This window comes from Arthrobacter sp. Y3224198, from assembly GCF_059090025.1.
The window spans coordinates 1-57,671 of sequence record NZ_JBNHFG010000005.1 but is presented as its reverse complement, the minus strand read 5'-3'; the positions used below and the strand labels follow the sequence as shown (position 1 = coordinate 57,671).

The following is a 57,671-nucleotide window of genomic DNA, read 5'->3' as shown; positions in this document are numbered from 1 at the left end:
GCCGTCGGCCACTGCCTCCGGGTTCGCTTCGATGAGGTCCAGGATGGCGGGATCGGCAATGAAACCGCACTTGATGACTTCGGCCATACCGCTGAGGAGTTCGTTTTTCGGCAGCGTGGCCAGCGCATCCAGGTCGGCGAGGACCCCGGCGGGCGGATGGAAGGCGCCCACCAGGTTCTTGCCTTCGGCCGTGTTGATGCCGGTCTTCCCACCCACGGCCGCATCCACCATGCCCAGCAGGGACGTGGGGATGTGCACCACCTTGATACCGCGCAGCCAGGTGGCGGCCACAAAGCCCGCCACGTCGGTGACGGCTCCGCCGCCCACCGCCACAATGGCGTCGGACCGCGTGAAGTCATTCTGTCCCAGGACCTGCCAGCAGAACGCGGCCACCTGGATGTGCTTGCCCTCTTCGGCGTCGGGAATTTCCGCGGTCACTGCCGTCAGGCCCGTGGCGGCCAGCTCATCGCGGACGGTGTCCCCCGTGGTGCGCAGTGCGCGCGGGTGGATGACGAGGACACGGCGCACGCGTTCACCGAGCATCTCCGGCAGGCGGCCCAGCAGGCCGTTGCCCACTACGACGTCGTAGTTGTCTGCGGGGGCGGAGCCGGTTACCGGAATGATCGTCGGTTCGGAGGGCATCTAGTCTTCTCCTTTAGTGAGGACGGAAGTCAGCCGGTCGATAATGGCCGGAACTGTAAGGCCCCTGGTGTCAATGGTGATGTCGGCCAGGGATTCGTAGACGGGTCGGCGGGCCGTGGCCAGCTCCTGCCAGCGCCGGACCGGATCCGGGGCAAGCATGGGCCGGTGGCCGGCCCGGGTGATCCGGGGCAGCACGGTGGCCAGGTCCGTATCCAAAAACACTACAGTGACACCGGCCAGAAGCTGCTGTGTACCCGAATCCAGCACTGCACCGCCGCCCAGGGAGATCACGGACGGGACCGGGTTTTCCAGGGCTGCCGCCACGGTCCGGGCCTCCACTTCGCGGAAAAAGCATTCCCCGCGCGAGGTGAACAGCTCGGCGATGGGACCGTAGCGTTCCACCACGGCCTCATCCGTGTCCACGAAGGGCAGCCCCGCGCGGGCGGCGTAGCCGCGGCCCACCACCGATTTGCCGGCGGCCATAAAACCGATCAGGACCACGTGCCGGCCGGTCCGGTGTGTCCGGACACCGCCGCCCGCGCCGCGGAGGTCAGTACTGCGGGACATCGGTACCGGCGGATTCCAGTGACTCGGGGATGGCGGCCAGGTACGCGCGCAGGTTCCGGGCGGTTTCCGGCACGGAGTCGCCGCCGAACTTTTCAATCACGGCTTCGGCCAGCACCAGCGCCACCATGGCTTCTGCCACGACGCCGGCAGCAGGAACCGCGCAGACGTCGGAGCGCTGGTGGTGGGCGCGGGCTGGTTCGGAAGTGCGCACGTCCACGGTGCGCAGGGCGCGCGGCACCGTGGCAATGGGTTTCATGGCGGCCCGGACGCGGAGCAGCTCACCGATGCTCATGCCGCCTTCAATGCCGCCGGCCCGGTTCCCGGACCGGACCACGTGTCCGTTGCCGTCCTGCAGGATTTCGTCGTGGGCGGCGGAACCGCGGCGGGTGGCCGTAAGGAACCCGTCCCCCACTTCCACGCCCTTGATGGCCTGGATGCCCATCAGCGCACCGGCGATGCGGGCGTCCAGCCGGCGGTCCCAGTGCACGTAGCTGCCCAGTCCCGGCGGCAGGCCGTAGGCCAGCACCTCCACCACGCCGCCGAGGGTCTCACCCTCCTTGTGCGCGGCATCGACCTCTGCCACCATCGCCGCGGAGACGCCGGGGTCGAAGCAGCGCATCGGATCGGCGTCGAGGGCGTCGACGTCGGCGGGGTGCGGCAGTGCGGCATCCTCCGGGGCCATCACCCCGGCGATGCCGACAGTGTGGCTCACCAGGCGGATGCCCAGCTGACCAAGGAACGCGGACGCGACGGCGCCCAGCGCCACCCGGGTGGCCGTTTCGCGGGCGCTGGCACGTTCGAGGACGGGCCGTGCCTCGTCAAAGCCGTATTTCTGCATGCCGGTGAAATCAGCGTGGCCGGGCCGGGGCCGGGTCAGGGGTGCGTTGCGGGCGGAATCGGCCAGGAGCTCCGGATCCACCGGATCCGCTGCCATCACCTGTTCCCATTTGGGCCACTCGGTGTTCCCGATCTCGATGGCCACGGGGCCGCCCTGGGTACGGCCGTGGCGGACACCGCCAAGAATGCGGACCGCGTCCTGTTCAAACTTCATCCGGGCACCGCGGCCGTAACCGAGCCGGCGGCGGGCCAGGGCGGCCTGAATGGCGGCACTGTCCACTTCCACTCCGGCAGGGACACCTTCAACGATTCCAACCAGTGCAGGCCCGTGGGACTCACCGGCGGTCAACCAACGCAACATGCTTTCAATACTGCCACGTCAGGGCCGGGCGTTCAGCGCCGCGGTATTCCCACTGCGTCACACATTGCGTTTGTGACGCCGGGTTCATCCCGGAACGCGTCGCCGGTGAACAGCTTCACCTGTTCCACGGCTTGGTAGAGCAGCATGTCGATCCCGGGTGCCACGGTGCCGCCCTGCCCGGCCCATGCCGCGGCCAGGGCGCTCGGCCAGGGGTCGTAGGCCACGTCCAGCAGGATGCCGCCGTGGGAGACGGCGGAAATGTCCCGGGCCAGGGCGTCCGCACCGTGGGGCGGCAGGGTGGAAATCACGACGTCGGCCCCGGCGCAGCCTGCGGCCGCTTCTTCCCAGGGGCGGGCGTGGACACGGATGCCGGTCCGCTCCCCCGCCTCACGCACCCCGGCGGTGCCGGCGGACGGGTCGGGGAACCGCCGGGCGCAGACCCGGACCTCGGGGGAACCGAGCTCTGCCAGTGCGGCCACGGCAGCGCATGCCGTACCGCCGGCGCCCAGCACAACGGCCCGGGGACGGTCCCGGACACCGGCATTGCGCAGGGCACCGATGATCCCGGCGACGTCGGTGTTATGGCCGGTGAGGACCGTGCGGTTGTCTTCGCGGGCAAAGGTCACCGTGTTCAGGACACCGAGCGCCTGCACCCGCCGGTCCGTCCGGTCCATCTCCGGGACCAGGACGGCCTTCAGCGGCATGGTGACGGAGAGACCCGCCCAGCCGTCCCCGCGGCGCAGGGAGGCCGCGAATGCCGCGGCCTCCCCTGCCGTGAGGTCGATCGCCTCATAGCTGCAGGCGAATCCGAGGTGGGCGTAGGCGGCCCGGTGCATCAGCGGCGACTTGGAGTGGCTGATCGGATGCCCCAGGACGGCTGCCCGCCGTGAATCCACTTATCCGCACCGCCCGGGCTTCTGCGTGCTGCACCAGTTCTGGTATTCCTCCACGTACTTGGCGTGCTCCGCCAGCGTGCTGGAGAACTTGGTGTCACCGGTGTCCAGGTTCACGGTGACCCAGTAGAAGTACGGGACGTCCGCGGGATTGGCTGCCGCTTCGATGGCCTCCGGGCTCGGCGAGCCGATCGGCCCCACGGGCAGTCCGGGGTTGGCGTACGTGTTGTACGGGTTGGACTTGTCCGCCTTCTCCTCCGGGGTCAGCTCGTAGCTCTTGCGTCCCAGCCCGTAGGTCACTGTTGCGTCGGACTGGATGAGTCCGTTGGTTTCCTTGTTGTCCGGGCCCAGCCGGTTCTCGATGGAACCTGCAACGTCGTGGTAATCGGCTTCGCCGGCCTCGGCCTGGATGATGCTGGCCTTGGTCAGGATCCGATACTGCTCGGCGGGGTCGGCAATGCCGGCGTTCTTTAGTTCGGCGAACGTGTTGTCCACCATTTCCTTGATGATTTCCGTGGCGTCCATCTCGACGTCGAACCGGTATTCACCCGGGAACAGGTAGCCTTCAAGGCTCACCGCTTCGGCCGGGAGGCCGAACTGCTGCGGGGCATCGGCCAGCGCCTGGAATTCCGAGAGCGGGATCTGCGTGGAGGTGTTGAGCACCTCGAAGACCTCGTTCTGGCGCAGGCCGCGCTGTACGGCAGCGTAGTGGACGGGGCTGCCGCCGTCGCCCAGCAGTGCATCCACTGCTGCGGAGGAGGACATCTGGTACTTCATCTCGTACGTGCCGGGCTGGATCTCCCGGCCGTCGGACTGGGCGTTGAACGCGTTGACGAACTCCTTGGAGGTGGCCACGATGTCTTCGGCTTCCAGCTTTCCGCCGATCAGCAGCGGACCGTCGCCCTGGGCGACTGTGAACGCCACGGTACCGTTGCCCCCGCCCTCGTAGTCCTTGACCTCGTTCATGCCCAGCAGGTCCCGCAGGAACATGGTCAGGCCAAAAACGACGCCGGCGAACACTGCCAGCACGGCCACCATGATGATCGTCCGGCGGCGTCGTCGCCGCTGCTTCTCCCGGGACGGGCGGCGGCTCCTGCGCGTGGGCAGGTCCGCCGGCTCGTTGAAGAACTGTGTCATGGGAAGCTCGTCTCCCTGGCCGTAGCCGGGCTCATGGTCCGGTTCCGCCATGGCGGGGTACTCGGGATATCTGTGGCTCACGGCGTGATACCGCCTTCGCGCTCGATGTCCTGCGAAATTGTTGACTCCTCGGTCGGGGCCGGCTCGGCATCACGGTGGCGATGCGTCCGGCTCGGTGTAACCAGCTCCCCCACGTCCCGGTTCAGGGAACGTTGTGTGTCAATAGACTGCTGCAGAATTGCCACGGCAGCCGCCTGATCCACCACTGTACGGTGATTCCTGCTGTTCATTCCAGCTTCATGAAGCGATCGGTGCGCGGTGACGGTGGTCAGGCGTTCGTCCACCAGCCGCACGGGCAGTTGCTGCCCGGCATCCTGGAGGGCCTGGGCCAGGGTCTGCGCGTACTCCCTCGCCATCAGCGTGGAGGCCGTTTCTCCCCCGCGCATGCTGCGCGGAAGACCCACAAAGACCTCAACGGCGGCGCGCTCGGCAACCTCCCGGAGCACCACCTTGATGTCGCTGTTCTTCTTCGCATCGCGCTTCAGCGTCCTCACCGGCATGGCGAGGACGCTGTCGGGGTCGCTGGCGGCCAGGCCCACCCGGACCAGGCCGACGTCGACCCCGAGCTTTACGCCGCGCGGTACCCCAGAAGCTGCCAAGTCAGCTCCGTCCGGCCACGGCTCCGCGGATGGCTGTGAGGGCATCCGCGATCCTGCCCGCGTCGGAGCCGCCGCCCTGGGCCACGTCATCCTTGCCGCCGCCACCGCCGCCGAGGACGCCGGCTGCAACCTTGACCAGGGCTCCGGCCTTGACGCCAGCGCTGCGGGCGCCCTCGTTGGTGGCGACAATCACTACGGGACGGTTGTTCGAAACACCGGCCACGGCCACGGTCGCGGGTTCACTGCCGAGGCGTGAGCGCAGGTCCAGGGCCAGCGTACGCAGGTCATCCGCGCCGCCCACCTCGCCGGCGTCGTGGGCCAGCAGACGCACTCCGTCCACGTCAATGGCGGTGCCGACCAGGGCAGCCGCGGAAGCGGCAAGCTGGTCTCGGCGCAGCTTTTCCAGTTCCTTCTCGGTGGCCTTCAGCTTTGCGAGGGTGGCTGCAAGCCGGTCCGGCAGCTGCACGGAGGGGACCTTCAGCATTTCGGAGAGCTCGTTGACCAGGGCCCGCTCGGCGGCCAGGTGGCGGAATGCGTCCATGCCCACGAAGGCCTCAACCCGGCGGTTGCCCGAGCCGACGGACTGCTCGCCCAGGAGGGTCAGGCTGCCGATCCGCGAGGTGGATTCCACGTGCGTGCCGCCGCAGAGCTCACGGGACCAGTCGCCGTTCATTTCCACCACGCGCACGGTGTCGCCGTAGGCTTCACCGAACAGGGCGGTGGCGCCCAGTGCCTTGGCGTCCGCCAGGGACATGATCTTGGTTTCGACCTGGTAGTTGCTGCGGATGGCCAGGTTGGAGACCTCTTCGATCTCGGACTTGGCGGCATCAGACAGGCCTTCGCCCCAGGAGAAGTCGAAGCGCAGGTAGCCGGCCTTGTTGAAGGAACCCCGCTGCAGGGCTTCCGGGCCGAGGATCTGGTGCAGGGCGGCGTGCACAATGTGCGTGCCGGAGTGCGCCTGCTCGGCCTCGTGGCGGCGCTGCGCGTCGACGGCGGCCAGCACGCTGGCGCCGGCTGCGATTTCGCCCTCGCGGACAATCGCCTTGTGCACGCTCAGGCCCTTCACCGGGCGCTGGACGTCCTGCACTTCCAGGACAAAGCCGTCACCGGTGATCAGGCCGGTGTCGGCGGCCTGGCCGCCTGCTTCGGCGTAGAACGGGGTCTCGTCCAGGACCAGGGAGATTTCCGATCCCTGGCCGGCGTATTCCACCCGGGAGCCGCCGGAAATGATGCCGCGGACCGTGGATTCGGTAGCCAGTTCGTCGTATCCGGTGAAGACGGTGTTACCCGCAGCCAGCAGTTCGTTGAAGACCGAAAGGTCCGCATGTCCGTGCTTCTTGCCGCGGGCGTCGGCCTGGGCACGCTTGCGCTGTTCGGACATCAGGGAGCGGAAGCCCGCTTCGTCCACCTTCAGCCCCGCTTCCTCGGCCATTTCCAGGGTGAGGTCGATCGGGAAACCGTAGGTGTCGTGCAGGGTAAAGGCTTCCTCGCCGGACAGCGGGGTGCCCGCGGCCTTGGAAACCTTGACGGCCTCTTCCAGGCGTTCGGTGCCCGAGGCGATGGTGCGCAGGAACGCCTTCTCCTCGGCGTAGGCAATGCGGCTGATCCGGGCGAAGTCGGCCTCGACCTCGGGGTAGGTGCCCTTCATGGCGTCCCGGGAAACGGGCAGGAGTTCGGGCAGCACGGCGGTTTCAACGCCCAGCAGTCGCATGGCGCGCACGGCGCGGCGGATCAGGCGGCGCAGCACGTAGCCGCGGCCCTCATTGGACGGGCTGACACCGTCGGAGATCAGCATCAGGGCGGAGCGGATGTGGTCGGCCACCACGCGCATGCGGACGTCGTCCGTGTGGTGCGGGTCGGACGGATCCTCGGCACTGGTGTAGGCCTTGCCGGACAGCTCGGCGGCCTTGTCCAGCACCGGACGGACCTGGTCCGTCTCGTACATGTTCTCCACGCCCTGCAGGATCATTGCGAGGCGTTCGAGACCGAGGCCGGTGTCGATGTTCTTCTGCGGCAGTTCCCCGGCAACGTCGAAGTCGGTCTTGGACCGGACAGCGGAGAGCTGGTACTGCATAAAGACGAGGTTCCAGATCTCGATGTACCGGGTCTCGTCGACGGCGGGGCCGCCTTCCTGTCCGTAGGCCGGACCGCGGTCGTAGTAGATCTCGGAGCAGGGGCCGCCGGGGCCGGCCTGGCCGGTGTTCCAGTAGTTGTCGGCCTTGCCGGTGCCGACGATGCGCTCGTTGGGGACACCGATCTTGTCCCGCCAGATGGCGCGTGCTTCCTCGTCGCGCTCATCGCCGTCTTCATAGACGGTGACCCAAAGGCGTTCGGGGTCCAGGCCGAAGCCGCCCTTCTCGACGTCGGAGGTCAGCAGCTCCCACGCATAGGTGATGGCTTCTTCCTTGAAGTAGTCACCGAAGGAAAAGTTGCCGGCCATCTGGAAGAACGTGCCGTGGCGGGCGGTCTTGCCTACCTCTTCGATGTCGGCGGTACGGATGCACTTCTGCACGCTGGTGGCCCGGTTGTACGGGGCCTTTTCGCGGGCGGTGAGGTACGGGATGAACGGCACCATGCCGGCCACTGTGAACAGCAGCGAGGGATCGTTGGAGACAAGTGACGCCGAGGGCACCACCGTATGGCCCTTATCGCTGAAGTAATCCAGCCAGCGGCGGGCAATCTCGTGGGACTTCATGGTGCTTCTTTACCCTTCCGGTAATTCCGATATCAGCACGCAGGTGAGGCTGCGCGCGGTACTGCTGTGCCGTGATGCCCGGCGTCCGGTCCTGCCTTAGCGGCGGACCGAGCGGATGGCATCGGCGGCGTTGTCCGTGGTGTCCAGTCCCAGTGCGGCGCGCAGGTCTCCCTCACGCTGGCTCATGCCCTCGCGCAGGGCTTCGGCGAAACTCTGCACGGCGCCGGCGGCGGAGTCCACGGCCCGGTTGATGCCGGCCTGGCTGAGGCTGGACTTGGCTTCCGTGACCCGGCGGACGGCAATCACACCGATGGCGACGCCGATCGACATCCAAAATACGCGCTTAATCATGATTCGCTCCTGTGCTTTCGGGATGGGCTTGCGGGGTGCCTAGCGGCTGCGCCGGCCCCGGCCGGTGCCCTGCGTCCGCGCGGTGCGGCGGGAGGCCAGGGCCGAACGGACGCCGTAGCTGAAGGCCGAGACCTTGATCAGCGGCGACCCGATGGTGGCTGCCACCAGGGAGGACAGGGCGGACAGGTTGGCTGAGGCGTCGGAGACGTTCGAGGAGATCCCGTCCACCTTCTGCAGCTGCAGGTTGGTAGTGGACACAGTGGTGGTCACTTCGTCGATCAGCGGCGTGGTCTCTTCGCTGAGGGTCCGGATGGCCCCGCGCATTTCGTCAAAGACCTTCCCCAGTTTCCAGACGGGCACGGCCAGCAATGCCACCAGCACGGCAAACACGCCGGCCGCTATCAGACCGGCAATATCTCCACCCGACATGGGACTCCTTTTGCGCAAAAATCATAGTGGTTGGCACAACCGTGCGCGGTTCCGCCATATGTACCTTACCTACTGCGGCGCCGCAGCACTTACTTTTGCCGCCTGCGCCACGAAAGCGAAGCCGCCCGGATAACGGAACAGCCCGCGGCACAAGGCCGCGGGCTGTTCTGTAAACGGGTAAACCCGCTCTTTAGCGTGCGTAGTATTCCACCACGAGCTGCTCTTCGCAGGTCACGGGGATTTCGGAACGCTTGGGGCGGCGCACGAGGCGTGCCTGCAGCTTGTCCAGGGAAACATCGAGGTAACCCGGGACTGCGGGCAGGACGTCGCGGTGGGCGCCGGCAGCGGCAACCTGGAACGGCGTCATGGTCTCGCTGCGCTGGTGCACGTGGATGAGCTGGCCTTCGGAAACGCGGAAGGACGGGCGGTCCACGCGGGCACCGTCAACCAGGATGTGGCGGTGCACAACCAGCTGGCGGGCCTGGGCGATGGTGCGGGCGAAGCCTGCACGCAGCACGAGCGCGTCGAGACGCATTTCGAGCAGTTCGATCAGGTTTTCACCGGTCAGGCCGGCGGTGCGGCGGGCTTCTTCGAAGACACGGGTCATCTGTGCTTCGCGGATGCCGTACTGCGCACGCAGACGCTGCTTTTCGCGCAGACGTACGGCGTAGTCGCTGTCCTGCTTGCGACGGGCGCGGCCGTGCTCACCCGGGGGGTAAGGCCGACGCTCGAAGTACTTAGCTGCCTTGGGGGTCAAAGCAATGCCGAGGGCGCGCGATGCGCGTGCCTGACGGCGTGCACGTGTGTTGTTAGCCACGTTCACCTTTCACTGTTTGGCGGTTTGGCCACGGCAGAAAGTTATCCCTGCTGTGACTGCTGCGAAATATGCTGGCCTCCATGAGGGAGAGCTCCGGCCAACCGCTGCCGTCTGCTACAGCCAAAGGTTTGCACCCCGGCTTGCCAGTCAACCATCAATGCTAACACGGCCCCGCAGGCCGGAGCGTCAGGCCTTCCCGCCCCGGATGATGCCCCGCAGCCGTTGAAGCCGGGCGGAAATCTCGCGTTCCACTCCGTTGCCGGTCGGCTCGTAGTAGTTCCGTCCCACCAGGTCGTCCGGGGCGTACTGCTGCTTGGCGATCCCATGCGGTGCGTCGTGCGAGTAGATGTATCCCTTGCCGTGGCCCAGCTGTTTGGCCCCCGGATAGTGCGCGTCGCGCAGGTGGGCCGGCACCCCCTGCCCGCGCCCGGCCCGCACGTCCGCAATGGCAGCGTTGATGCCGTTGTAGGCGGCGTTGGACTTCGGCGCGGTGGCGATGTGCACCACGGCCTCGGCCAGGATGATCCGTCCTTCGGGCATGCCGATCAGCTGGACGGCCTGGGCCGCGGCCACCGCTGTCTGCAGCGCCGTCGGATCCGCCATCCCCACGTCCTCCGACGCCGAGATCACCAGGCGGCGGGCGATAAAGCGCGGGTCCTCCCCCGATTCGAGCATCCGCGCCAGATAGTGCAGGGCGGCGTCGACGTCGGATCCGCGCAGCGACTTGATGAACGCGCTGGTGATGTCATAGTGCTGGTCGCCCGCCCGGTCATAGCGCAGGGCGGCAACGTCCAGGGCTTCCTCGGCATGCTTCAGCGTCACTTCAGGCACATCCTCGCCTTCCGCCCGCTCCGAGTAGGCGACGCCGGCGGCAGCCTCGAGGGCGGTGAGCCCGCGGCGCGCATCGCCCGCAGCCAGCCGGACCAGGTGCTCCAGTGCCTCCTCACTGACCGTCACCCTGCCCGCAAGGCCCCGCTCGTCCTCCACGGCCCGCTGCAGCAGGGAGGCGATATCGGCCTCCGTCAACGGCTTGAGGGTCAGCAGCAGGGAACGGGACAGCAGCGGGGAGACCACGGAGAAGGAGGGGTTTTCAGTGGTGGCCGCCATCAGGACCACCCACCGGTTCTCCACTCCGGGCAGCAGGGCATCCTGCTGCGCCTTGTTGAAGCGGTGGATCTCATCCAGGAAAAGGATGGTGGTGACGCCGTGCAGGTCCCGGTCCGTAAGGGCCTGGTCCATCACCCGGCGCACGTCCTTCACACCGGCGGTGATGGCGGACAGCTCCACGAATTTGCGGCCGGCACCGCGGGCCACCACATGCGCCAGCGTGGTCTTTCCGGTGCCGGGAGGACCCCACAGCATTACCGAGGAGGGTCCGGCAGGGTTGCGGTCATCGGCTGACTGCGCCAAGGTCCGCAGCGGCGAGCCGGGTCCGAGCAGGTGCTGCTGGCCCACCACTTCATCCACCGTGCGCGGGCGCATCCGGACCGCGAGGGGGCTGCGCGGGCGCTGCCGGGCAGCGGAGCTGTCCGCGGCGTCGTCGTACCCGTCCTCGTCGTCTCCGCCTGCACTGAACAAATCATTCCCCGACAAAGCATTCACGGTTCAAGGCTACTCGTGCCTTAACCTTGGCTGGTCCACCCGTCCCGTCCCGAAAGCAGGCACCCGCCATGCCCTCCACCCGCACCATCCATGTGGAGGCGCAGCGGCTGCCCGGCTGGCTGGGGCGGTTCGAGGCCGCTCAGGGCCCGGTGGAGATACGGTCCGGGCAGGCCGGTCTCCTGGTGGAAGCCGCTTCCGGGGCGCGGGCGGAACTGCTGCCGCCGTGGCCTGCCGACGGCCGTCCCGGACGGGGCGGCAACGAGGTCGAACGGCTGGTCTCCCTCGCCGGACAGGCCCGTACTTTGGGCCTGCTGCTGGTGCGCCGCGGCGGGTACGCCGCAGGGGTCTGCCGCGAGGGACGGCTGCTGGGGTCGAAAACCGGATCCGGCAATGCCCGCCGTGCGCCGGCAGTCCTGGCGGGCATTGCTGCCGTCGAAGCTGCACGGCTGTTTGCCGCCTTCGGTCCCGAGTACCTGGTGCCGGGCGGGGACCGCACCCTGGCCGGGCAGGCGGCCGCCCGGAAGGAGCTCGCGCCCTGGGCCGGGCTGGCACGGCTGCGGCCGCTGGATGTTGCCGATCCCACGGCTGCGGTTCTTGCACAGGCAGCGCGGGACGCCGCAGCGGTACTGGTCCGGATTACCGTTCCCTGACCACCGGCTGGTCCTATCAGGCGCCGCGTGGCTGCCGTTTAGCTGCCGCTGATCCGCGTGACGGTCAGTGCCGCCGGCTCAGGGCGTGCCGCCCGGAACCCGGTTCCGGCCCAGAGGCTGGTCCCGTGCGGATCGCCCGCTGCGGCCGCCTGCGCCCGAAGCCGCTTGGTGACCTGGTTGACCAGGGGGTAGGCGGCCGGCGCTTCCGGATGGGCAGCCATAAAGCGGTTGGCCAGTCCCCTGGCCGTGCGGCCGGAGAACGCCCGGGTCAGGGCGGTGGCGGTGAACTGCGGATCCTGCAGGGCCGCACGGTGCACGGCGGCGGTGCCTGCTTCCGGGCTGAGCAGCAGCGCCGTGCCGATCTGCACGGCGTCCGCTCCGGCGCCGCGCAGCGCCCGGGCCTGGACCGGCGTGGTGATGCCGCCGGCCGCTATCAGTTCAACGCCGGTTCCAAGCCGGGACCGGGCCTCCCGCACCAGCTCCGGCAGCGGTTGGGTTGCCGGCTCGGCGGCCGCGTCGAAGCTGCCGCGGTGCCCGCCGGCATCGGGACCCTGCAGGCACAGCATGCGGGCACCCGCGGCGGCGGCCAGTTCCGCTTCGGCAACCGTAGTCACCGTGACCGCAACGGCCGTCCCGGCGTCGGACAGCACCGCAAGCACCGCCGCAGGAGGCAGCCCGAAGGTAAAGGACACCACCGGCACCCGCAGCCGGTGCACCAGCTCCACTTTGGCGTCCCAGCCGTCGGTATCGGCAGGGTCCGGCAGCGGCAGCAGATCTGCCGGATACTCCCGCGCCAGCTCCTGGCGATAGGCCAGGGCGGCAGCCAGGTTTCCGGCCGTGCCGTTCCCGGGCCTTCCGTCCCCGGTTGGCATCGGGCCGGCCGTGTTGGCAATGTCCGGCACAAAGAGGTTGACCCCGAACGGGCGGCCACCTCCCCCGCCGACAAGGTCCCTGGTAGCGGCGATCTCGGTTTCCAGCGTTTCGGGGGTTTTGTAGCCGGCGGCCAGGAAACCCAATCCGCCGGCGTTGGACACGGCTGCGGCCAGCACAGCGGTGGAGGGGCCGCCGGCCATCGGAGCCCCCACCACGGCATGGTCGAGTGAAGCCAGACTGAACACAGCTGCCCTAGAGGGTGACTGTGCCGTCAATGCAGGTGGCGGTTTCCCCGCCCACCCAGATTTTCCGGTCCCGGTTGAAGATCCGCACCAGTCCGGAGCGGCCGACGGCGGTGCCCTGGGTGACGGTGTAGCGTTCCGGTGCCAGTCCGGCACCGATGAGCCACTGGGCCAGTCCGGCATTGAGGCTGCCGGTGACCGGGTCCTCCGGCACACCGTGGCCGGGTGCGAAGGCGCGTACCTCGAAGTCCGTTTCGGCGCCGTCGGGCTGCGGCCCGATCACGCCCACGGCCAGGTCGCCCAGTGCGGCCGCATCGGGAGCCAGTCCCAGCACGGTGTCCGCATCCGCCAGCAACAGGCCCAGCCAGCCGGGCCCGTTGTCCACCCAGTTGGCTGCCCGGACCTGCTCACGGCTGAGTCCCAGTGCGTCCACGGCCTGCTTCAGGACGGAGTCTTCCGGTTCGCCGGAGCGGATCAGCGGCGGTGCACCGAAGGCTGCCATGCCGGTCGAGGCGTGCAGGGTTACCAGGCCCACCCCGCACTCCTGGATGACGACGCCGGGGTAATGCGGAATGTTTCCGGCCTCCAGCCAGGCGTGGCAGGTGCCCAGCGTGGGGTGGCCGGCGAAAGGGATTTCGCCCCCGGGGGTGAAGATCCGGACCCGGTAGTCCGCCCCTTCCGCGGCGGGCGGCAGCACGAAGGTGGTCTCGGACAGATTGGTCCAGCGGGCGAACGCGGCCATGGCTGCATCTGACACCCCGTCCGCATCCAGGACCACGGCAACGGGGTTACCCTGGTAGCGCTGACGTCCGAATACATCCACCTGCTTGAACCAGCGTTCTCTCATGCCCAAACTCTAACCGGTTGCCCCGCCCCACCCGCGGAACCGGTCCGCGGTCAGACACAAAAGTGCCCGGCCGCCTGAGCGGCCGGGCACTTTGGACGAACTGTCAGGCGTCAGCCTTCCTGGCTGCGTCCTTTCCCGCGCCGGACTACTTGTCGGCGTCCTTCTTGTCGCCGTCCTTCTTGTCCTCAGCTTTCTTGGCCTCGGGCTTGAAGTCCACACCGGCTTCCTTGCGCTGCTGCGCGGTGATGGGCGCAGGAGCCTGCGTCAGCGGGTCGTAGCCGCCGCCGGACTTCGGGAACGCAATCACGTCGCGGATGGAATCGGTGCCGGCCAGCAGGGCCACCACGCGGTCCCAGCCGAACGCAATGCCGCCGTGCGGCGGGGCGCCGAACTTGAAGCCCTCAAGCAGGAAGCCGAACTTCTCCTGTGCGTCCTCCTGGCTCAGGCCCATCACCTTGAAGACGCGCTCCTGCACGTCGCGCTGGTGGATACGGATGGATCCGCCGCCGATCTCGTTGCCGTTGCAGACAATGTCGTAGGCGTAGGCCAGTGCCGACTCGGGGTCCGTGTCGAAGGTGTCCATGAATTCGGGCTTGGGCGAAGTGAACGCGTGGTGCACGGCGGTCCAGGCGCCGCCGCCCACGGCCACGTCACCGGCGGCAACAGCGGCCGACGCCGGCTCGAACATGGGTGCGTCGACAACCCAAACAAACGCCCAGTCCTTGGGATCGATCAGGCCGGTGCGGTGGCCGATCTCCACGCGGGCCGCGCCGAGCAGGGCACGGGCCTCGCTCTTTTCGCCGGCACCGAAGAAGATGCAGTCGCCGGGCTTGGCGCCGACCTTTTCGGCGAGGTTCTCCCGCTCGAAGTCGGTGAGGTTTTTGGCCACGGGGCCGGTCAGGGTGCCGTCTTCCTGTACCAGCACGTAGGCCAGGCCCTTTGAGCCGCGCTGCTTGGCCCATTCCTGCCAGGCATCAAGGGTGCGGCGGGCCTGCGAGGCTCCGCCGGGCATGACGACGGCGCCGACGTACGGTGCCTGGAAGACGCGGAAGGTGGTGTCCTTGAAGAACTCCGTGAGTTCCGTCAGCTCCAGGCCGAAGCGCAGGTCCGGCTTGTCCGAGCCGTAGCGGGCCATGGCGTCGGCGTAGGTCATGCGCGGGATGGGCGTGCTGATGTCGACGCCGATCAGCTTCCACAGCGACTTCACGATCTGCTCGCCGAGGGCAATGATGTCGTCTTCCTCGACGAAGCTGGCCTCGATGTCCAGCTGCGTGAACTCCGGCTGGCGGTCAGCGCGGAAGTCTTCGTCGCGGTAGCAGCGGGCAATCTGGTAGTACTTCTCGAACCCGCCCACCTGCAGCAGCTGCTTGAACAGCTGCGGGGACTGGGGCAGGGCGTACCAGGAGCCGGGGGCAAGGCGTGCCGGGACCACGAAGTCCCGGGCACCTTCGGGGGTGGAACGGGTCAGCGTGGGCGTTTCGATTTCAACGAAGCCTTCGTCGTGCAGCAGCTCGCGGGCCACCCGGTTCGCTTCGGAGCGCAGCCGCATGGCGGCAGCCGGTGCCGGGCGGCGCAGGTCAAGGTAGCGGTGGCGCAGGCGTGCTTCCTCGCCCACCTCCACGTGCTCGTCGATCTGGAACGGCAGCGGGTCCGAGGTGTTCAGGATGACCGTCTTGTCCGCGATGACCTCGATCTCGCCGGTGGCAAGCGCCGGGTTCTCGTTGCCCTCGGGCCGCTTCTGTACGGTGCCGGTGATCTGCAGGACGTATTCGTTGCGCAGGCCGTGGAAGACGTCCTCTTCACGAACCACCACCTGCGCCACACCCGAGGCATCGCGCAGGTCGAGGAAGGCAACGCCGCCGTGGTCCCGCCGTCGGGCAACCCAGCCTGCGAGAGTAACGGTCTGTCCAATATGCTCGGCCCTCAGGGAACCAAGGGCATGAGTGCGCAGCACAGCTGTCCTTTCGAAAAACTTGCGGAAACAACTGTTTCCGCCCATTGTGAATACACGGTCTCCTTCAGAGTTTACCGGTGAACCGACCCCCACCCTGCCAAGTCCCTACCGATTGGAAGGTCATTTGTCCGGCACTACCCAGCCGCGCATTCCCTTGGGCGGCTTTGATGCCACCACTGCCGGCATTGGATCCATCGTTGGGGCCGGCGCCTTTGTGGCCTTCGCTCCTGCCGCTGCCGCAGCGGGTCCCGCACTCGCGGCAGCCCTTGGCGTCTCCGCTTTCGTGGCCGTCCTGTGCGCCCTGTCCACCTTCCAGCTGAGCCGTGCGGTGTCCCGCCGCCTGCCCGAGGACCAGGGCGGGGACGGGACCGCGCGGACCGCGGCCCGCATCCTGCTCGGTCCCTACAGCGGTTTCCTGTCCGGCTGGACCCTGGTGTGCGCCCTGTTGCTCTCCTCCGCCGTGCTGGCGGCCGCCTTCGGGGCCTATGTGGTGCCGGAACATCCGGTGGCCGCGGCCGTGGGTGCCGTGGTGGTGATGGCCGCAGTGAATCTGCTGGGCGTCAACCGCGGGCCCTGGGCCACGCGGTTTGTCCTGGCGTTTGTGTTCAGCATCCTGGCGTTCACCGTGGTGGTGCTCTACAACGAGGCACCCAACCAGCCGGTGCGGGTTGGCGCCGAGATCGATGCCTCGGTCTCGGGCGTGCTGCAGGGCGCCGGCCTCCTGTTTTTCCTCTTCTCCGGCTACACCCGGCTGGCCACCATGGGCGCCGGTGTGCGCAATCCCTCACGGAACCTGCCCATCGCCGTGCCCGCGGCCATCGCCGTGGCGTTTGTGCTGTACCTGCTGATGGGACAGTCGCTGCTGGCCTACTACGGCCCGGCGGCCCTGTCCGCGGAACCCGCTCCCCTGCTGGAGCCGATGCAAAGCGTCGGGGCCAACGTGGGCACCGGAGCCGTGGTCCTGGCCGTGAGCGCAGCTGCCCTCGGCGGGTTATGGTCGCTGCTTGAATCGGCCGGCCGCACTGCAGCGGCCATGGCCGCGGACCGGGACCTGCCGGGTGTTTTGGCTCGAACCCGGCCGGGCCGCGCCGGCTCGGCACCGGCTCCGTGGGTGGCGGAAGCGGCGGCAGCGGGCCTGGTGGTCCTGCTGGTCGTCTTGGCCGATATCGAGGCACTGATCGGCATGGCATCTTTCGCCCTGCTGTTCTACGCAGCCATCACCGCCGTATGCGCGTTCTCGCTCAAGGACCGGACGCGTTACGCCCCGCGGGTGCTGAACCTGGCGGGAGCTGCGGGTGCGCTGCTGCTGGCCCTGGCCCTGCCGCCGCTGTACATCAGCCTGACCCTGATCGCCCTGGTGGCGGGCCTGGTGGTGCGGCTGAGTTTCCGGCGTCCCCGGTCCGCCAAACCGCACCCGCCGCTTTAGGCCGCTGCGGCCCAGCGGCGTACTTCGAGCAGGAGCTCGGCGCGCCGTTGAGGGGAAGCGAAGGACGCTTCAATGGAATTCGCTGCCAGCAGCGCCAGCTGGGCCCGGCTGAGCCCGAAGGCCTCCTGCGCGCTGCGGAAGTTGTCGTCCGCGTAACCGCCGAAGTAGGCGGGATCATCGGAGTTGACGGAGATGTTCAGCCCGCGTTCGAGCATCTGGGGCAGCGGGTGGGCGGCCAGGTTGTCCACGGCGTTCAGCCGGACGTTGGACAGCGGGCAGACCGTCAGCGGGATTTTTTCATGCACCAGGCGTTCCACCAGGGCCGGGTCATCCAGGCAGCGGATGCCGTGGTCGATCCGGTCCACCAGCAGCAGGTCAAGGGCCTGCTCGATGTAGTGCGAGGGGCCTTCCTCGCCTGCGTGTGCCACGGTCCGCAGGCCCGCTTCCCGGGCACGGCGGTACAGTCCGGTGAATGCCTCCGGCGGGTTGCCGACTTCCGCCGAGTCCAGGCCGATGCCGATGATCGGCGCCTCCATGGCCAGCAGGTCCTCCAGGACCTCAAGCGCCTCGGCGGCCGATCGGTCCCGAAGGAACGCGGCGATCAGGGCAGTGGAGACTCCGAATTCCGCCTCGCTGTCCGCCAGTGCCGCGCAGACGCCGCGTACCGAGGTTTCCAGCGGGATGCCGCGGACCAGGTGGGCCTGCGGGTCCATCATCATTTCCACGTGCCGCACGCCGGCTCCCGCGGCCCGCCGCAGGTACGCCCGGGTCATATCCGCGAAGTCCTGCTCGGTGCGCAGCACGTCCATGTTGGCGTAGTACAGGTCCAGGAAGGACTGCAGGTCCGTGAATTGGTAGCGGGCCCGCAGTTCCTCCAAGGACGCATAGGGCAGCGTGATGCCGTTGCGCCCGGCAAGTTCGAAGATCAGTTCCGGTTCGAGGGTGCCTTCAATATGCAGGTGCAGTTCGGCGCAGGGCGGTGTGGGGGCGGGGCTGGTAGGCATGGTTTAAGCCTAGGCCCCCGGTGGCGGCAGGCTAAACGCGCTGGTTTGGAACCTGCACCGGTTTCTCGAACATCCCGTACACCGGGCCGGCCAGCAGCCAGATGCCCGCCACCAGCCCCGCCCGCTTAACCCATGCCCAGAGCTCCCCAGCCTGGTCAGGCGCGGCCAGGAACACGATCATGGCCAGCAGGATCCCTGCTGCCAGGCCCGTGGCGATCAGCACGCGCCCGTACTCCACCCAGAGCGAGCGGCGGTAGGCAGCCGAACCCTTGGCCGGTTTTACCGGTGCCGGCCTGCCGGCAAAACGGTGTGCAAACCGGATGTCGGCCCAACGGATCAGGGAATGGCCGAATGCCACGCTGAACCCCAGATAGAAGGCTGCCAGGCCGTGAATGCCCTCCGCTGCGCCGCCGCGGCCCAGGTCCACGGCGGCGGCGGCCAGCAGAACCACATCCAGCAGCGGTACGCAGGCCAGCAGCACCAGCCCGAGGCGGGGCTGTTTCAGCAGGTACCGGGCGCCCAGCCCGGCCACGAGCAGTATCCAAAAACCGATCTCGCAGCCGATGATCAGGTAAACCAAGATGTCCATGGGACCAGCCAACCCCGGCGTGCCGTACACCGTCGTCCGCAGTTGGTGCCACGTCCGGCTCCCGGGCCTCCTACCTTCGGAGGAGACGGGCAGTGCAGAAGCAGACCTGCGCAACGTGCCTGATTAGGCTGGAGCAATGAAAACACACCCGCCCGGCACACCGGCCCGACGGATCTGGCCCACCGGGGTTGCAACCGCCGCCGGGTACTTCCTGGCCGGTTCAGTGTTGACTCTCGCCGGTGTCAACAGCGCGGACCTGCTGCCCCCGCCTGCCGGTGTGCCGGACTGGGTGTGGCTGCCGATCCTGGTGCTCGGATGCACCGGCCTGCTGTTCCGCCGGACCCACGTGCCCCTGATGCTGGTGGTGACGGGCAGCGCGGTAGCGGCCAGCGCCGTGCTGGGGGGCGGGATCATCACCTATCTCCTGCTCTTTGAGCTGTTATATGCCGGTATTTTGTTCGGTTCCCCGCCGGTTAGCCGGGGTGTGCAGCGGGCAGCGGTCACGGGTGTGGTGGTCCTGCCGCTGGCGGTTGGCCTGGCCTACCGAGGCTGGCCGTTTGTGCTTTTCGGCCTGTTTCAGGCGCTTTTTGTCTGCCTCGTGCCGGTGTGGTGGGCAGGGTCCGTTCGGCGGGAATCCAACCGGGCCGAGGCTGAACGGCGCCGTGCCGAAACGGAACGGCTGCGGGCCGAGCGCACCGCTGAGCTGGCCGAGTTGAACCAGCGCATGGCTGTGTCAGCCGAGCGCGGAGCCATGGCCCGGGACCTGCATGACGCGATTGCAGGCCACCTTTCCGCCGTCGCCCTGCAGTCGGCTGCGGCGCTCTCGGCGGGTGATCCTGCACTGGACCGCCGGGTGCTTGCCCAGGTCCGGGTCGAGAGCGTGCAGGCCTTGGAGGAAATGCGCTCGATGATCGGCTTATTGGAAGGTTCCGGCCGGGACGGTGACGCCGCAGCGGCGCCGGCCGGCGGGCTCACCCAGCTGGAGGCCCTTGCCGCCTCCGCCCGTCTCTCCGGCAATCCGGTGGACTTGGACCTGCCTGACGGCATTCAGGTGCCGGTCCTGGTCGGCAGCACAGCGTACCGGATTGTCCAGGAATCGCTGACCAACGCGGTGCGGCACGCCCCCGGAGCCGCGACGTCCGTTTCCGTCCGGCAGACGGAGAACGCCCTGGAGCTGAGGATCGGCAACGCCCTGCCGGTTGGGCCGGGCGTCCACGAGGCAGGCCGTACTGCTGCGGGCGGAGGCGCCGGCCTGCGGAACATGCTGCTGCGGACGGCCCAACTGGGCGGAACCTTTAAGGCGGGGCGGGTAGCCGGCACCGGCCCCGGACAGCCTGACCATTGGCTGGTGCTGGCCGTGCTGCCCACCGGATCCACAACCGACGCCGGCCTGCCGCCCATCCCATTGCCCCAGGAGATGCATTGAACACCGTTCCCGCCACCGTGCTGCTGGCCGACGACCACTCCGCTATCCGCGCGGGCCTGCGCATGATCCTGGAGTCCGTGGGCGGCTTTACCGTGGTGGGCGAGGCCGCGGACGGATCGGCAGCCGTGAGCATGGCGCGGGCGCTGCGTCCGGATGTGGTCCTGATGGACATCCGCATGCCCGGGATGGACGGGATAACCGCCACGGGCCGGATCACGGAAGGCGGATTGGCCGCTGTCCTGGTGCTGACAACCTTCGACATTGACGAGTACGTTTTTGCTGCCCTGCGCGCCGGCGCGGCCGGCTTCCTGCTCAAATCCGCGGAGCCGGCGGACCTGGTCCGTGCGGTGCAGAGCGTGGCCGACGGCGACAGCGTCCTTGCCCCTGAAGTCACCGGCACGCTGATTGCCGCATTTGTGCAGCAGGCGCCCCTGCCGGAAGCTCAACGGGGCCCTGTAGGTCAGCGGAGCCCGGAGGCGTCCGGCGTTCCGGCGGACCCGCTGACCGCCCGCGAGGAGGCGGTTCTGGCCTGCCTCGGTGAGGGCCTGTCCAACCAGCAGATTTCACGCCGGCTGGGCATTGCCGAGACCACTGTGAAGACCCATGTCTCCCGGGTGCTGGCCAAGCTCGGGGTGAGGTCCCGGGTGCAGGCGGCCATTGCGTTCCGGGAAGGCGCGTTCCGGGACCAGCCTAGGCCGGGGCTACCGTCACGGTGAGGTCTTCGGCCGGCGGTGTCCAGAGTTCCGGATCGGCCGGCACCTGCTCGCCGGAGCGGATGTCCTTGACCTCGTGGCTGCCGTCCTCGGCGGTGAACCAGACAAACGGGATGCCCCGGCGGTCAGCGTACTTGATCTGCTTGCCGAACTTCTCGGCCTTGGGTGCCACTTCCACGGAGATCCCGCGGCTGCGCAGCTGGGCGGCGGTGTCCTGGGCGGAGGACCAGGAGTCGTCGGTGGCCAGGGTCATCAGCACGGCGGTGGGCACGCTGCGGGACGCCCGGGCAAAGTCCTGGCTGAGGATGCGCATCACCAGGCGGGTCACGCCAATGGACAGGCCGACGCCGGGGAAGGTCCGGCTGCCCTTGCTGGCCAGCGCGTCATAGCGGCCGCCGGAGCAGATGGAGCCCAGGGATTCGTGGCCCACCAGGACCGTTTCGTAGACGGTGCCGGTGTAGTAGTCCAGGCCGCGGGCGATGCTCAGGTCAGCGAGCACCCGGCCCGGTGCCCGCCGGGACGCTTCGCTGATGACCTCGGCCAGTTCAGCCAGGCCCTCCTCCAGCAGTTCGTTGCTGACGCCCAGGCTGCGGACCTGTTCCACGAACGAGGTGTCCTCAGCGCGGATCGAGGCCAGCTTCAGGGCCGCGGCGGCCTGCTCGGCGGTGGCGCCGAGCTCCTCCTGCAGCAGTTCGGCCACCCGCGCCGCACCGATCTTTTCCAGCTTGTCGATGCTGCGCAGCACGCCGGCAGTGTCATCCAGACCGATGCCGCGGTAGAAACCCTCGGCCAGCTTGCGGTTGTTCACCCGGATCTGGAAATCCGGAATGGGCAGGGCGCCCAGCGCTTCGGCAATCACCAGCGCCAGCTCGACGTCGTAGCGGAACGGAAGGGCGCCGTCGCCCACCACGTCAATGTCCGCCTGCGTGAACTCGCGGGCACGGCCTTCCTGCGGGCGTTCCCCGCGCCAGACCTTCTGGATCTGGTAGCGGCGGAACGGGAAGGACAGGTGGCCGGCGTTCTCCACCACATAACGGGCAAACGGAACGGTCAGGTCAAAGTGCAGGGCCAGCTGGTTGGGATCCTCCTTGCCGGAGGCTTCCCCCTCCTCGGCCTGCAGGCGGCTCAGCGCGTAGACTTCCTTGTCGATTTCGCCCTTGCGCAGCAGCTGGCCCACGGTTTCCACGGCACGGGTTTCAATGTTGGAAAATCCGTGCAGCTCGAAGGTGCGGCGAAGCACGTCCAGGACATGGAGTTCAACAAGGCGCTCCTGCGGTAGCCATTCAGGGAAACCGGACAGTGAGGCCTTGCGTGCCATGGGGGCAAACTCCTTCGGTGGGGAAAAGACTGCATGTGCCGCAGACGGCGTGCGCCACCGGTGACACCGGCAGCAGCGCTCCGGCATAAAACGGGAAAGCGCGTGCTGACGTGCATAAACTATGTGCGGCATTCATTTTAGCTAACTTGGGCGCAGCCGCGTTCCGCAACGCGCGGGCCGGCGCTCCAGACAGCCCCGAAGACCCGCCGGAACCAAACAGCCCGTACCGACCGGACCGAACCAACCAGCCCGCACAGAGGAGGCAACGGATGGCCAACAGCACCAGCCGTGAAAACAGGCGCCGCGTGGCCCGCATGGAGGCACGGCGGGCTTTTGCCGCCGCCAGGGCACGCCGCCGGAAACGGGACAACCTCTTCGCCACGGCGGCCGCCGTGGTGGTGCTGGCGCTGGCTGTTGCCCTGCAGATCAGCTGGTTCAGCTCCAATCCCACGGCGGATGAGCTGGCGCTGATGAAGGAGCAGGCCGCCGTCGCCGATGTACGGGAGGTTCCGGATCCGTCCGTAGCTGAAGGAAAGGTCTTCACCGGCGCATTGGAACTGGGCCAGGGGCAGGTCGGCGTGGAACTGGACGGCAACCTGGCTCCGCAGGCCGCTGCGGTCTTCAAGACGCTGGCCGACGAGGGGTTCTTTGACGGGAAGTCCTGCCACCGGATGACCACTCTGCCGGAGATGGGTGTGCTGCAGTGCGGGTCCGAGAACGGCGACGGCCAGGCGGACCCGAACTTCCTGTGGGGTCCGGTGGAGAACACTCCGGCCGACGGTTTCTACCCGGCCGGCAGCATTGCGGTGGCCCGCGGCGACGATGTGATGAGCAACGGCACACAGTTCTTCATCGTTTACAAGGATTCGACCATAACGCAGGCCAGCGGCGGGTACACGATAATGGGTAAGGTAACGTCAGGTCTTGACGTACTGGAGTCCATTGCTTCCCAGGGGGTTGCCTCCGGGAAAAGCGATGGCACCCCGAATGACCCGGTGACGATTAATTCGTTCACCCTCAACTAAGTGGCGGCGCGGGCTTCGCACACTGCCATCCATCGAGTGAAAGACTTTTAGCGGTGACAGACAGTCAGAAATCCGACGAAACAGCAGGCCAGGCCACTGAACCGGCCACTGAAGAAACCTCCCGGCCTGCCACTCCCAGCCCCGCGGCCCTCGCGGCGCGCCGGCCCTCCCCCGCTGCCGTAGGCCCCCGTGCCGCCGCTGCGGCACCGGTTGTCGCTGTCCCGGCGGCGCACTCCACCCCGTTGGAGGAAGCGGCCCGCTTTGCACGCGTGGAGGAGGACGGCCATGTCTTCCTGATTGTGGATGGCGAGGAAACCGCCGTCGGGCAGTTCCCGGATGCCTCGAAGGAAGAGGCGTTGGCCTACTTTGTCCGTAAGTACGACGACGTCGCGAGCCAGCTGCTGCTCCTGGAACAGCGGGTACAGGTCAAGGCCCCCGCCGCCGATGTGCACAAGACACTCAAGCACCTGGCTGAGCAGGTGGCCGAGCGGAAGATGGTCGGCGACATCAAGGCCCTGGACGCCCGGATCGAGAAGCTGGAAGCTGCGCTGAAGGAGGCCGAGGCCGCCGAGCGTGCCGAAGCCGAAGCCGTCAAGGCCCGTGAGCTCGCAGCCCGTGAGGCCATCGTGGCCGAGGCTGAGGAGATTGCCGCCAAGGATCCGGCCAGCATCCAGTGGAAGACCAGCAGCAACCGGATGAACGAGCTGTTCGATGCCTGGAAGACCGCGCAAAAGAACGGCCCGCGTCTGGGCCGCGGTACCGAGGACTCGCTCTGGAAGCGTTTCCGCTCCGCCCGGACCGTGTTCGACCGGCACCGCCGCGCGTACTTCTCCCAGCTGGACAATGAGAATTCGTCCGCAAAGGCGGCCAAGGAAGCGCTCATTGCCCGGGCCGAAGAGCTGTCCGGCTCCACCGACTGGGGCAACACGGCCGCCGAGTACCGGCGCCTGATGGACGAGTGGAAGGCGTCCAAGCGCGCCAGTCGCAAGGACGACGACGCTCTCTGGGCCCGTTTCCGCGCCGCCCAGGACAAGTTCTTCGCCGCCCGCCAGGCCGCCAATGAGGTCATTGACGAGGAGTTCGCTGCCAACCTGGTGGTCAAGGAAGAGCTGCTGAAGGAGGCCCAGGCCCTGCTGCCCGTGACCGACCTGAACGCTGCCCGCAAGGCGCTGCAGTCCATCCGGGAACGCTGGGAAGATGCCGGCAAGGTGCCGCGTGCGGACATGGGCCGGATGGAAGCCGGCATCCGCAAGGTCGAGGAAGCGGTCAAGGCTGCCGAAGACGAGCACTGGCAGCGCAGCAACCCGGAAACCAAGGCACGCACCAACTCGGCGCTGTCCCAGCTGGAGGCAACCATTGCGTCCCTGGAGCAGGACCTGGCCGACGCCGAGAAGGCCGGGAACGCGAAGAAGATCGCCGATGCCCGCGAAGCCCTTGAGGCCCGCCAGCAGTGGCTTGCAATGCTGCAGAAATCCGCGCAGGACTTCGCCTAGGCACCGGTCCTCCAGCTAAGGCCCCGGCCCGCCCGTTGTCCACAACGGCGGGCCGGGGCTTTTGCTTTGCCCGGCCGGCGGACAGGCTGGTGGGCATGCCCGTACAGCTGTTTCCTTACCCTGGTGCCCTCCCTGAAGTGACCTCTACCGGCGGTGCCCTGTTCACGGCCGGTGATCCGTTCCGGCATGAGGAGCTGCAGGCCATGGCGATGGACGGACTGCTCCGCCGGGTGTACGCCGGAACCTTCGTCCGGTGGGACGTCCGGCAGGATCCGGTGGTCCGGGCCCTGGCGGCGTCACGGGAGCTGCCTGCCGGAATCCGGGCAAAGGTGTCCCTCGGTCGGCTTACCGCGGCGTGGATCTACGGCTGCGCGTCCCGGCCCGGGCGGCTGGAGGTCCTGGCCGACCGGCGGCGCCGCACCGGTGCCCTGCCACCGTTCAGCACGGCTGTCCTGCACGAGGTGCTCCTGGGCCCGGCGGACCGGGTGGAGGTGGGCACTGTATCCGTGACCTCGCCGCTGCGGACCGCCGTCGACGTCGCCCTCCACGCCGCCGAACAGGACGCGGTGGGCGTCCTGCGCCGGCTGGCCGCCCACCCCGACCTGGGATGCCGGCTGGATCTGGTCCGGCGTGCCTTGGAAGCCGGCTTGCGGGTGCCCGGCAAGGCGGCCGCCCTGGAACGGGTGGCCGCCGCTGCGGGCGGGTAAGCCGGGCCGCCTAGACCCGGCGCTGGGATCCGGTGGTGCGGTACACGTCGAACACGCCGTCGATCTTGCGGACGGCGCTGAGGATGTGGCTCAGGTACTTCGGGTCCCCCATCTCGAAGACGAACTTCGACATGGCCACGCGGTCGCTGGAGGTGTTCACGCTCGCGGAGAGAATGTTCACGTGGTTCTCCGAGAGCACCCGGGTGACGTCGGAGAGCAGGCTCTTCCGGTCCAGCGCCTCCACCTGGATTTCCACCAGGAAGACGCTGGACTGCGTGGGTGCCCACTCCACCGGGACAATGCGGTCCGGCATGGCACGCAGTTCCTGCACGTTGCGACAGTCGCTGCGGTGTACGGAAACGCCGGAGCCGCGGGTGACAAAGCCGATGATGGGATCGGGCGGCACCGGGGTGCAGCACCGGGCCAGCTTGACCCACACGTCGCCGGCGCCGCGTACGGTAACGCCGGAGTCGGTGAACTTGGGCCGTCTTGCCGCCGTGGACACCGGCGTCTCGGCCAGGTCCTCCTCGGCGCCCTCGTGGCCGCCCATCAAACCGACGAGGTGCTCAATGACGTTCTGGGCCGAGGTGTGACCGTCGCCCACCGCGGCGTAGAGCGCCGAAATGTCCTGGTGGTGCAGTTCCTCAGCCACCGCCACCAGGGCGTCGTGGGTCATCAGGCGCTGCAGCGGCAGGTTCTGCTTGCGCATGCCGCGGGTCAGCAGGTCCTTGCCCTTTTCGATCGCCTCTTCGCGGCGCTCCTTGGTGAACCACTGGCGGATCTTGTTGCGTGCACGCGGGCTCTTGACGAAGCCCTGCCAGTCCTGGCTGGGGCCGGCGCCTTCGGCCTTGGAGGTGAAGATCTCCACCCAGTCGCCGTGCTGCAGTTCGCTGTTCAGCGGCACGAGCTTGCCGTTGACGCGGGCACCGATGGTCCGGTGGCCCACTTCCGTGTGGACGGCGTAGGCGAAGTCCACCGGCGTCGATCCGGCCGGCAGCGCCATCACCTCGCCCTTGGGCGTAAAGACAAAGACCTCGCGGGCATTGATTTCGAACCGGAGCGAATCCAGGAATTCGTCCGGGTCGGAGGTTTCCTGCTGCCAGTCCACAAGGCTGCGCAGCCAGCCCATGTCATCGGGTGTCTCGGGACCCTTGTTGCCGTCCTTGTACTTCCAGTGCGCGGCCACGCCGTATTCAGCGCGGCGGTGCATGTCATGGGTGCGGATCTGGATTTCCACGGGCTTGCCGCCGGGACCGATCACCGTGGTGTGCAGTGACTGGTACATGTTGAACTTCGGCATCGCGATGTAGTCCTTGAACCGCCCGGGCAGGGGGTTCCAGCGTGAATGCAGGGCACCCAGGGTGGCGTAGCAGTCGCGGACCGAGTCCACCAGGACGCGCACGCCCATGAGGTCATGGATGTCGTCGAAGTCTTTGCCCCGCACGATCATCTTCTGGTAGATCGAGTAATAGTGCTTGGGCCGGCCGGTGATGGTCGCCTTGATCTTCACGGCGTGCAGGTCATCGGCAATCTGGGTGCGGACCGTGCCCAGGTATTTTTCGCGCTCGGGGGTCCGGTCCCCCACCATCCGCACAATTTCGTCATACACCTTCGGATGCAGGGCAGCGAAGGAGAGGTCTTCAAGTTCCCACTTGATGGTGTTCATGCCCAGCCGGTGGGCCAGCGGGGCGAAGATTTCCAGGGTTTCGCGGGCCTTCTTGGCGGACGATTCCGGTGAAACGAACCGCCAGGTCCGCGCGTTGTGCAGCCGGTCCGCCAGCTTGATGACCAGTACGCGGATGTCCTTGGCCATCGCTACGACCATTTTGCGTACCGTCTCGGACTGCGCGGCGTCGCCGAAGGTGACCTTGTCCAGTTTGGTGACGCCGTCCACCAGCATGGCCACCTCGGGCCCGAAATCGCGGCGCAGCTCCTCGAGCGTGTAGCTGGTGTCCTCAACGGTGTCGTGCAGCAGGGCGGCGGCCAGCGTAGTGCCGGTCATGCCCAGTTCCGCCAGGATGGTGGCTACGGCCACGGGGTGGGTGATGTACGGATCGCCGCTCTTGCGTTTCTGGCCCTCGTGGCTGCGTTCGGCCACCAGATAGGCGCGCTGGATCAGGTCCAGGTCTTCCTTCGGGTTGTTCACCCGGACGGTGCGCAGCAGCGGTTCGAGCATGGGTGAATATCCGGCGTTGCCGCGTCCTGCGAGCCGGGCAAGGCGTGCGCGCGTGGAACCGCGGCGTCCCGTCGACGGGACCCGGCCGTTGCCCGGTTTTACCGGGGGCGCGCCGTTGGCCGGTGCCGCTCCCGGGACCGGTGCAGGTTGCAGCGCCTTCCCGGAGCCAGTGCCCGGGGCAGCGGTGTTTTTCTCCGCGACGGTGTCGGGCCGCGGATCGATTCCGGCGGCCCGGCCGTTCCCTGCCCCGTTGGCAGGTGTTGCGCTGTTGGCCACTGCCGACCTTTCTTCAGTGCTCGAAATCTCTTCAATGCTAAAAACTGCTGCTCACACCTAATGCTCGGTGCTCGAAAGGGTAAGTGCCCTGTCAACCAGTCTAAGCCTGACCGCACTCCGCTTAAACCGCAGGTTCCGCACTCCTTTTCGGGAGTGCGGAACCTGCTTAAGGCGTACCCGCGGTGAAAGCTAGGCGCTGGCTTCCGCCGGAGTGGTGGACGCTGCACGGCGTTCGGCCACCCGCTTGGCCTGCTTGCGGATGTCCGGCTCATTGCGCCGCAGCCAGGCATACATGGGCGCGGCAATGTACAAGGTGGCGATGGTACCCAGGATGATCCCGACAAACAGCGCCAGGGACAGGTCCTTCAGGGTGCCGGCACCGAGGAGCAGCGCACCGATGAACAGGATGGACGCCACCGGAAGAACGGCCACCACGGAAGTGTTGATGGACCGGACCAGGGTCTGGTTGACGGCCAGGTTCACTTCCTCGGCGAAGGTCCGCCTGGTGCGCTTGTCGAGATCCTTGGTGTTCTCGCGGACCTTGTCGAAGACCACCACCGTGTCATACAGCGAGTAGCTGAGCACGGTGAGGAACCCGATGATGGCCGACGGCGTCACTTCGAAGCCACTCAGCGCATAGATGCCCGCGGTGACCACCATAACCACCAGAAGGCCGGTGACGGCCGCCAGCGACATTTTCCAGGTCCGGAAGTAAAGGGCCATCAGCACCGCGGCCAGCACCACGAACACGATCAGGCCGATCAGGGCCTGCCGGCTGACGTCGCTGCCCCAGGTGGGGCCGATGAACGTGGACGTCACCTCGTCCTGGCTGACCCCGTAGGTATCCGCCAGCGATTCCTTGACCTGGATGGTCTGGTCGTCGCTGAGCTTTTCCGTCTGGATCCGCATGGTGCCGGGGGCGATGTTGGTGACCTTGGGGTCCGAGGAGCCCGCCACCTCCGCCACGGCCTCCTCGCCGCGTCCGACGTCGGTGGCGGCGACATTGGAGACGGTGAATTCGGACCCGCCGCGGAATTCGATGCCGAGGTTGAAGCCGCCCTTGGCTACCGGGATGAGGATGGAAAGCACCACGGCTGCTGCCGCGATCAGGAACCACAGCTTCGCTTTGCCAACGAAGTTGTAGGACCGCTTTCCGGTGTAGAGGTCATTGCCGAATGCGGCGAAACTGGGAAGCCTGCTCATTACTCGCCGTCCTTTTCGGAGCTGCGGCCGCTGCCGGCCATGGATTTTTCGGCAAGCCGGCGTTCGGCAATGGTCATCCGCCGTTCCGCTTCCTTCGCGGCTCCCTTATTCTTCCCGCGCAGGGCCGGGGAATCAGCGGGCTCGCGCATCCGTCCGGCGCCGCGGTACAGCGGTACGGCGCCCAGGCGGGTGGCGTCCAGGCCGGAGAACCGGTGGCCTTCACCGAAGAACCTGGTGCGGGCCAGCAGCACCATTGTCGGGTGGGTGAACATAAACACCACGATGAGGTCGGCGATGGCGGTCAGGCCGAGCGTGAAGGCGAAGCCGCGCACGTTGCCCACAGCCACGAAGTAAAGCACGACGGCGGCCAGGATGTTCACGGCCTTGGAGGCCAGCACGGTTCGCTTGGCGCGCTTCCAGCCGTTGTCGACGGCGGACACCAGTCCGCGCCCGTCGCGCAACTCGTCGCGGATGCGTTCGAAGTAGACGATGAACGAGTCCGCTGTCTGGCCGATGGCCACAATCAGGCCCGCCACACCGGCCAGGGAGAGCCGGTAGTTATGGCTCCAGCCCAGGATGGCGATGGCCAGGTAGGTCAGCACACCCGCCACCACCAGGGATGCAATGGTCACAAAGCCCAGGGCGCGGTACTGGAACAGCGAGTAGACGGCCACCAGGATCAGGCCGATCAGGCCGGCGATGATGCCCATGCGCAGCTGGTCCGCACCGAGGGTGGCGGAGACCTGCTGCTCGCTCTGGATGTCGAAGCTGATCGGCAGGGCACCGTACTTGAGCTGCTCGGACAGCGCCTTGGCGCTCTCCTGCGTGAAGTTGCCGGTGATCTGCGGCTTGCCGTCCGTGATGACTGCGTTCACGGTGGGCGCGGAAATGATCTGTCCGTCCAGGACAATGGCGAACTGGTTCCGCGGATCGCCCTGCGGGAAGGCGAACAGGCGTTCGGTGACGCTACGGAAGGTATCCGTGCCTTCACCGTTGAATTCGATGTTCACGGCCCACTGGCCGGTGGAGACACCGTTGCTGCCCGTGGCCATGCCGAAGCTGGCCGTGGAGATTTCGGCACCGGGCACTTCCACCGGGCCGAGGATGTACTTGCCCGCAGTGCCGGGTTCGCAGGCAACCATCGGCTGGTCCGCCGGAGCCTGTTCGGCGTTGGCGAGGGTCTCCGGATTCAGGCAGTCCGTGGTTTCAAACTGGGTCTGCAGCTCCGGGGAGATCCAGTTGGTGTCCGAACCGTCCGTGGGCTCAGCCGACGGCGTCGGCAGCTGTTCCGCGGGTGTCGGATCGGTGACCGCCGCTCCCTGTCCCCCGCCGCCGGCCAGAACCGGACGGAACTCCATCTGGGCCGAAGCCTGGATGAGTTCGCGGGTCTCGGCGTCCGGGACGCCGGGCAGCGAAACAACCACGTTGCGGTTGGACTGGGTGCTGATCTCCGCTTCGGAGACACCGCTGCCGTCCACGCGCTGGCGGATGATTTCCACGGCCTGGTCCAGCTGTTCGGCGGTGATCTCGTTGTCACCGCCCTGCACCTCGGGGGCCAGGATCATCTGGGTTCCGCCCTCAAGGTCGAGGGCGAGTTTCGGGGTCCAGCTGGCGTTGCTCCACATGGAGCCGCCGCCGAGCAGAAGGGCCAGGGCAGCAAAAATGACGCCCAACCAGATGAGCGTCTTTTTCGCGGCCGAGCCGGGGCCGGTACGGGGCATAGGGAATTTTCCTTAAGGGCGAAGATCACCGGGACCGTCGGGGTCCCGGCGCGGCAAAGCGGGGCAGCAATGCCCCGCTTGGCTCGAGGAGAGTCTAGTTCTCTTTTTTCTCGTCGCGGTTCAGGCGCTCGAGTGTTTCTTCGGGCGTCTCGTTCCGCGGGGCGGCGTCCCGGGCGACGGCGGCGTCGGCGCTGCCGTTGGCGGCGGTACCGGCGTCCTTGCCCAGGGTGAGGGAGGAAGCGTCGTCGGGGACAACGGTTCCCTCGGTCTCGGCGTCGTCAGCGGCGGGGATGGTGACGACCTTGGTCAGTGCCTGCAGGTGCACGGTGGCGGTATTGCCCGGGGAAAGTTCCAGGACGGCCTTGTTTTCTTCCTGGTCCACGGAAACGATCCGGCCGAAGAGCCCGAACTGGGTCATGACCTCGGTGCCGGGAACCATCTGGGCCCGCTGCTCGGCCACTGACTGCGTCGTCTTCTTCTGCTTGCGGAACATCATGATCACGAAGACCACCAGGAGCAGGGGAATGAAGAGATCAGCGATATTCACGTGGGGAGTTCCGTTTCTGTTGAGGAAGTGTCAGGCCTGTCCCGGGCATCGCGCCGGGACCGTGCCGTAGGGCCAGTCTAGAGGGAAAACGTGGAAGGATCCTGTTAAGTTTCCTGCGGGGTCCAGTCGCCGCTTCCCGCCGCGGAAGCGGTTCCGGGCCCGGAGAACATATTGGCCGGCATGGCTGCGGCCACATGTTCGGGCATCTGCAGTCCCAGGTGTTCCCACGCGGCCCGGGTCGCAATGCGGCCGCGCGGGGTCCGTCCGAGCAGGCCTTCGCGGACCAGATAGGGTTCGGCGACGGTCTCGACGGTTTCGGGTTCCTCGCCCACGGCGATGGCCAGGGTGGACAGGCCCACCGGGCCGCCGTTGAACTTGGTGATCAGGGCGGTCAGGACGGCACGGTCCAGCCGGTCCAGGCCCAAGGCGTCCACTTCGTACATATCCAGGGCGGCCCCGGCGGAACGGGCGTCGATCTGCTCGATGCCGTGGACCAGCGCCCAGTCCCGGACCCGGCGCAGCAGCCGGTTGGCAATACGCGGGGTGCCGCGGGAACGTCCTGCCACCTCGGCGAATCCAGCCGAGTTGACCTTCATGTCCATCAGCATGGCTGAGCGGCGAAGCACCAGTTCCAGCTCGTCGGTGGAGTAGAACTCCAGGTGCCCGGTGAATCCGAAGCGGTCACGCAGCGGCCCCGGCAGCAGTCCGGCGCGGGTGGTGGCGCCCACCAGGGTGAACGGCGGCAGGTCCAGCGGAATAGCGGTGGCACCTGCGCCCTTGCCCACCACGATGTCCACCCGGAAGTCCTCCATGGCCATGTACAGCATTTCCTCCGCCGGGCGGGACATCCGGTGGATTTCATCCAGGAACAGCACCTCCCCTTCCGTCAGGGAGGACAGGATGGCGGCCAGGTCACCGGCGTGCTGGATGGCCGGGCCGGAGCTGATCCGCAGCGGCGCGTTCATCTCTGCAGCAATGATCATGGACAGCGTGGTCTTGCCCAGCCCGGGAGGGCCGGACAGCAGGACGTGGTCGGCGCTGCGGCCGCGCAGACGCGAGGCTTCAAGCACCAGGGACAGCTGTTCGCGGACGCGTTTCTGGCCTACGAAATCGTCCAGGTTCTTGGGCCGCAGGGCGGCTTCAATTGCTTTGTCGTCCGGATCGGGTCCCGGGGCGACCAGGGATTCCGCGGACACCCTAGCCTGCCTTCCGGCGTGACGCCGTCCGGGCGCCGTCGGTGCCCAGGCGGCGCAGGGTCAGCTTCAGGATTTCGCCCACGTTGCCGGCGGCGGCGACGTCGGGGTGTTCCGCGGCCGTGTCTTCGATGGCGGCGGTCGCATCCTTTTCGGACCAGCCCAGTCCGGTCATGGCGGCCAGCACCTGTTCCTGCCAGCGAGGGGCGGCCGGGTTTTCCGCCGTGCCGTGCGGCACCAACTTGTCCGCCAGTTCCAGCACGATGCGGCGGGCGCCCTTGGGTCCGATGCCGGAGACCTTGCTGAAGGCCTTGTCGTCTCCGGTGGACGCCGCCACGCGGATGGCTTCCGGGGTATGCACGGCCAGGACGGCCAGCGCAATGCGCGGTCCCACGCCGCTGACGCCGAGGAGGATTTCGAAGACCTCGCGCTGGTCGGCGTCGGCAAAGCCGTAAAGCGTCATGGAGTCCTCGCGGACGATCATGGCGGTGTGGATGGAGGCTTCACTTCCCGTGCGCAGGGTCGCGAGTGTCTGGGGGGTGGCCTGGACAAGCATCCCGAGTCCGTGGACGTCGATGACTGCCGAGTTGAGGCCCACGTGCGAAACGACCCCGCGGAGGGAACTGATCATGAAGGAACTCCAGAGGCTGTATAGAACATATCTACGAATACCCTACTGGCTGGGGCCGGGATTCCCCCGCTGTTCAGTAGCTTCCGCGTTTTGCGCGGGCTTCGGCTTCGGCCCACAGCCGCTGGGCCGCCGTCAGCCCGGTGGCCGGGGCAGTACCGCGGGAGGCCGAACCGGCAGTGGGTCCCGGCCCGGCAACGCCGCGGCGCCAGGCATGGGTGATGGCCAGTGCCAGCGCGTCGGCGGCGTCGGCGGGTTTGGGCATTTCGTCCAGGCGCAGGATCTTGGTGACCATTTTGCCCACCGCGTCCTTATTGGCCGAGCCGGAGCCCGTGACGGCGGCCTTCACTTCGGTGGGAGTGTGCAGCGCCACGGGAATCCCGCGGCGGGCGGCGGCGGCAATCACCACGCCGGAAGCCTGGGCGGTGCCCATGACCGTGCTGACGTTGAGCTGGCTGAAGACGCGCTCCACGGCCAGCACGTCCGGGCGGTGGGTGTCCAGCCAGAGCTCGATGGCTTCGGAGATCACCAGCAGCCGGGCGTCGAGGGCGGTGCCGGCTACTGTGCCGACAACGCCCACGGCCACGAGGGTGGCCCGGCGGTTCCCTTCAACCTCAACAACTCCAAGGCCGCAGCGGGTCAGGCCGGGGTCCACCCCCAGGACGCGTAAGGACACTGATCCGGCGCTTAGTCGTCTTCGTCGAGCTCGGCCATAACGGCGGCCGGGATGTCAGCGTTGGAGTAGACGTTCTGCACGTCGTCCAGGTCTTCGAGGGCGTCAACCAGCTTGAGGAACTTGCGGGCGGCGTCGGCATTCAGCTCCACCTGCATGGACGGAACGAATTCGGCTTCGTCCGTCTCGTACTCGATGCCGGCCTCTTCCAGCGCACCGACGACGGCGCGCAGGTCCTGCGGTTCCGAGATGATCTCGAAGTATTCGCCGGATTCCTTGACTTCATCCGCACCGGCTTCAAGGACGGCCATCAGCAGGTCGTCTTCGGTGAGGCCGTTCTTGGGCAGGTTCACGACGCCCTTGCGGGTGAACATGTAGGCCACGGAGCCGGGATCGCCCATGTTGCCGCCGTTGCGGGTGACCGCCAGGCGGACCTCGGAGGCGGCACGGTTCTTGTTGTCGGTGAGGCACTCGATCAGCAGGGCCGAGCCCTGGGGACCGTAGCCTTCGTACATGATGGTCTGGTAGTCAACGGCCTCGCCGAGCAGGCCGGCGCCACGCTTGACGGCACGGTTGATGTTGTCGATCGGCACCGACGTCTTCTTGGCCTTCTGCACGGCCAGTTCCAGGGCCGGATTGCCGGCGAGGTCCGCACCGCCGGCGCGTGCTGCAACTTCGATGTTCTTGATCAGCTTGGCGAAGGACTTGGCGCGCTTGGCATCAATTACGGCCTTCTTGTGCTTGGTGGTTGCCCATTTAGAGTGGCCCGACATGCTCTACGCTTCTCCTCTGATCATCTGGATAAAAAGTTCATGGATGCGGCGCTCCCCCGTTACTTCAGGATGGAACGAAGTCGCCAGCAGGTTTCCTGAACGCACTGCCACAATTCTAGCGACCGAATCCGGTTCCGGCGGCGAAACGGAGCCGGAACCCCCGGAAGTTGCCGCCGCCGGAGCCGGAATTGCTGCCAGCACCTGCACGGAGGCGCCGGCTTTTTCCACTTCCGGTGCCCGGATAAACACTGCCCGGACCGGTGCCGGCGCAACGCCGGGAGGCTGGGACGGCAGGTTTTCCAGCCCGCGGAATACCAGCTCGGTCTCAAATGACTCCCGCTGCCTGCCAAACGCATTGCGGCGCACACAGATATCGAGTCCGCCCAAGGTCTGCTGCGGCCTGCCGTCGCGGTCCGCCGCCGGGTCCGCCAGCCGGTCGGCCAGCAGGATCATGCCGGCGCAGGAGCCGTACACCGGCAGCCCGGCCGCAATTGCCTCCCGCAACGGCTCCGCCAGCCCGAAGCGGTGCATCAGTTTGTCCATGGTGGTGGACTCCCCGCCGGGAAGCACCAGGCCGGACAGTCCGGCCAGATCGGCGGGCCGACGCACCGGGACCGCGGAAGCACCCGTGGCGGACACCGCATTAACGTGCTCCCGCACACCGCCCTGCAGGGCGAGTACTCCTACCCGCAGGCCCGGCAATGCTGTGACGTTGGTCATCGCCTTAGTCTAAGCGCCCGGTCTGCCGCCCGGCTCCCACGGCGGACCGGCCACCTGTCCCTGCCGCCCATGCCTGCGGCCAAGTGCCGGGGAGGGGCCGTGCGCTATATTCAGTAACCATGAGTTCTTTCTCCATCATGGTCGGAAAACTGGTCCGCAGTGCCTCCAAACTGCGTGGCGGCGGTTCCGCACTGCCCGGCCTGGTGGTGGAGAAAATCGATCCCGACTTCATCCGCCGCACGCTCGCGGACCTGCCGCTCGGCGTCGCCGTGGTTTCCGGAACCAACGGCAAAACCACCACCACCAAGATGGTGGTCGAGCTCCTCGAGAGCCAGGGCCTGAAGGTCTTCACCAACCGCACCGGTTCCAACTTCACCCGCGGGGTGGCGGCAGCCTTGTTGGGCGAAGTGAACCTTCGCGGCCGGCTGGATGCCGACATTGCCGTCCTGGAACTGGACGAGGCGCACGCGGTGCACTTCGTGAAGCTGATCCAGCCCCGGTACAGCCTGCTGCTGAACGTGCTGCGGGACCAGTTGGACCGTTTCGGCGAGATCGACAAGACCACCCGCCTGCTGGAGCAAATTGCCCGTGCCACCACGGAGACCGTGGTCCTGAACCGCGAAGATCCGCGGGTGGCCGGTATCGCGGAGTCCCTGAACGGCCAGCGTGCCGTCTACTTCGGCCTGGACGCCTCGCTGCGCAGCACCTTCCCGAACGATGACGAGATGCGCGGCAGCCTGGCCGAGGCCCTGGCGGCAACGCAGGAGGCCGACGTCGTCCTCCAGCGCGTAGGCGAGGCCGACGCCGATTTCCTGGTGGACGGCCAGGTCCGCACCTCCGGGCTGAAGCTGCGCGGGGTCTACAACATCTTCAATGCGGCCGCCGCACTGGCTTTCGCGCGGACGATCAAGGGCGCGGAGCTGGACTCGGATGCCCTGTTCACCGCCCTGTCCAACGTGGAGCCGGCCTTCGGCCGCGGCGAGTCACTGACCGTCAACGGGCAGCCGCTGGAACTGGTGCTGGTGAAAAACCCCAGCGGCTTCCGGCTGGGGCTGAAATCCTTCGCGGCACACGGGTACTCGACCATGATCGCGATCAATGACAACTACGCCGACGGACGGGACATGTCCTGGCTGTGGGACGTGGACTTCGAATCCCTCGCCGCCGGCGGGGTGGACGTGGTCAGCGGCGTGCGCGCCTATGACATGGCGCTCCGCCTGAAGTACGACGACGTCCCCGTGCGCACCATCGAACCGGACATCACCGACGGACTGAAGCGTTTCATCAAGGACTCCCCCGGGGTCCCCATGCGGATCTTCTGCACCTACACGGCCATGCTGGCGGTACGTCGGGAGCTCTCCAAAATCACGAAGGTAGAGGTGGTCTCATGACCGAGGACCGCACAATCAAGATCCTGCAGCTGTATCCGCGGGAAATGAACATCTACGGCGACTGGGGCAACGTGCTGGTGCTCAAGCAGCGCCTGAAATGGTACGGCTACAACCCCGTGGTGGCGGAATACAACGCCGGGGACGAGTTCCCGTCCGACGTCGACATCATTGTGGGCGGCGGCGGCCAGGACAGCGGCCAGGTGGTGATCCAGCAGGATCTCCAGGAACTGGCGCCCACCTTGCGGGCACTGGCCGACGACGGTCTGCCGATGCTGGTGATCTGCGGCCTGTACCAGCTGTTTGGAAAATTCTTCAAGACGCACGAGGGGACGCTGATCCCGGGGATCGGCATCCTGGACCTGGAAACCCACGGCGGGGATGTCCGACTGATCGGCAACGTGCTCTCCGTCAGCAGCGAATTCGGCGAGATCCACGGTTACGAGAACCACAGCGGCCAGACCTTCCTGGGGCCGGGCGTGGAACCGCTGGCTGAAGTGCGCAAGGGCGAAGGCAACAACACCAAGGACAGCACCGAAGGCGCCCGCTATCGGAACGTGGTGGCCAGCTACCTGCACGGCTCCCTGCTTCCGAAGAACCCGGCGATTGCCGATTTCCTGATCGAGCAGGCCACCATCCGCAAGTTCGGCAGTTTTGCTCCGGTGCCGCGGTCCGAAGAGGATCTTGCGGAACTGTCGAAGCTGTCCGAGATGGCACGGCAGCACGCCGGACAGCGGCCGCGGTAGCGTCCGCGGTAGCGTCCGGAACGCCCCGGACCGGCGTCGCAGCTCCTCAGCCTCGGACAGCAGCGATAGCGGCATGGGCCCGTTTGCCCGGATCCCGGCGCGTCTGGACGTCACACACCTCGAACCCCGCTTCGGCAAGTAACTGCCCCATCGCCCCGACGGACCAGTAGTACGCCGTGCTCACGGCATGCGGAAAAGGGGTCCCGGGAGGTCCATCGAAGAATCCGAGGAGGATCTGCCCGCCGCGGACCAGGGCACGGCTCATCTCCTCGAGCACCAAAGCCAGCTCGTCGGGTGGAACGTGAATGAGTGAATACCAAGCCAGCACGCCGTGCAGCGAGCCATCGGGTACACCCATCTGGCGGAACGAGGCGACCCGAAAAGGCACATCGGGAAAGCGTAGACATGCGCTGTCAATGAATGCGGGGACAAAATCGATCCCCTCAGCCGCTACGCCGCGCCGGCGGAGGAAGTCGGTCCACTGGCCGGGTCCGCACCCGGCGTCCACTACGGGGCCCTCAAGACCTGCCGCCCAGTCACCAATGTACTGCCGATCCAGCTCATGAGTGTCCCGGATAGACCCCAGCAGTCGGGTGTATTCGGCCGCCCGTGCCCCGTACGCCGATCGGGTGGCTTCATCCTCCATGCCCACGAGCCTAGCGGGCAACCGAGGGGGTGCCCCTAGCCGCTCCGAAACCGACACGACGACGTCGTCGCCGATGTCCTTGCCGATCTTTTTCCGCAGCTTGGCGCTGACCGAGAGCATGTGGCCTCCGGTGCCGGTGGGCATCAGGGCCGCGCGTACCGGTGCTTTGGGCGGACGTTTGAGGCTAGGCCAGCAATGCTGCCGTCCAAATTTTCTGATGGCGATGAGCATAATGGGTTGCTGCCCGCCAGTGCTCCCCGTGGCCCTGAAGGTACATGGATCCCCAAGGTTCGCGGCCCGTATTGTACGAAGACTGCAGCAGGTGGTGCATGGCTGCGGCACGCCGGTGCATTGTTTCCGGCAGCTGCTCCCGCAAGGACCGTTCTGCCTCGTACCCGTCAATGAACGCAACCAGATTTCCCGCCGCCTGCTCCGGTGCCAACGTCGCATCTGAGAGCGTAAACGCCTGGGCAGCATAGGCGAGATCCCATAGTCGTGTGCTGGGTGCGGCGGCATCCCAGTCAATGAACACCCAGCGCTCCCCGATAAGGAGGTTCCAAGGAGCCAGATCGTTATGGCAGACAAGGTCGTTTCCGGGGGCCGGGATGGCACCTGCCCATTTCGCATCCTGGGAGGGTACGAACGTCTCACTCGCATCATGGATGGCGCGGACCACTGCTCCCACGCGACGAAGTTCCGCATCCGTGAGCGGAGGCGATTCGAGGGCAAGCCGTCCGGGTATGAATTCGGTGATTTGCCGGTCCAGCTCATCCCTGCCCAGGACCGCGGGGACGTCGACGCCGGCCTCCCGGACTGCGGTCATGAATTCGTGAACGTGTGGCGTTGATTCGGTCCACGGCTTTCGGACCGTATGCCCAATCCGCACGACGGTGTCGGCAACGTTGCCGCCTTCGAGTAGTTGCTCCCCATCCATCACCCGATGCTAGCCGTCACCCTCAAGGATCGGGGAATGCCCTGGAGGCACAGCTTTCAGCAGCCTGCGCTTGGCAGGGACATTGCCCTGCGCCGCACGTATTCCAGGCGTTCGGGGAATCCCTTCGGAAGCTCGGCGGGCAATTCGCTGATCGGGAACCAGCGGACGGCCTCGCTCTCATCGCTCACAGTGGTTGCGGCATCCGGACTAACGACCGCTGCGAACCCCACGTCCCAATGTGCTGAGCAGGAGAAACCGCCCTGGAGGTCGTGCCGGTCCAGATCCATGATTGCCGGGGAAAGCAGGGCAAGGTCGCCCAGTCCGGATTCCTCACGGGCCTCCCGTTGGGCGGTTTCCGCCACCGATACGTCCTCCGGTTCGATATGTCCGCCGAACTGCACCCAGAACCGGCCTTTCCGGTGGAAACACAGGAGAACGTGATCGAATCCTGGCGAAAAGACGAAGCAGGACCCGGTGACATGTTCCGTGCCCCCGTCCTTGCGCAGCCCGGCTGTTCCCGCTGCATTCAGGAAGCGCAGATATGCTTCTTTCGGTTTTGAATCGGGAAGTGTCCGCAGACCGGTCAGCAAATCTTCGAAGGGCATACTGTCATTTTGCCGGATGCTTCAGGATGAAAATGCCGTCGGGGCCGGTGCGGGGGTGAAGCTCACCGGGTTGGTTGTACACGCTGACTGACCACCCTGAGTCCTTATCGAAAGCGCCGAGGTGCCAATCCGAAAACCTGTGTAGCAACGCCAACCCTGCGAAATCCGCTGCCGCGTCCAGGGACTTCGGTCCGCCACGTGTCTCGACGGTAGTACCAACGATAAACAGGCCACCCTCGATCAACAGCCCGCGGACTATCCCGAAAGCGTCCTGCAGAGCCTCGTCGGAAAGGAATGCCGGCACGTTTCCGCACATGGAAACGAGTTCAAATAGGTCCGGAAGACCTTCACTACGCAGGCGGTCACCCGTAAGTTCCTCCACGCCGAGTTGCCGGTACCAACCAGCATCGAACATGTCAGCGGCGACATCCAGAACGGCGGCGGCCGGATCGATGCCGTACGCCTGATGCCCGCTGTGACGGAGCGCATTAACAGCCGAGCCGATGCCGCACCCAATATCGAGAATCCGGCTTTTGCGGGCGGCAAGCATGTCAATAAACCGTGCGTCGACCTCGAGGTCTATTCCGTTGTCCATGAGCCGGCGCATCTTTTGTGCGTAGGCGTCCATGTCGGCACTTGGGATCATGACCATCAGACTAATCGTCGGTGCGGAGTGCTCGAGCTTAGCCCTGCGACTCAAACCGCCCGAGCACCCGGCAGCGGCGGTGCCATGGACTGATAGGTGTGTCCGGTGGGCGTGGTGATTCTGACTGTGTGCCGGCCGGTCTTCCCGGTGTGTTCAGCCCGCCAGCCCGGTGCTTCCTTCGCCTGATTGCAGGCTTCGCACAGACCCTGCAGGTTTCCGGCATCAGTAGTCCCGCCGGTCCGGTGCGGCTGGATGTGGTCACAGTGCCGAATCGGGGCATTGCACCAGGGTGTCCGACAGATTTGATCCCGCACGGAAATGAACCTCGCCATGGATTCAGGAACGAACCGCGCCTTGGAATCCATGCCAATGAGTTCGCCGGATACCGGTGCCGTATAGAGGCGTCGGAGCCAAAGATCCGGAGAAACGGATCCGCCGTTTGTAGCCGCCGGACTTTCGCATTCGGCATCGGCATCGGCATCGGCATCGGACGTCGGACCGCATCCCGCGTTTCCGTTTCCGCTTCCGCTTCCGGTCGACGTTCCGGTCGACGTTCCGCTTCCGTTTCCGGGCACTTCGTTGCCGCCGCTTCGGGTTTTCCGCACCGCGTCTCGTGCCCACATGGCCGGTACCACGCCGTATCCCTGAAGGTAGGCCGGCTCATCCGAACCGGCAAGCAGCGTACGGTCCGTCATCACCAGCTGGACCTCCAGCGGCACACGGTCTGCCTGGCTCAGACCGGTGACCCTTTGAACCAGCGTGTCAGCCATGATCTGGCCCCGCCCCCGCTCATCGCCGCGGGACCGGAGAGAATCCGCTTCACGGCTGAGGGCCGCAAAGACGGCGACGCCCTGAGCCACCGGCAGCAGTCCGGTCAGATAAGTCATCGTGTCCGGAGCCGGGCGGCAGGAAACATAGCGGTCCGCCGCGGCCTTGGCGGCCCGCCGGACCAGGGCCTCCTGATCAATGCGCTGGGTGATCCTGCGGATGCGCCCGATGAGCCGGCCGTCGCCCAGGCCCTCCAGCCCTGCCGGATCGCCGGCAACCTCCCGGTCCACCAGCCTGCGGTCTTCCACGGAAAGGCACGCGGTCTCCCGCACCAACAGCGTGGCCCGCCATTCACTGATCCGGCCTTCCGACAAAGCCCGCAACGTACATGGCATCTCCGTATCCAGGGCCTTGGCAAAGCCCAGGATCCGGTTTCCCCGGGCAGGAGATTCCCGCCTGGCCAGGGCAACCTGAGCTGCCACTCCCCTGCCCTGGTGTTCCCGCGGGAGCCCGGCCCGCGCATGGGCACGCCGGACCGAAATATCCAAGGCTGCAGCCGCCCTGGCCTGTGCCGCACTGGCTGCAGCCTTTAGCTCCTCCAACACGCGCAGACGGTCGACCAGCCCGGCATCCGGATCCCCGGCCACGGCAGCGAGGGATGCGCCGGAAGAAAGTCGGAGAATCCACCCTTGGACGGTGTCCACCGATACCGCCGCCGGACCTTCGGAACCACCATCGGTGTTAGTGAACGGCACGGGTGACGCCACTCCAATTTTCTTCCCGGATGCGCGGGCCGGTGCGCAAAGGCACTCGGGCGCTTCCGTGGTGCCGGGCGCTCCCGGAACGCCTCCCAACGTTTCCAGCCGGCTGCCGGTCACCTCTCCGGTACGCACTCCATATTCGAACATGTATACGATTTTAGAAATGCGGCAGCACCACCGGACCGCAGGTCTCTTCCCGGTGGGTAGGTCATGGCCGTCGTGGGCATGTGGAGGACGGGTCCTCACGCCACGCGCTCTCCCGGTCCCCGGTCCCCGGCCCCCGGTCCCCGGCCCTACTCCCCCACCCGTTCCTGCGTCACCAGCCACTCGTGCGCCCCGGCGCCGGCGGCGCCCAGCGACTCGACGACGGAAACAGTCCGCGCCCGCACAGCTTCCCGCTGAGCGGCGGGGGCGCACTCCCCCTGCGGCAGGTCGGCGGCCACGGAACACCAGCGGTACGGATCGCGCACAATCACCGACGGCGCCCAGGCAAGGTCACTCACGGACCACGCCCCGGCGTCGTCGCGGGCGAACTGGGCACGGACGATCAGGCCCTCGTTATTCACGTCGTACCAGGGCGAAAGCTCGGTCACGGCGTTTCCCAGCCCGTACACAATCCAGGTCCCGTTGTAGTTCTCGATCGGCAGCACCGAATGGGTGTGGTGCCCGTAAAGGAAGTCGAACTCGCCGCTGTCGGCCAGGGCATGCGCCGTCTCCACCTGCTGGGAATTGGGGGCGGACGCATACTCGTCACCGGCATGGATGGCACCCACCACGACGTCGGCACCGGCTTCCCGGGCAGCACGTGCCTTGGCGATCATCGTTTCGGCGTCCAGCAGGTCCACCTGCCAGGGGTACTCGGCTTCCAGCCCGTTGAGCCCGTAAGTCGCTTCGATAACGGCGGCCTTCCCGGCCGGCGCGGCCAGGATCATCGGTGTGCCGGCGTCGGCCTCGGCCGCATAGGAACCGGTGTGCGCCAGCCCCAGCGAATCCAGCACTCCCAGCGTCCGGTTCAGCCCGGCTGTCCCGGCGTCCACCGTGTGGTTGCTGGCCGTGGTGCATGCCTGGTAGCCGACGGCCGCCGCCGCCGTGAGGATCTGCGGCGGCACGTTGAACATGGGATAGCCGGCGTACGGCCCGTCCGGCTCGGCAACGGGTGTTTCCATGTGGCACACGGCCAGGTCAGCAGCCGCAATGTAGCCGCTCTGCCCTGCCAGTAGCGGTTCGAAGTCCAGCGGGCCCTTACCGGTTGCGGCCGCATCCGCCGCGGCCTGGTCCCACAGCTGCGGGTGGACCAGCAGGTCACCGGCCAGCATCAGCGAGAAGCAATCCGCCGTCGGGCATGCCGGTCCCTTGCCTGGATTGCCCGGATCGGCGGTTGGCGTAACAGGCGTAACAGCGGGCGACGACGGCGGCGCACCCGCCGGGCTTTCGCCCGCCTCCGGGCCGTCCCGCTCCGGAGTACAGCCACCCAGCACCAGCGCCAGCAGCAACAACCCAGTCGCTGCTGAACGCGCCGGCACACGCCTGTCCATTTTGCTCTCCATGAACTCCCCCACGGAATCTGCCCCCAGGCCTGCGTCTGCGGGCAGCGGGGAATCGTGCTGATCCTACGGCAGAGTCACATTGGTTCGGACCAGCACGGTGTGCCAGTCTTGGGGCTTATGGACAACCCTTTCCTTCCGCCCAGCACCCTCCCGTACCAATTGCCTCCGTTTGGGGACATCACCGAGGATGCTTTCCTGCCGGCCTTCGACGCCGGGATCCGCGAACATGCGGCGCAGATCGAGGCCATTGCCGGCAATCCCGACACCCCCGACTTTGCCAACACCATTGCCGCACTGGAGACGTCCGGGGAGGCGCTGGGGCGCACCGCCGTCGTGTTCTTTACCCTCTGCGCCGCCCACGCCACCGACGGCGTACAGCGGATCCAGCAGGAGATCAGTCCCCGGCTGGCCGCCCACGAGGACGCCGTCTACCTGAACCGGCAGCTCTTTGACCGGGTTGAAGCCGTTGCGGAGCAGGCAGATGTGCTCGACGACGAACAGACACGCCTGGTCTCCGAGTACCGCCGCCGCTTCATCCGGGCCGGCGCGCAGCTCGACGACGCCGGACAGAACCGGATGCGGGAACTGAACGCCCGCCTCTCGGAGCTGTCCACGGAGTTCTCCCAGCGGCTGCTCAAGGACACCAACGATTCCGCGCTGGTGGTGGACACAGCCGCCGAACTGGACGGACTCTCCGACGACGACATTGCCGCCGCTGCCGCCGCAGCCACCGAGGCGGGCCACGACGGCAAGTACCTGCTGTCGCTGGTGCTGCCCACCCCGCAGCCGGCCCTCTCCTCACTCACCCGCCGGGACACCCGCCGCCGCCTGCACGAGGCCTCGCTTCAGCGCGGCTTCCGGGACATCGGCAACAACACACTGTCCATCGCGGCGGAGATGGCCGCGCTGCGCGCCGAAAAGGCAGCCCTGCTGGGCTTCGCCTCACATGCGGAATACGCCACCGACGACCAGACGGCTCCGTCACTGTCCGCCATCCACGACATGCTGGACAAGCTGGCTCCGGCAGCAGTGCGCAACGCGAAAGCAGAGGCAGAGCAGCTGCGCGAGGCAGCCCGCCGGGACGGCCACGAGCTGGCCGCCTGGGACTGGGCGTACTACTCCGAGCAGGTGCGCCGGGAGAAGTTCGACGTCGACCTGGCCGCCCTGCGCCCCTACTTCGAGCTTGAGCGTGTCCTTACCGACGGTGTGTTCTACGCCGCCAACCGGCTCTACGGGCTGACCTTCACCGAGCGCACGGACCTGGCAGGCTACCACCCCGATGTCCGCGTCTGGGAAGTGAAAAACGAAGACGGCACGGGGCTCGGGCTTTTCCTGGGCGACTACTACACCCGGGACACCAAAAACGGCGGCGCCTGGATGAACTCCCTGGTGCACCAGTCACGGCTGCTGGATGAACCGCCGGTGGTCATCAACAACCTGAACATCCCGAAGCCGTCCGCCGGTGAACCCACCCTGCTGACCTTTGACCAGGTGGTGACCGCGTTCCACGAATTCGGCCACGCCCTGCACGGGTTGTTCTCGGACGTCACCTATCCGCAGTTCTCCGGCACCGCCGTGCCCCGGGACTTCGTGGAGTACCCCTCCCAAGTCAACGAAATGTGGATGCTCTGGCCCGAAGTGGTCACCAACTTCGCCCGGCACTACGCTACGGACGAGCCGCTGGACCAGAAGGTCATCGACAAGGTCCTGGCCGCGTCCGTCTGGGGTGAAGGCTTCTCCACCACGGAGTACCTGGGTGCCACCCTGCTGGACCTGGCCTGGCATGAACTGGCCCCCGGGGAAACCGTTGCCGACCCCGAAACCTTTGAGGCCCGTGCCCTGTCCGAGGCCGGGGTGGACCTGGAGCTGGTCCCGCCGCGGTACCGCACCGGCTACTTCAAGCACATTTTCGCCGGCGGCTACTCTGCGGCGTACTACGCCTACATCTGGAGCGAAGTACTGGACGCGGACACCGTGGAGTGGTTCAAGGAAAACGGCGGACTGACCCGGGAGAACGGCGAGAGGTTCCGCACCGTGCTGCTCGCGAAGGGAAACAGCATCGATCCGCTGCAGGCCTTCCGGAACTTCCGCGGCCGCGACGCTGAAATCCAGCCGCTGCTGGAGCGGCGCGGTCTGGCCTAGCCCCCGGTGGGTCGATAGAAATGCGTAGGCGGGAACCGGATCCGGTTCCCGCCTACTCTTTCTTACACCGGACGTTTTCTTACACCGGACGACGCCGGGTGCGAGTTACCAGCCGCGTTCAGCCAGGCGGTGGGGCTGGGCAAGTTCGTCTACATTGATCCCCACCATGGCTTCGCCCAGACCGCGTGAGGCCTTGGCGATTTCGTCGGGATCGTCGAAGAACGTGGTGGCACGGACAATAGCCGCTGCACGCTGTTCCGGGTTGCCGGACTTGAAGATACCGGATCCCACAAACACCCCGTCGGCGCCCAGTTGCATCATCATGGCGGCGTCGGCGGGCGTGGCGATTCCCCCGGCGGTGAAGAGCACCACGGGCAGCGTGCCGGCAGCGGCGACTTCCTTCACCAGTTCATAGGGTGCCGCGAGCTCCTTGGCCGCAACGTAAAGCTCATCCTCCGGCAGCGAGGAGAGCCGGGCGATTTCGGAGCGGATGGCACGCATGTGCATGGTCGCATTGGAGACGTCGCCGGTGCCGGCCTCGCCCTTGGAGCGGATCATGGCAGCACCCTCGTTGATGCGCCGGAGCGCCTCGCCCAGATTGGTGGCACCGCAGACAAAGGGAACCGTGAACTTCCACTTGTCGATGTGGTTGGCATAGTCGGCCGGGGTGAGCACCTCGGACTCGTCGATGTAGTCGACGCCCAGGGACTGCAGTACCTGGGCCTCCACAAAGTGTCCGATCCGGGCCTTGGCCATGACCGGGATGCTGACGGCGCTGATGATGCTGTCGATCATGTCCGGGTCACTCATCCGGGACACTCCGCCCTGGGCGCGGATATCGGCTGGAACGCGTTCCAGCGCCATCACCGCCACGGCGCCGGCATCTTCGGCGATACGGGCCTGTTCAGCTGTGACAACGTCCATGATGACGCCGCCCTTGAGCATTTCGGCCATACCCCGCTTGACGCGGGTGCTGCCGGTAAGGACGGAGGCCTGGGGCTGGCCGGCTTCGTTAGGCATTAGGTTCTCTTCACATAGAGGGAAGTACTCGGTCTACGGGATACGGTACGCGGCACACTGCGGGACCCCGCCGCCCGTGACTTTCCGTGACAGTCGTCCGGGCGCGGTTTGACGGCACGGAGCAGGATGTGATCCGCACCATGACCGACCCGGCACAAAAAATGTGCCGCGGCCAGTCCGGCCGCGGCACATTTAAGCGGTATTCGAAGCGGTTGTACGGGTCTCTCAGGCAGGATTGCCCAGCTTGGCCTGCCTGCGCACCGCGTGCATGCGCTGGCCGATGGTCACGCAGCTGGCCAGTGTCAGCAGGACCAGGACCACGAGCAGCAGCACCTCGGGGACGCCGAGGCCCACCAGGCCGGTGGCCACCAGCAGCGACACCAGCCGCTCGGCACGCTCGGCCACACCGACGTTTGCGTTGAAACCCAGGGACTCGGCCTTGGCCCGGATGTAGGAGACCAGCATGCCGACCACCAGGCAGAGCACGGCGGCAATGCCGATGGCGTCGTTCTCCCCGCCGGTGAAGAACCAGATGGCCACCCCGGCAAACAGGGCGCCGTCGGCAAAGCGGTCCAGGGTGGAGTCCAGGAATCCGCCCCAGCTGCCCTTGCGTTCCTGCTGGCGGGCCATGATGCCGTCAATCACGTCCGAGAAGATGAACACCGTGATGAAGATCGTGCCCCAGAACAGCTCCCCCAGCGGGTAGAAGACCAGGCCGCCGATCATCACGCCGAGCGTGCCGGCGATGGTGACCATATCCGGAGTGATCCGGTGCCGGAGCAGCCACGTGGCCAGCGGGGTGAAAACGGCAGTAAAGAACCCCCGTGCGTATTTGTTGAGCACGTGTCAGTCCTCGCTGTTCTGGCCGGAGCCGTCTTCGGGCCACGCGTCTGCCACTTGGCGGCGCACCTCGCCCAGGGTCTGGGTGATGGCCTTGGTCTGGGCAATGATCGGCAGGAAGTTTCCGTCCCCGCCCCACCGGGGCACAATGTGCTGGTGCAGGTGGGCGGCGATGCCGGCACCGCCGGTTTCGCCCTGGTTCATGCCCAGGTTGAACCCGCTGGGGCCGGAAACCTTCCGCAGTACGCGCATGGCGGTCTGCGTCAGGTGCGCGATTTCGGCGGTCTCCTCCGGGTCGATGTCCGTGTAGTCCGGCACATGCCGGTACGGGCAGACCAACAGGTGCCCGGCGTTGTACGGGAACAGGTTCAGGATGACAAAGGCGTGCTTCCCGCGGTGGACAATCAGTGACTCCTCGTCCGTCCGCCCGGGGGCGGCGCAGAACGGGCAGGTCTCCTCCGAGGACACCTGCTTCTGCCCGCCCTTGATGTAGGCGAGGCGGTGCGGGGTCCAGAGCCGCTGGAACGCGTCGGGGACACCGGCGAGTTCAAACGTGTCCGTTATTTCCGTATCGTCTGGTTCTGCCATGGTGTCCCCGCCGCCCTACTTGTCCCGGTTCCGGACGGCTTCGACAATCCGCTTGACGGCCTCGTCAACGGGCACGCCGTTGTCCTGGCTGCCGTCGCGGAAGCGGAAGGAGACGGCCCCGGCCTCGGCGTCATCGCCGCCGGCGATCAGCACAAACGGGATCTTGTCCTTGGAGGCAGTGCGGATCTTCTTCGGGAAGCGGTCCGTACCGGTGTCCACCTGCGCGCGGATGCCGTGCGCCTTGAGCTTGTCGACGACGTCGAACATGTAGTCGTTGAACGCTTCGGCCACGGGAATGCCGACCACCTGCACCGGTGCCAGCCAGGCCGGGAACGCGCCGGCGTAGTGCTCGGTCAGCACACCCATAAAGCGTTCCACGGAACCGAACAGGGCCCGGTGGATCATCACGGGACGCTGGCGGCTGCCGTCGGCGGCCTGGTATTCCAGTTCGAAGCGCTCGGGCAGGTTGAAGTCCAGCTGGATGGTGGACATCTGCCAGGTGCGGCCGATGGCGTCGCGGGCCTGGACGGAGATCTTCGGGCCGTAGAACGCGGCACCGGCGGGGTCCGGGACCAGGTCCAGGCCGGAGGCTTCGGCCACCTCGGCGAGGGTGCGGGTGGCTTCCTCCCACACCTCGTCGGAGCCGACGTACTTCTCCGGATCCTTGGTGGACAGTTCCAGGTAGAAATCGTCCAGCCCGTAGTCCTTGAGCAGGTCCAGCACGAAGTTCAGCGTGTTGGTCAGTTCGTCCTTCATCTGCTCGCGGGTGCAGTAGATGTGGGCGTCGTCCTGGGTCATGCCCCGCACGCGCGTCAGGCCGTGGATCACGCCGGACTTCTCGTAGCGGTACACGGAACCGAATTCGAACAGCCGCAGCGGCAGTTCACGGTAGGACCGTCCGCGGGAGCGGAAGATCAGGTTGTGCATGGGGCAGTTCATCGGCTTCAGGTAGTAGTCCTGGCCGGGCTTGGTGACCTCGCCGGTTTCCGGGTCGGTGACCTCGTCCACATGCATGGGAGGGAACATGCCGTCCCGGTACCAGTCCAGGTGGCCGGACACCTCGTACAGGTGGCCCTTGGTGATGTGCGGGGTGTAAACGAACTCGTAGCCGGCTTCGGTGTGCCGCTGGCGGGAGTAGTCCTCCATGGCCTTGCGGATGATGCCGCCCTTGGGGTGGAACACCGGCAGGCCGGAGCCCAGCTCATCCGGGAAGGAGAACAGGTCCAGTTCGGTGCCCAGCTTGCGGTGGTCGCGGCGCTCGGCTTCGGCCAGGCGTTCCTGGTAGGCCTTCAGGGCGTCCTTGGTGGGCCAGGCCGTGCCGTAGATGCGCTGCAGCTGCTGGTTTTTCTGGTTGCCCAGCCAGTAGGCGGCGGCGGAACGGGTCAGCGCGAAGGCGTTGGAAATCAGCTTGGTGTTGGGCAGGTGCGGGCCGCGGCAGAGGTCGCACCAGACGACGTCGCCGGACTTGCGGTCCACGTTGTCGTAAATGGTGATCTCGCCGGCACCCACCTCGATGCTGGCACCCTCACCGGCTTCGTCGGCGCCGTCCTTCTTGCCGAGCAGCTCCAGCTTGTACGGCTCGTTGGCCATGGCGGCACGGGCTTCGTCTTCGGTCACCACACGGCGGGCGAACTTCTGGTTCGAGTTGACGATCTTCTGCATCATCTTCTCGAGGGTCTTCAGGTCTTCGGGGGTGAACGGCTCGGCGACGTCGAAGTCGAAGTAGAAGCCGTCCTTGATGTACGGGCCGATGCCCAGCTTGGCGTCGGGGCGCAGCTGCTGCACGGCCTGGGCCATCACGTGCGCGGTGGAGTGGCGCAGGACGTTCAGGCCGTCCTCGGAGTCGATGGTCACGGCTTCGACCACGTCGCCCTGGTCGAGCGGGGTGTCCAGGTCCTTGAGGACCGAGTTCACGCGCATCACCACAACGTCACGGCGTTCGAAGAAAAGCTGCGCACCGGTGGTGCCAGTATCCACCGTGGTCTCTTCGCCGTCGACGATGAGGGTGAACTTCTCTGGCACTGACACGGTTGTCTCCTAGATTTCGTTGTACGGGGTCTGCGGCACGGCCTGGAGGCGGCCGGCTCCTTCTACGCCCCTACCGATGTTATCCGCTGCGCTTGTGCCCCACCAACATGCCGCGCTGGGAGCCCGGCTGCGGAAGCGAGCCGGTGTCCGCCAGATTCCAGGCTTCAAGGGCCTGCAGGCTGATGCCGCGGGCACCCGTGCGGCGGGTCAGTCCGCGGATCAGCAGCAGTTCCGTGCCGAAGAGCAGAGGGCCGGCCTTTTCCTGCGCCTCGTGGAAGAAGGTGCAGTCCACGCAGCCGGTGCCGTCGTCAATGCTGATGAACACCACACGGCGGCCGCCGCGCATGGGCGGGGTTTGCGTGGCCACACGGATCCCGGCCACCAGCACCTCGGTGCCGTTGCGCAGGTCCATCAGTGCCTCTGCCGGCGTGACGCCCAGCCCGCGCAGCAGCGGGGCATAGCTTTCCATCAGGTGCGCGCTGACATCCACGGACAGCAGGTCCAGTTCGGTGCGGATTTTCTCCCGCAGGCCCGGTTCGGGCAGTTCGTGATGCAGGTTCTTCAGTTCGGTGTCCCCCAGCGGCAGGGCCAGCTGCCCCGGGATGGGATCGTGCCTGCGCGTCCCGGGCCTGGCCGGAGCGGAGTCGAGGTAGGAAATGAGGTCCGCCCGGCTGCCCGCGGATCCGGTCTGCCGGCTGAGTGAATCAAAGGCGCCGAGCTGGGCCAGCCGGCGCAGCGTGGGCCGGGAGACCCGGGCCCGGGCACGCAGATCGGCCAGCGAGTCATAGGGCTGGCCGGCGGCAATGCGCCGGAGCTCGACGGCGGAGAGGCCGTAGATGCCGGCCAGGGACAGCCGGATGCCGAGCGTGCCCTCGTCGGTCCGCTCCACCCGGTACTGCTCACCGCTGCGGTTGATGTCCAGGGGCAGGATGGGGATGCCCATCCTGCGGGCTTCGGCAACCAGCAGGCGGCGTGGGTACATTCCGGGATCATGCTCGAAGATCCCGGCGAGGAAGGCGGCAGGGTGGTGCGCCTTCAGCCAGGCGGACTGGTAGGTGGGCACGGCAAACGCGGCCCCGTGCGCCTTGCAGAAACCGAAGCTGCCGAAGGCCTTAAGCGTGTCCCAGACCTTATTGATGGTCTCCGGGGTGTAGCCGTGTTCCGCGGACTTGCTGCGGAAGTATTCCTCCACCCCCGGCTCTGCGGCTTCGTTGCCCAGCAGCCGGCGCAGCTCGTCCGCCTTGGCCAGGCCGCAGCCGGTGAAGACGTTCAGGGTCCGCAGCACCTGCTCGTGGAAGACAGTCACACCGTGGGTTTCGGCCAGCACCGGGCGCAGCGCCTCGTGCGGGTACACCTCGGGTGAGAAACCGTGCCGGTGCTCCAGGAACGGCCGGACCATGTCGGATTTCATGGGACCGGGCCGGAACAGGGAAATGTCGATGATCAGGTCATTGAATTCACGCGGGGCGAGTTTGCCCACCAGCTCGCGCTGGCCCGGGGACTCGATCTGGAAGCAGCCGAGGGTGTGCGTGCTGCGGATCAGCTCATAGGTGGGTTCGTCGTCGAACGGCACGGCGTCCAGGTTGATCCGGCCGTCCGGCTCAATGAACTCCGGATCCTCCCCGTGCCCGCCGGCGGCAATGACTTCTTCCCGGGAGGAATGCACCCGCACCACCTCGCGCACGGCAAAGGCCATGGCGCTTTGCATCCGCACCCCCAGGACATCGAGCTTGAGCATACCCATGGGATCCATGTCGTGCTTGTCGAACTGGGACATGGGCAGGCCCAGCCCGCTGGGTTGCACCGGGGTACGGTCCAGCAGGGACTTGTCCCCCAGGATCACCCCGCACGGATGCATGGAAATGTGCCGGGGCAGGCGGTCCAGCCGCTCGGTAAGGTCCACCAGCAGGTCCAGCTGTTTGCTGTTTTCCACCTGGCCGGAGAAATCCCGCAGTTCCGGTTTTTCGGCGAGCGCCTCACGGAAGTTGCGCGCCGAGAAGCGCCACAGCTGCTTGGCCACGGCTCCGATGTCCTCTTCTGCCATCCCCAGGGCCAGTCCGGCGTCGCGCACTGCTCCCCGTGCCCGGTAACCGTTCTGCATGCTCATCAGCGTCACGCGTTCCGCGCCGAAGCGTTCGAAGATGCGGTGATAGACGTTGTGCCGTTCGGCGCTTTCCACATCGATGTCGATGTCCGGCAAGGTGGAGCGGTCCCGGGAGAGGAAGCGCTCAAAGATCAGGTCATGGTCCAACGGGTTTACGTGGCTTACTCCCAACAGGTAGTTCACCAGCGAAGAGGCGCCCGAACCGCGGGCAGCCGCGCGTACCCCCATTCCCGTGATCATGTCCGAGACTTCCGCCACCGTGAGGAAGTAGGAGGCGAAGCCCAGCCGTTCGATGATGCCCAGTTCGTGTTCGAGCCGGTTGCGCATCTGGACTTCGGCTATCGAGTCCCGTGACCGCAGGCGACGGGTAATCCCCGCCTCACAGCGCAGGCGCAGCTCCGCCATGGGCTCGGCGCTGATACCGATCACCGAGGCTTCCGGGACTACGGGCTGTTTCCAGCCCAGGTCCGCCACGGGGTCAGCCCGGCAGGTATCCGCGAGCGCCGCAGTATCGGCAAGCATCCGTACCGCCCCGGAGGAGCCGTAGCCGGCTTCCGAGCTGATCTCCTTCGCCAGGGCCGTCATGTCCCGTGCGCTCTTGAGCCAGCCCTGCCCGTTGGGCTGCCGGTCCGGGAGCCGGGCGAGCGAGGTCAGCGAGCGCGCGGCGTCGAGCACGTCGGCCGTGGCCGCGCCGTCTTCGTCCACATACCGCACGGCATTGGTCAGGATGGCGGGGACGCGCATCTCATCGGCCAGGCGGAACATCCGCACCGCGTGGGCGAGGCTGAGGTTCTCCCCCGGCGGGGCAAGGTGCGTCACTACCTCGACGGCGAGCGCCCCTGCCGGAACCACCGAGCGCCAGCGGGCGAACAGCGTACGGGCCACCGCATAGCTGCGGCTGCGCATGGCCTGCCCGACGTCGGACTGCGGGCCTATCAGGATGGTGAGCACGGGCGCACCCTCCCTGTGTGGCGTCCCGTCTTCCGCCACCGTTCCCTGCGCATAGGCGGCAAGCTGCTCCATGGTCACGCCCACGGGTTTGCCCGTGCGGGCCCGTGAGGCGGAGGTGGAGTCATGCGCGGCAGAGATCAGCCGGCACAGTGCACGGTAGCCGGCGCCGGCGTTGCGGCCGTGGGCAAGGATGACCACCCGCCCGGTCACGGCGTTCCCGCTGTCCAGGACGGCGAGGTCCACCCCCACGATGGGATCGATTCCTGCCTCCATGCAGGCGCGCAGGTGCTTGACCGTTCCGTACAGCCCGTCCCGGTCAGTGCAGGCGAGGGCATCTGCGCCGTCCGCGGCAGCGGCTGCGGCCATCTCCTCGGGCCAGGAGACTCCGTAGTGGGCGCTGAAGGCTGTGGCTGCGTGCAGGTGGATAAAGCTCATCGGTTGGGCACTGTCCCCTCAGGCACTGGGCCTCAGCGCGTCATGGATGCGGATCAGGCGCCAGCGGTCGGTGTTCACATGATGCGAGAGGTCCAGGGTGCGCAGCTCGGAGCGGTCACTGACACGGGCCTGAACCCGCCAGATCTCGGTATCCACCAGCCCTGCACCGTGGCCGCGTTCGGCCCGGGTTTCCTCTTCCCACCAGTTGCGGCGTTCATACCAGCGCACTGGATCGGCGCCCACCTTGTAGGTATGCCCGCCCCACACCAGCCGCAGGGGCTTGCCCGCCGGCGAGCACACCACCTCTATTGCTTCGCTGAAGACACCCATTCAGCTTCCCTCCCCGCCTGGTACGCGTGCACACCGCACGCCGCCCCGCCCTGACCGGCGTTCCACCGGTTATCGATTGGCAACTAATTCGAACATATATTCGAACGCTCTTCTTTTCAGTGTACGGCCGACGGCTGACAATGGGCACCACTTGGCGGGAGATGGGAGCAGATCGAGGCAAGCACACTGGGGAGGCGCGAGGCGAAACAGCGTTCCGTAGGGCACACTGTTGCCACGCCACCCATCTAAGGAGCCACCCATGGAGCCCGAAACGTACGGTCCGCCAAATGCAGCGCCCTCCGGACCGCTGGCCACTCCCCAAGCCATGCCGATGCCGTATGTGAACCCGTACGCCGGCCCGGGCCAACAAACGGGACAACAAGCGGGCCAGCCGGGTCACATGCAAATGGGCCAGCCGGTTTCATTCCCCACCGCCGGTGCCGTCTATCCGGGCTATCTGCCTCCGGAGCAGTTCCCTTCGAAACCCGCTCCGCAACGCTTCAGCGTGGCGGCAATCACGGGAATGGTCATTGTGACTATCATCTGGGCCCTTGCCCTGTGGCCGCTCCTCGCCTGGCTCCTTGCCGGCGGCGTCCAGGGAGTAGGATTCCTGGACGCGATACCGGTCCTGGGATTCATCGCCCTGATCGGATCGGTTGGCGGCTTCATAGCCGCGCTGGCGAACGGGCACAAAAAGCTGGCGGCCCGGTTGTACATCATCCCCTGTCTGGTGTGGCTGGGCTGCGTCATGGCGTCGATTGCGCTGCTCTTCTTCCTTCTCCTCGGCTTCTCGGGCTAGGCCTTCCTACACTTCCTCTTCGGCTTCCGCCCGGACCGAGGTGGACAGCGGAACCTCTTTGATGAACAGGCACAGCACCAGGGCCACGGCCACAATGGGCACGCTGAGCAGGAAGATAGGCGGCAGGGCGTGTCCGAAGGCGGAGGCGATGAAGTCCTGCGCCGGTGCGGGCAGGCCGCGCAGCATGGCCGGGCTCAGGGAATTGATGTCCCCTCCCACGGCTGACCCGGCTCCCACCGGCGCCGCCATCTCGTTGTCCAGCCGGTGGATGAAGATGGAGCCGAACAGGGCAATACCGAACGAGGCGCCGATCTGGCGGAAATAGTTGGCCGCGGAGATGGCCGCCCCCATGTCCCGCCCGGGCACGCTGTTCTGCACAATCAGCACCAGGTTCTGCATCAGCATCCCCAGCCCGAGGCCCATCACCAGCATGCCAAGGGCAGTGAACCCATACGGCGTCGTGTCCGAGATCCGTGAGAGCAGCACGAGCCCGGCGATGATCACCGCGCAGCCCAGCACCGGATAGATCTTGTATCTGCCCGTACGGGAAATCAGCTGCCCGGTGCCGATCGAGGTCAGCAGCAGCCCGCCCATCATCGGCAGCATCATCAGGCCCGATTGCGTGGCCGTGGCCCGGTTGACCATCTGCAGGAACGTGGGCAGATAGGAGATGGTGGAGAACATTGCTATGCCGACGGCGATGCCCACCAGGACGGGCAGCAGGAAGTTCCGGCCGCGGAACAGCCCCAGCGGCAGGATGGGTTCCGCAGCGCGCTTCTCCGCCAGGACAAACGCCGTGCCCGCGGCCAGCGTCATTGCGGCCAGGGCGAGGATCTGCGGGCTGGACCAGGCGTACGTGGTGCCGGCCCAGGTGGTCAGCATGACCAGCGCCGCGCTCGCCACCGCCAGCAGCCCGGCGCCGGCGTAGTCCAGTTTCGGACGCCTGCCCCGGGGCTTGGGCAGGTGCAGCGAGGAAATGACGACGGCGAGCGCCACGGCCCCGATGGGCAGGTTGATGTAGAACACCCACCGCCAGGACCAGGCATCGGTGATCCAGCCGCCCAGCAGCGGGCCGCCCACGGAGGCGAGTCCGAAGGCTGCGCCGATCAGGCCCATGTACTTGCCGCGCTCCCGGGGAGAGACCAGGTCGCCCAGGACCGCCTGGGCCCCGATCATCAGCCCGCCGCCGCCAATGCCCTGCAGCGCCCGGAAGCCGATCAGCTGGCCCATGTTCTGTGCCAGCCCGGAAAGGACAGACCCGGCCAGGAACACTCCGATGGCGAAGATGAAGATGCTTTTGCGTCCGAACAGGTCCCCCAGCTTGCCGTAGATGGGCAGGCCTATGGTGGCAGCGAGGATGTACGCGGTCACCACCCAGGACAGATGCTCCAGACCGTTGAGGTCCCCCACGATAGTGGGCAGTGCCGTGGCCACGATGGTCTGGTCGAGCGCCGCCAGCAACACCGAGAGCAGCAGGCCCGTGAGGACCAGGGCTAGATTCCGCTTCGGCTCCGCGTCCTGGGCGGCCTCCCCGCGGTGCCTGGGCACCGCGGGCACGGGCCGGACCGGGGCCGCCGCAATACGCGGCGTCAGTGCTTTGTGGGACATAAAAGGACTACTTCCTTCGCTGGATTGCCGCCTACTCCGTCTCCGCCTTCAGATGGGCGGTTTTGGACAGCGGCTGCTGCACGATGAACAACGTGAGGACAAACGCCACCCCAAGGATGGGCACTCCCAGCAGGAAGATGGGCGGCAGCGCTTCGCCGAAGGCAGACTTGATGAAGTCCTGCGCGGGGGCGGGAAGCCGCCGGATCATCTCCGGGCTGATCGAGTTGGCACCGCCGGATGCAGGGTCCCCTGCCCCGGCGGGCGCGGAAGCCAACCGGTCATTGAGCCGGTGGATGAACAGCGAACCGAACACGGCAATGCCCAGTGACGCGCCGAGCTGCCGGAAGTAGTTGGCTGTGGACACCCCGGTGCCCATGTCATTAGGCGGGACGCTGTTCTGCACAATCAGCACCACGTTCTGCATCAGTGCCCCGATGCCCAGTCCCAGCACCAGCATGCCCACGGCAGTGAACGAGTACGGCGTCGTACTGGAAATCCGTGAGAGCAGGACCAGCCCGACAATCATGGTTGCCGAGCCCAGGATGGGGTAGATCTTGTATTTGCCGGTACGGGAGATCAGCTGCCCGGTTCCGATGGAGCTGATCAGCATGCCGGCCACCATGGGCAGCATCATCAGCCCGGAACGGGTGGGAGAGGCCCCGTTGACAATCTGCAGGAAGGTGGGCAGGTAGCCGATGGTGCCGAACATCGCCAGCCCCACGGCCACACCCACCAGGGTGCAGATCAGGAAGTTGCGGATGCGGAACAGCCGCAGCGGCAGCAGGGGTTCCTTTGCCCGCAGCTCCACGGGGATGAACAAGGCGACGGCGACGACTGCCACCGCGGCCAGCGTCAGGATGGTCGGGGAGGTCCACGCGTAGTTGTTGCCGCCCCAGCTGGTCAGGAGCACCAGGGCGGCGGTGCCGAGGGCCAGCAGCCCGGCCCCGGCATAGTCCAGCCGGATACCCGATGCACTGTTCCGCGGCAGGTGGAGCGCCGTGATGATGATGGCCAGGGCAATGATGCCGATGGGCAGGTTGATGTAGAACACCCACCGCCAGGACCAGGTATCCGTGAGGTATCCGCCCAGCAGCGGACCGCCCACCGAGGCGATGCCGTACGCCGCCCCGATCAGGCCCATGTACTTGCCGCGCTCCCGGGCGGAAACGATGTCGCCGATGATGGCCTGTGCACCGATCATCAGCCCGCCGCCGCCAACCCCTTGGATGGCGCGGTAGGTGATCAGCTCAGCCATGCTGTGCGACTGTCCGGACAGGGCGGAGCCGGCCAGGAACACCACAATGGCAAAGATGAAGATGTTCTTACGTCCCAGCAGGTCCCCGAGCTTGCCGTACATCGGCAGCCCGATAGTGGACGTCAGCAGATAGGCCGTGATCACCCAGGACAGGTGGTCCAGCCCGTGCAGGTCCCCCACAATGGTGGGCAGGGCCGTGGAGACGATGGTCTGGTCCAGGGCCGCCACCAGCACCGAGAGCATCAGGCCGGTGAAAACGACGGCGACGCGCCGGCTGGAGTGCGGCGGTGCCGGCTGCCGGCCGGAAACCGGGTCGGGGGCGGAGGGACCTGCCGTCGTCGCGCCCGGGTGCGCCGGGTGTGC

The 57,671-nt window shown here is 66.8% G+C and carries 51 protein-coding genes (1 of these 51 running past the window's edge); 11 read left to right on the top strand and 40 right to left on the bottom strand.

Annotation, left to right across the window (positions count from 1 at the left end; genetic code table 11):
- From aroB to AC5RUF_RS04285, 11 genes are all read right to left on the bottom strand, one after another.
- Window positions 1–642, bottom strand: the 5' portion of a protein-coding gene (aroB, locus tag AC5RUF_RS04335) for a 3-dehydroquinate synthase (protein ID WP_493998038.1). The gene continues 480 nt to the left of window position 1, outside the view; only the first 642 of its 1,122 coding nucleotides appear in the window; it begins with the start codon at window positions 640–642; its stop codon lies beyond the left edge, outside the window.
- The gene (locus AC5RUF_RS04330) at window positions 643–1,209 is read right to left on the bottom strand and encodes a shikimate kinase (protein WP_493998037.1); all 567 of its coding nucleotides are present in this window, start codon (window positions 1,207–1,209) and stop codon (window positions 643–645) included.
- Window positions 1,193–2,407 (bottom strand): chorismate synthase, encoded by a 1,215-nt coding sequence (gene aroC / locus AC5RUF_RS04325; protein WP_494129832.1) that lies wholly within the window; start codon window positions 2,405–2,407, stop codon window positions 1,193–1,195. Before aroC ends, AC5RUF_RS04330 begins: the two co-directional genes overlap by 17 nt.
- Window positions 2,408–2,439: 32 nt before the next feature.
- Window positions 2,440–3,303: a shikimate dehydrogenase family protein gene (locus AC5RUF_RS04320; RefSeq protein WP_494129831.1), complete on the bottom strand. Its 864-nt coding sequence runs from the start codon at window positions 3,301–3,303 to the stop codon at window positions 2,440–2,442.
- A complete protein-coding gene (gene mltG, locus AC5RUF_RS04315; protein ID WP_493998467.1) occupies window positions 3,304–4,518 on the bottom strand; it encodes an endolytic transglycosylase MltG in 1,215 nt (404 codons plus the stop codon). It abuts the gene before it with no gap.
- Window positions 4,515–5,096, bottom strand: a complete 582-nt coding sequence (gene ruvX, locus AC5RUF_RS04310) for a Holliday junction resolvase RuvX (RefSeq protein ID WP_494129830.1) — start codon at window positions 5,094–5,096, stop codon at window positions 4,515–4,517. The genes mltG and ruvX overlap by 4 nt, the downstream gene beginning before the upstream one ends.
- A 1-nt stretch (window position 5,097) precedes the next feature.
- On the bottom strand, window positions 5,098–7,791 hold the full coding sequence (gene alaS / locus AC5RUF_RS04305; RefSeq protein WP_494129829.1) for an alanine--tRNA ligase: 2,694 nt from the start codon (window positions 7,789–7,791) through the stop codon (window positions 5,098–5,100).
- A 96-nt stretch (window positions 7,792–7,887) separates the two neighbouring features.
- The gene (locus tag AC5RUF_RS04300; RefSeq protein ID WP_493997765.1) at window positions 7,888–8,139 is read right to left on the bottom strand and encodes a hypothetical protein; all 252 of its coding nucleotides are present in this window, start codon (window positions 8,137–8,139) and stop codon (window positions 7,888–7,890) included.
- 42 nt (window positions 8,140–8,181) lie between these two features.
- Entirely contained in the window at window positions 8,182–8,571 is a 390-nt protein-coding gene (locus AC5RUF_RS04295) for a DUF948 domain-containing protein (protein ID WP_493997762.1), read from the bottom strand.
- Window positions 8,572–8,761: 190 nt separating this feature from the next.
- Window positions 8,762–9,388, bottom strand: a complete 627-nt coding sequence (rpsD, locus tag AC5RUF_RS04290; protein WP_227911493.1) for a 30S ribosomal protein S4 — start codon at window positions 9,386–9,388, stop codon at window positions 8,762–8,764.
- A 186-nt stretch (window positions 9,389–9,574) separates the two neighbouring features.
- A complete protein-coding gene (locus AC5RUF_RS04285) occupies window positions 9,575–10,990 on the bottom strand; it encodes a replication-associated recombination protein A (protein WP_494129828.1) in 1,416 nt (471 codons plus the stop codon).
- Window positions 10,991–11,058: 68 nt separating this feature from the next.
- Between AC5RUF_RS04285 and AC5RUF_RS04280 the strand changes: the two genes are divergently transcribed.
- Window positions 11,059–11,640, top strand: a complete 582-nt coding sequence (locus tag AC5RUF_RS04280) for a Vms1/Ankzf1 family peptidyl-tRNA hydrolase (RefSeq protein WP_494129827.1) — start codon at window positions 11,059–11,061, stop codon at window positions 11,638–11,640.
- 38 nt (window positions 11,641–11,678) lie between these two features.
- Here the strand turns inward: AC5RUF_RS04280 and AC5RUF_RS04275 are convergent, their stop codons facing one another.
- The 3 genes from AC5RUF_RS04275 to aspS all read right to left on the bottom strand — a co-directional run bounded on the left by AC5RUF_RS04275 (window position 11,679) and on the right by aspS (window position 15,556).
- Window positions 11,679–12,758, bottom strand: a complete 1,080-nt coding sequence (locus AC5RUF_RS04275) for a nitronate monooxygenase (protein ID WP_494129826.1) — start codon at window positions 12,756–12,758, stop codon at window positions 11,679–11,681.
- Between the two features lie 7 nt (window positions 12,759–12,765).
- On the bottom strand, window positions 12,766–13,602 hold the full coding sequence (locus tag AC5RUF_RS04270) for a PhzF family phenazine biosynthesis protein (RefSeq protein ID WP_494129825.1): 837 nt from the start codon (window positions 13,600–13,602) through the stop codon (window positions 12,766–12,768).
- A gap of 145 nt (window positions 13,603–13,747) precedes the next feature.
- A complete protein-coding gene (gene aspS / locus AC5RUF_RS04265; protein ID WP_493998248.1) occupies window positions 13,748–15,556 on the bottom strand; it encodes an aspartate--tRNA ligase in 1,809 nt (602 codons plus the stop codon).
- A gap of 124 nt (window positions 15,557–15,680) precedes the next feature.
- On the opposite strand from aspS, the gene AC5RUF_RS04260 reads away from it, so the two are divergent.
- Entirely contained in the window at window positions 15,681–16,982 is a 1,302-nt protein-coding gene (locus tag AC5RUF_RS04260) for an APC family permease (protein WP_494129824.1), read from the top strand.
- On the opposite strand, the gene AC5RUF_RS04255 is transcribed toward AC5RUF_RS04260, so the two are convergent.
- Both AC5RUF_RS04255 and AC5RUF_RS04250 read right to left on the bottom strand, forming a co-directional pair.
- A complete protein-coding gene (locus AC5RUF_RS04255; RefSeq protein WP_494129823.1) occupies window positions 16,979–17,986 on the bottom strand; it encodes an adenosine deaminase in 1,008 nt (335 codons plus the stop codon). The two genes, AC5RUF_RS04260 and AC5RUF_RS04255, sit on opposite strands and share 4 nt — an antisense overlap.
- A 31-nt stretch (window positions 17,987–18,017) precedes the next feature.
- Complete coding sequence (locus tag AC5RUF_RS04250; RefSeq protein ID WP_494129822.1) at window positions 18,018–18,575, bottom strand: hypothetical protein; 558 nt, start codon at window positions 18,573–18,575, stop codon at window positions 18,018–18,020.
- Window positions 18,576–18,711: 136 nt separating this feature from the next.
- Between AC5RUF_RS04250 and AC5RUF_RS04245 the strand changes: the two genes are divergently transcribed.
- Both AC5RUF_RS04245 and AC5RUF_RS04240 read left to right on the top strand, forming a co-directional pair.
- Window positions 18,712–20,001 carry a sensor histidine kinase gene (locus AC5RUF_RS04245; RefSeq protein WP_494129821.1) on the top strand — a complete coding sequence of 430 codons (1,290 nt, stop codon included), beginning with the start codon at window positions 18,712–18,714 and terminating at the stop codon, window positions 19,999–20,001.
- Entirely contained in the window at window positions 19,998–20,717 is a 720-nt protein-coding gene (locus AC5RUF_RS04240) for a response regulator (RefSeq protein ID WP_493997468.1), read from the top strand. The genes AC5RUF_RS04245 and AC5RUF_RS04240 overlap by 4 nt, the downstream gene beginning before the upstream one ends.
- Here AC5RUF_RS04240 and hisS read toward each other — a convergent pair.
- Window positions 20,692–22,032 (bottom strand): histidine--tRNA ligase, encoded by a 1,341-nt coding sequence (gene hisS / locus AC5RUF_RS04235; RefSeq protein WP_494129820.1) that lies wholly within the window; start codon window positions 22,030–22,032, stop codon window positions 20,692–20,694. The two genes, AC5RUF_RS04240 and hisS, sit on opposite strands and share 26 nt — an antisense overlap.
- 269 nt (window positions 22,033–22,301) lie before the next feature.
- Between hisS and AC5RUF_RS04230 the strand changes: the two genes are divergently transcribed.
- From AC5RUF_RS04230 to AC5RUF_RS04220, 3 genes are all read left to right on the top strand, one after another.
- The gene (locus tag AC5RUF_RS04230) at window positions 22,302–23,057 is read left to right on the top strand and encodes a peptidylprolyl isomerase (protein WP_493997470.1); all 756 of its coding nucleotides are present in this window, start codon (window positions 22,302–22,304) and stop codon (window positions 23,055–23,057) included.
- 53 nt (window positions 23,058–23,110) lie between these two features.
- Window positions 23,111–24,550: a DUF349 domain-containing protein gene (locus AC5RUF_RS04225; RefSeq protein ID WP_493997471.1), complete on the top strand. Its 1,440-nt coding sequence runs from the start codon at window positions 23,111–23,113 to the stop codon at window positions 24,548–24,550.
- A gap of 137 nt (window positions 24,551–24,687) precedes the next feature.
- Window positions 24,688–25,257 (top strand): hypothetical protein, encoded by a 570-nt coding sequence (locus tag AC5RUF_RS04220; protein WP_494129819.1) that lies wholly within the window; start codon window positions 24,688–24,690, stop codon window positions 25,255–25,257.
- Between the two features lie 10 nt (window positions 25,258–25,267).
- Here AC5RUF_RS04220 and AC5RUF_RS04215 read toward each other — a convergent pair whose 3' ends face one another.
- The 9 genes from AC5RUF_RS04215 to pdxT all read right to left on the bottom strand — a co-directional run bounded on the left by AC5RUF_RS04215 (window position 25,268) and on the right by pdxT (window position 35,167).
- Complete coding sequence (locus AC5RUF_RS04215) at window positions 25,268–27,433, bottom strand: RelA/SpoT family protein (protein WP_494129880.1); 2,166 nt, start codon at window positions 27,431–27,433, stop codon at window positions 25,268–25,270.
- A 465-nt stretch (window positions 27,434–27,898) separates the two neighbouring features.
- A complete protein-coding gene (gene secF, locus AC5RUF_RS04210) occupies window positions 27,899–28,912 on the bottom strand; it encodes a protein translocase subunit SecF (protein WP_493997346.1) in 1,014 nt (337 codons plus the stop codon).
- Complete coding sequence (gene secD / locus AC5RUF_RS04205; protein WP_493997347.1) at window positions 28,912–30,633, bottom strand: protein translocase subunit SecD; 1,722 nt, start codon at window positions 30,631–30,633, stop codon at window positions 28,912–28,914. The genes secF and secD overlap by 1 nt, the downstream gene beginning before the upstream one ends.
- Before the next feature lie 94 nt (window positions 30,634–30,727).
- A complete protein-coding gene (locus AC5RUF_RS04200) occupies window positions 30,728–31,180 on the bottom strand; it encodes a preprotein translocase subunit YajC (protein ID WP_493997348.1) in 453 nt (150 codons plus the stop codon).
- 104 nt (window positions 31,181–31,284) lie between these two features.
- Entirely contained in the window at window positions 31,285–32,376 is a 1,092-nt protein-coding gene (gene ruvB / locus AC5RUF_RS04195) for a Holliday junction branch migration DNA helicase RuvB (RefSeq protein WP_493997349.1), read from the bottom strand.
- Between the two features lies 1 nt (window position 32,377).
- Window positions 32,378–33,004: a Holliday junction branch migration protein RuvA gene (gene ruvA / locus AC5RUF_RS04190; protein WP_493997350.1), complete on the bottom strand. Its 627-nt coding sequence runs from the start codon at window positions 33,002–33,004 to the stop codon at window positions 32,378–32,380.
- A 73-nt stretch (window positions 33,005–33,077) separates the two neighbouring features.
- Complete coding sequence (gene ruvC / locus AC5RUF_RS04185) at window positions 33,078–33,677, bottom strand: crossover junction endodeoxyribonuclease RuvC (protein ID WP_494129818.1); 600 nt, start codon at window positions 33,675–33,677, stop codon at window positions 33,078–33,080.
- 11 nt (window positions 33,678–33,688) lie between these two features.
- Window positions 33,689–34,447: a YebC/PmpR family DNA-binding transcriptional regulator gene (locus AC5RUF_RS04180; RefSeq protein WP_494129817.1), complete on the bottom strand. Its 759-nt coding sequence runs from the start codon at window positions 34,445–34,447 to the stop codon at window positions 33,689–33,691.
- Between the two features lie 3 nt (window positions 34,448–34,450).
- Entirely contained in the window at window positions 34,451–35,167 is a 717-nt protein-coding gene (gene pdxT, locus AC5RUF_RS04175) for a pyridoxal 5'-phosphate synthase glutaminase subunit PdxT (protein WP_494129816.1), read from the bottom strand.
- Window positions 35,168–35,286: 119 nt separating this feature from the next.
- On the opposite strand from pdxT, the gene AC5RUF_RS04170 reads away from it, so the two are divergent.
- Window positions 35,287–36,558, top strand: a complete 1,272-nt coding sequence (locus AC5RUF_RS04170) for a Mur ligase family protein (protein WP_494129815.1) — start codon at window positions 35,287–35,289, stop codon at window positions 36,556–36,558.
- Window positions 36,555–37,301 carry a type 1 glutamine amidotransferase gene (locus AC5RUF_RS04165; RefSeq protein ID WP_493997031.1) on the top strand — a complete coding sequence of 249 codons (747 nt, stop codon included), beginning with the start codon at window positions 36,555–36,557 and terminating at the stop codon, window positions 37,299–37,301. Before AC5RUF_RS04170 ends, AC5RUF_RS04165 begins: the two co-directional genes overlap by 4 nt.
- Window positions 37,302–37,347: 46 nt before the next feature.
- On the opposite strand, the gene AC5RUF_RS04160 is transcribed toward AC5RUF_RS04165, so the two are convergent.
- The 6 genes from AC5RUF_RS04160 to AC5RUF_RS04135 form a co-directional block, all read right to left on the bottom strand.
- Window positions 37,348–38,178, bottom strand: a complete 831-nt coding sequence (locus AC5RUF_RS04160) for a methyltransferase domain-containing protein (RefSeq protein ID WP_494129814.1) — start codon at window positions 38,176–38,178, stop codon at window positions 37,348–37,350.
- Window positions 38,132–38,881: a phosphotransferase gene (locus AC5RUF_RS04155; RefSeq protein WP_494129813.1), complete on the bottom strand. Its 750-nt coding sequence runs from the start codon at window positions 38,879–38,881 to the stop codon at window positions 38,132–38,134. Before AC5RUF_RS04155 ends, AC5RUF_RS04160 begins: the two co-directional genes overlap by 47 nt.
- 56 nt (window positions 38,882–38,937) lie before the next feature.
- On the bottom strand, window positions 38,938–39,486 hold the full coding sequence (locus tag AC5RUF_RS04150; RefSeq protein WP_494129812.1) for an NUDIX hydrolase: 549 nt from the start codon (window positions 39,484–39,486) through the stop codon (window positions 38,938–38,940).
- 4 nt (window positions 39,487–39,490) lie between these two features.
- The gene (locus AC5RUF_RS04145; protein ID WP_494129811.1) at window positions 39,491–40,138 is read right to left on the bottom strand and encodes a class I SAM-dependent methyltransferase; all 648 of its coding nucleotides are present in this window, start codon (window positions 40,136–40,138) and stop codon (window positions 39,491–39,493) included.
- A gap of 44 nt (window positions 40,139–40,182) precedes the next feature.
- The gene (locus AC5RUF_RS04140; RefSeq protein WP_494129810.1) at window positions 40,183–41,655 is read right to left on the bottom strand and encodes an HNH endonuclease; all 1,473 of its coding nucleotides are present in this window, start codon (window positions 41,653–41,655) and stop codon (window positions 40,183–40,185) included.
- 299 nt (window positions 41,656–41,954) lie between these two features.
- A complete protein-coding gene (locus AC5RUF_RS04135) occupies window positions 41,955–42,977 on the bottom strand; it encodes a CapA family protein (RefSeq protein WP_494129809.1) in 1,023 nt (340 codons plus the stop codon).
- Window positions 42,978–43,325: 348 nt separating this feature from the next.
- Between AC5RUF_RS04135 and AC5RUF_RS04130 the strand changes: the two genes are divergently transcribed.
- Entirely contained in the window at window positions 43,326–45,350 is a 2,025-nt protein-coding gene (locus tag AC5RUF_RS04130; RefSeq protein WP_494129808.1) for a M3 family metallopeptidase, read from the top strand.
- A gap of 105 nt (window positions 45,351–45,455) precedes the next feature.
- Here the strand turns inward: AC5RUF_RS04130 and pdxS are convergent, their stop codons facing one another.
- The 6 genes from pdxS to AC5RUF_RS04100 all read right to left on the bottom strand — a co-directional run bounded on the left by pdxS (window position 45,456) and on the right by AC5RUF_RS04100 (window position 53,646).
- Complete coding sequence (gene pdxS / locus AC5RUF_RS04125; RefSeq protein ID WP_493996794.1) at window positions 45,456–46,370, bottom strand: pyridoxal 5'-phosphate synthase lyase subunit PdxS; 915 nt, start codon at window positions 46,368–46,370, stop codon at window positions 45,456–45,458.
- Window positions 46,371–46,595: 225 nt separating this feature from the next.
- Window positions 46,596–47,213: a phosphatidylinositol phosphate synthase gene (gene pgsA / locus AC5RUF_RS04120; RefSeq protein WP_493996793.1), complete on the bottom strand. Its 618-nt coding sequence runs from the start codon at window positions 47,211–47,213 to the stop codon at window positions 46,596–46,598.
- Between the two features lie 3 nt (window positions 47,214–47,216).
- Complete coding sequence (locus AC5RUF_RS04115) at window positions 47,217–47,798, bottom strand: HIT family protein (RefSeq protein WP_494129807.1); 582 nt, start codon at window positions 47,796–47,798, stop codon at window positions 47,217–47,219.
- 15 nt (window positions 47,799–47,813) lie between these two features.
- Entirely contained in the window at window positions 47,814–49,826 is a 2,013-nt protein-coding gene (gene thrS / locus AC5RUF_RS04110) for a threonine--tRNA ligase (protein ID WP_493996791.1), read from the bottom strand.
- A gap of 79 nt (window positions 49,827–49,905) precedes the next feature.
- A complete protein-coding gene (locus AC5RUF_RS04105; RefSeq protein WP_494129806.1) occupies window positions 49,906–53,316 on the bottom strand; it encodes a DNA polymerase III subunit alpha in 3,411 nt (1,136 codons plus the stop codon).
- Between the two features lie 18 nt (window positions 53,317–53,334).
- On the bottom strand, window positions 53,335–53,646 hold the full coding sequence (locus AC5RUF_RS04100) for a DUF6504 family protein (protein ID WP_494129805.1): 312 nt from the start codon (window positions 53,644–53,646) through the stop codon (window positions 53,335–53,337).
- A gap of 523 nt (window positions 53,647–54,169) precedes the next feature.
- Between AC5RUF_RS04100 and AC5RUF_RS04095 the strand changes: the two genes are divergently transcribed.
- On the top strand, window positions 54,170–54,445 hold the full coding sequence (locus tag AC5RUF_RS04095) for a hypothetical protein (RefSeq protein ID WP_494129804.1): 276 nt from the start codon (window positions 54,170–54,172) through the stop codon (window positions 54,443–54,445).
- A gap of 6 nt (window positions 54,446–54,451) precedes the next feature.
- On the opposite strand, the gene AC5RUF_RS04090 is transcribed toward AC5RUF_RS04095, so the two are convergent.
- Together AC5RUF_RS04090 and AC5RUF_RS04085 are read right to left on the bottom strand one after the other, a co-directional pair.
- Window positions 54,452–56,053, bottom strand: coding sequence for an MDR family MFS transporter (locus tag AC5RUF_RS04090; RefSeq protein ID WP_494129803.1), 1,602 nt, complete (start codon window positions 56,051–56,053; stop codon window positions 54,452–54,454).
- Between the two features lie 31 nt (window positions 56,054–56,084).
- Window positions 56,085–57,671: MDR family MFS transporter (locus tag AC5RUF_RS04085; protein WP_494129802.1), on the bottom strand; the 1,587-nt coding region annotated here is incomplete at its 5' end.

What these genes read in the sequence shown, in the direction of transcription:
- AC5RUF_RS04215 (WP_494129880.1), bottom strand. Translation starts at nt 27,433, where the DNA reads ATGCTCGAACCGCTGCTGCGCACCGTCCGGGTGAACAACCCGAAGGAA.
- AC5RUF_RS04295 (WP_493997762.1), bottom strand. Translation starts at nt 8,571, where the DNA reads ATGTCGGGTGGAGATATTGCCGGTCTGATAGCGGCCGGCGTGTTTGCC.
- AC5RUF_RS04230 (WP_493997470.1), top strand. Translation starts at nt 22,302, where the DNA reads ATGGCCAACAGCACCAGCCGTGAAAACAGGCGCCGCGTGGCCCGCATG.
- secD (WP_493997347.1), bottom strand. Translation starts at nt 30,633, where the DNA reads ATGCCCCGTACCGGCCCCGGCTCGGCCGCGAAAAAGACGCTCATCTGG.
- ruvA (WP_493997350.1), bottom strand. Translation starts at nt 33,004, where the DNA reads ATGATCAGTTCCCTCCGCGGGGTCGTTTCGCACGTGGGCCTCAACTCG.
- AC5RUF_RS04145 (WP_494129811.1), bottom strand. Translation starts at nt 40,138, where the DNA reads ATGGTCATGATCCCAAGTGCCGACATGGACGCCTACGCACAAAAGATG.
- AC5RUF_RS04095 (WP_494129804.1), top strand. Translation starts at nt 54,170, where the DNA reads ATGGTCATTGTGACTATCATCTGGGCCCTTGCCCTGTGGCCGCTCCTC.
- pdxS (WP_493996794.1), bottom strand. Translation starts at nt 46,370, where the DNA reads ATGCCTAACGAAGCCGGCCAGCCCCAGGCCTCCGTCCTTACCGGCAGC.
- AC5RUF_RS04165 (WP_493997031.1), top strand. Translation starts at nt 36,555, where the DNA reads ATGACCGAGGACCGCACAATCAAGATCCTGCAGCTGTATCCGCGGGAA.
- alaS (WP_494129829.1), bottom strand. Translation starts at nt 7,791, where the DNA reads ATGAAGTCCCACGAGATTGCCCGCCGCTGGCTGGATTACTTCAGCGAT.
- AC5RUF_RS04100 (WP_494129805.1), bottom strand. Translation starts at nt 53,646, where the DNA reads ATGGGTGTCTTCAGCGAAGCAATAGAGGTGGTGTGCTCGCCGGCGGGC.
- AC5RUF_RS04280 (WP_494129827.1), top strand. Translation starts at nt 11,059, where the DNA reads ATGCCCTCCACCCGCACCATCCATGTGGAGGCGCAGCGGCTGCCCGGC.
- AC5RUF_RS04155 (WP_494129813.1), bottom strand. Translation starts at nt 38,881, where the DNA reads ATGGATGGGGAGCAACTACTCGAAGGCGGCAACGTTGCCGACACCGTC.
- pdxT (WP_494129816.1), bottom strand. Translation starts at nt 35,167, where the DNA reads ATGACCAACGTCACAGCATTGCCGGGCCTGCGGGTAGGAGTACTCGCC.
- AC5RUF_RS04250 (WP_494129822.1), bottom strand. Translation starts at nt 18,575, where the DNA reads ATGGACATCTTGGTTTACCTGATCATCGGCTGCGAGATCGGTTTTTGG.
- AC5RUF_RS04105 (WP_494129806.1), bottom strand. Translation starts at nt 53,316, where the DNA reads ATGAGCTTTATCCACCTGCACGCAGCCACAGCCTTCAGCGCCCACTAC.
- aroC (WP_494129832.1), bottom strand. Translation starts at nt 2,407, where the DNA reads ATGTTGCGTTGGTTGACCGCCGGTGAGTCCCACGGGCCTGCACTGGTT.
- AC5RUF_RS04090 (WP_494129803.1), bottom strand. Translation starts at nt 56,053, where the DNA reads ATGTCCCACAAAGCACTGACGCCGCGTATTGCGGCGGCCCCGGTCCGG.
- AC5RUF_RS04170 (WP_494129815.1), top strand. Translation starts at nt 35,287, where the DNA reads ATGAGTTCTTTCTCCATCATGGTCGGAAAACTGGTCCGCAGTGCCTCC.
- AC5RUF_RS04150 (WP_494129812.1), bottom strand. Translation starts at nt 39,486, where the DNA reads ATGCCCTTCGAAGATTTGCTGACCGGTCTGCGGACACTTCCCGATTCA.
- AC5RUF_RS04135 (WP_494129809.1), bottom strand. Translation starts at nt 42,977, where the DNA reads ATGCTGGCCGGTGACCTGCTGGTCCACCCGCAGCTGTGGGACCAGGCC.
- AC5RUF_RS04180 (WP_494129817.1), bottom strand. Translation starts at nt 34,447, where the DNA reads ATGTCGGGCCACTCTAAATGGGCAACCACCAAGCACAAGAAGGCCGTA.
- AC5RUF_RS04245 (WP_494129821.1), top strand. Translation starts at nt 18,712, where the DNA reads ATGAAAACACACCCGCCCGGCACACCGGCCCGACGGATCTGGCCCACC.
- secF (WP_493997346.1), bottom strand. Translation starts at nt 28,912, where the DNA reads ATGAGCAGGCTTCCCAGTTTCGCCGCATTCGGCAATGACCTCTACACC.
- AC5RUF_RS04255 (WP_494129823.1), bottom strand. Translation starts at nt 17,986, where the DNA reads ATGCCTACCAGCCCCGCCCCCACACCGCCCTGCGCCGAACTGCACCTG.
- AC5RUF_RS04270 (WP_494129825.1), bottom strand. Translation starts at nt 13,602, where the DNA reads ATGAGAGAACGCTGGTTCAAGCAGGTGGATGTATTCGGACGTCAGCGC.
- AC5RUF_RS04130 (WP_494129808.1), top strand. Translation starts at nt 43,326, where the DNA reads ATGGACAACCCTTTCCTTCCGCCCAGCACCCTCCCGTACCAATTGCCT.
- AC5RUF_RS04330 (WP_493998037.1), bottom strand. Translation starts at nt 1,209, where the DNA reads ATGTCCCGCAGTACTGACCTCCGCGGCGCGGGCGGCGGTGTCCGGACA.
- hisS (WP_494129820.1), bottom strand. Translation starts at nt 22,032, where the DNA reads ATGGCACGCAAGGCCTCACTGTCCGGTTTCCCTGAATGGCTACCGCAG.
- AC5RUF_RS04115 (WP_494129807.1), bottom strand. Translation starts at nt 47,798, where the DNA reads ATGGCAGAACCAGACGATACGGAAATAACGGACACGTTTGAACTCGCC.
- AC5RUF_RS04160 (WP_494129814.1), bottom strand. Translation starts at nt 38,178, where the DNA reads ATGCTCATCGCCATCAGAAAATTTGGACGGCAGCATTGCTGGCCTAGC.